Source organism: Photorhabdus sp. HUG-39, from assembly GCF_963878365.1.
GTDB lineage: Bacteria > Pseudomonadota > Gammaproteobacteria > Enterobacterales > Enterobacteriaceae > Photorhabdus > Photorhabdus kayaii.
Window position 1 is genome coordinate 1 of record NZ_CAWNWY010000042.1, and the last position, 40,955, is coordinate 40,955.

Here is a 40,955-nt window from a genome sequence, read left to right on the forward strand (position 1 = left end):
CCAACCTTCAGCGCCAGCGAGAATGGCGCTGATGACAAGAAAAATAACATCAATCAGCTCGTATTGACGATTGATGTCAGAACGAGTTTCTTTCACAACGGTTAAATGTTCAATCAGGGTCTGGTTCGGATTCATGGGCGAGTATTAAAAAGAAAAATAAGGAGAATGAGATCATATAATTACGGTTCATTCAAGGGGGGGGTAAAAAAGTATGCTCGCGCCCTGGGATGTCATGAATATGACCATAATAAAGAAGCTGAAATTATCATGACATTACTGCAAAGCAATGCAGTCGCATTGGTGATTTTTGGTTCGCTATTGGCAGATAAAACCCACAGCAATATTTCTCATATCAATATTCCCATTATTAATGTTGCAAACTCTCATCAACAGCAGACGGCAATTAATATAGAAACCGATTTTTCCGCGGCTGCCTATACGTTGACTGAACATATGTTGAATAATGGCCGCAAGCATATCGGTTATATTGGCGCCCAAATGGATAGCCGTTTACGCAATCAGCAAATTAATGGCTGGCATAAAGCCATGCTGCATCACTATCAGAATGCTGACCAAAATATCACTACCTCGGATACTGCTAGCATGCAATTTGGTCGCCAGGCAATTACTGAAATGTTATTACGTCAACCTGAACTGGAAGGTGTGATTTGCAGTCACGAAGTGATTGCCCTAGGTGTCATGTTTGAATGTCAGCGGCGTCTACTTAAAATACCCGCTGATTTGGCTGTTGCTTGTCTGGATGGTTCAAATAACTGTGACCACACACAGCCAACACTGACATCAATTCGCATTGATTATCCCCAAATAGGCAGGGACACCGGAAAATTACTGATAAAACTGCTCACTCAACAAGGTGAAGATGAAACAAAACATCAAAACAACCGATATCACCTATTTTCGTATAAGTTCGAGCCTAGACAAAGTGCTTAGTAAAATTGATCACCCTATGCTATTGTTTGGCTCAGTTAATATTGCCGGCATAATAACCGATGTCACCGAATAGCATAATCTGCATGAGCACGCTCAATCTGAAGCGTATCGGCAGTTTGTTGTAATTTAACTAGCCGCCCATCCCGCACTGTCCATATATGAACGAAACGAGAAATGAACCGTTTGCCACGCTTCACCCGTCCCAAATAATTACCCAGAACAATGACATGATCATCTGACTCAAAATATTCAGAACTGTCCACAATAAACTCATCAATATCATTTAAAAACGGCACAAAAAAATTATTTAATATATCCTCAATCCCTTCATAAACCCCACCATACCGAGATCCTTCGGTAACATCCCAAATAATATCGCTCGCCATGATCTGGCGAAGAACATCAATATCACCCATAGAGTCGTAAAAACGACGAACAATAGATACATTTAATGAATCTGACATTATCATTCTCCTTCAAATTATCCTGCAATGAAATATGACCGGCTCTTATAAAATGAGCCAGCCGGATATCTTGGGACGTTCAACCAAAAAGCGCCATTAAAGCTTTAAATTAACATCCCCGAAAAACAATTCGAATATCTTTCATGTTAGGCTATCCACTGCGGGTAAGATATCCCCTTACCTAGGTAAGCACTGGATAATCAGTATAGCCTATAGCACCAGGAACCATAAAAGTTTCCGGTTGTTGTTCATTAAATGGCGCTTTAGCTAAAAACCGGTGAGGTAAGTCTGGATTGGAGATGAATAATTGACCAAAAGCCACTGCATCAGCCCGGCCGTCAGCAAGAACTTGCTCGGCACTTTCTTTAGTAAGTTCCTCATTAGCAATATAGGTTGACCCAAAAGCCTCTTTTATCACCTTACTTAAGTCACCATCAACCACAGCATCACGTGAGAAGATAAAAGCAATACCTCGTTTACCAAGTTCACGTGCTACATATCCAAACGTCGTCACAGGATTGGAATCCGCCATAGAGTAATGACCACCACGTGGGGACAAATGCATACCAACACGTGTTGATCCCCAAACCGAAATACAAGCGTCTGTCACTTCCAGCAGCAACCGAGCCCGATTTTCGACTGAACCTCCGTACTGATCTGTGCGCAGATTAGCATTATCTTGCAAGAATTGATCGAGCAAATATCCATTGGCACCATGTATTTCTACTCCATCAAACCCTGCCGTTTTCGCATTTTCCGCTCCGCGTCTGAATGCTTCAACAATGCCGGGAATCTCCTCAGACTCAAGCGCCCGAGGAACCACAAAAGGACGTTTTGGGCGTAATAAGCTAACATGACCATCAGCCGCAATTGCACTTGGCGCCACCGGCCGTTCTCCATTAAGGAAAACAGGGTCCGATATCCGCCCCACATGCCAAAGCTGTATAAAAATACGCCCACCAGCAGCATGCACAGCATCCGTGACCAATCGCCAGCCAGCAACTTGCTCATCCGACCAAATACCCGGCGTATTCTCGTAGCCAACTCCCTGTGGGGTTACGGAAGTCGCTTCGCTGATAATCAAACCAGCGGAAGCGCGTTGAGCATAGTATTCCGCCATTAGCGCATTAGGGACACGCCCTTCTCCTTCTGCACGGTTACGTGTCAGAGGAGCCATAATGATGCGATTTGGCAAGTCGAGATCACCAATGCGAATTGGGTCAAAAAGTGTAGGCATATTTTTTCTCTCATATAGATTAATAAATACACTTCGTTGCAAATCATCAATAGCTGCATAGCCAAGTCATACCAGAAACAAACTAATACAACAATGATTTTGCTTGAGAATGATATATACCCTATTGATTTCAAGATGCATCGCGACGGCAAGGGAGTGAATCCCCGGGAGCATAGCAAACTATGTGACCGGGGTGAGCGAGCGCAGCCAACAAAGAGACAACTTGAAAGATAACGGGTATACGCCGCTTGTAGCCTTTGATTTAAGTAAATAGGGGTTTATTGAATGAGTGGTGTAAAAAAGGCCACGCAATACGCAGCCTTGAAACGCGCTTTATTGGATAGAGCCCCTAGCCCCTATCCAATGAGTTTAAAATCTGCTTTTCTGTGTCGCTTTTATTCCTGATAAAAATTTTCATGAGAGCCAAAGTTCAGCAGGTATAACTCTATTTTCTCTTCAACCCAACAGTAACCAAGCAATGTTAACTGGTTATTTAACTGAAATTTATGAACTCGAAGGAAACTTAAATCACCTTTCTTCTGCTCACCGATCTCAGGATTATCAATTATTCTATCAATCTCATCTTCTACTATCGTAAGAAGATCTTCAGATAACTTAGATAATGCCTTAGAGAAACGTCTTGTTTCATAAACTTCAATCTTTGGATCTTTTTGTCCTTCTGACATAACGCGACACCTTACCGCTATTGACTTCGCTTTTTGCCAGTAAAGAATCAAGGATAAAAGAGTACGGCAAATCAGGGTTATCCTCCGCAATGCGGCCAATCTTAGCCCAATGCTCGATTTGCTTAGGTACACTTCTGCTTGAAGCTTCTGCATGAATTTTTACATCATTCACGAAATCATCATCCAAACGTATACTGATAGCCATAGTTTAGTTTACCCCTCTGGGATTTTGTACTACATGCGTTATAAAATGCACGTGTATAAAATGCAACATTTTATCGCATTATGCAATTATTAATTACAATTTCGATATCTCTATTCCCATGATATAAAAGGGAACCTCTCAAAATCCCCCGCTCAACGCAATAAGACACAGCAAGGCCAATTTTATTTTCATTCTCAATAAAATTGGCTTCATTGAATTGTTGATATCGCCTGAATTACGGATCTATACCCTATGGATTTCAAGATGCATCGCGACGGCAAGGGAGTGAATCCCCGGGAGCATAGCAAACTATGTGACCGGGGTGAGTGAGCGCAGCCAACAAAGAGGCAACTTGAAAGATAACGGGTATATGGCTCAGAAAAGTCGATTTATCCCCCCCCCCTTTAAAAATGCGAAGTCGGTTCTATCTTTTTTAACTTCCCCCCCTCAAAAATTGATTATGATTATAAATAGCTTGCCTGATGCTGGCAGGCTGTTGGTTGATATGTAAAAAAATTGTTGCTTGGAGGATGTATATATGAATTTATTGGATGGTTTACAAAAAAAACTGGACGGTTACTTTAATAAAACAAGTGAAATCAACTATGTAAAAATATTTGATACTCCCAAAATATGGGGGCTTCCTTTTGGAAAAGAGATAATGCCACAGGCGGTTAAAAGAGCAGCGGAATTTGAAGATGCTATTGTAAGCATTCTGGAAAACATGCGTTATCGCTGCGATATTTCCTCCTTGAATGCCCCGGATGCAGAGTGGAGAAAAGTTATCCTATCAGCTATTGATCGCGCATTTACCAAAAAAATAAACAGGAAGGACAGAACTCAGATAAGGTTCTTATTCGCTCAAACACCGACATCTTTATTAAACGGTGTGAATTCATACTTTGAAGGTACCCCTGAATATCTGGCATTGAAGAATGATATTATTAAATTAATTCAAGAAAGGAGAGATCATTGGGAGTGTATACCTGAAATATGGATTGGTCGGTTTTACAGGATAGTAGACGGACTTAAAGTATCATTAGAGAAGAAAGTGCTGCCAGAAGAAATGTTTCCAGAAGATGATACCAGAATGACATGGAATCATACAAAAATTATCGCAGTTGATGGAATTGAGTCATTTGTCGGGGGCCATAATTTAAATATGGATCTTTTTAAAAACTACCCTCCAGTTCATGATGTCTCTGTTAAAGTTATAGGAACGGCATCATTAAGCTCACAATTATTTTTAAATAACATGTGGGAAGCTAATACAGACCTCTTAACTAAAGAATTCTTTGATATAGATGAAAATAGATGGGTTAATGCAAATGGTATTGTGGGAAAGCCAGCAGATCCATTAAAAAAAGAGCACATTACTGAATATATAGACAGAAAAAAAGAAGAATGCCTAAAAAATCCACCTAAGGACCCAGAATATAAGAAAACAAGCAGGATATTATCCGTAGGTAAATATTGGTCTGGGCCTGATATGCGAACGGATTATAAAAAAGGCTCCGAAATAATGAAAGAGTTTATAATAAAGAATGCAAAGAAAAAAATCCGCATGTCCCAACAGGATCTTGTCAGTGCATGGAAAAAACAATGGAAAGATCATCATGTGTGCCGATGGTTAATCGAAGCATTACTTTCCAACCCCGAACTGGAAGTTCAAATTGTTGTATCGCCACTTGATGCAGCAGCTGGTGCTGCTGGTGATCAATATTCTTTTGGTTCTGGAGCCAAAAGAACGTTTGAAATATTTAAATACTATTTGACACATGATGAGCATACCGATGAGAAGCTGGAAGATCCTGATGGAATCAGGCAAGCCGCATTGAAAAGAATTGAGGTTGCCCCTTTTTTCTTTACAGACAAAGTACCTGAAGATCTTTTGATTGAAGGCACTACATACAAATGGCCAACCCCGGATGAAAATTCTTATACTGCTACGCTAAAAGAACCGTCTCTTGCTGAAAGACCCCCACAGATAGGTGCTATAGGACGCCCATTCCGATCCTTAATTAAAGCAAGTGGTCCGGTATATCCCAAAGTTCCCCCTGCTCCTGGGAATCATGCAAAAGTAACAATAATTGATGATGAACTCTACGTGGTTGGTTCTGATAATCTCTATCCGGGTTATCTTTCGGAGTTCAACTATCTTATTGAGGGAGAAGATGCGGTGAAGGCTTTCATAGAATCCTACTGGGAACCGTTGTGGAAATATTCAGGAACACATTCATTTAATTACAAAAATGTTTGATGTAAGTAACCAGTGTACTGATATATTCCCGCCAACTGCTGGCGGGAATATTACTTGAAAAACATTAAGGAGATGACTTTTCAGAGTAGGAAATCAAATCAACGCGTTTTTCAGTAATAATCTGGAGGCCAGCAAGATATTGAACCTGATAAACCAGATGCTGGCAACCGGATTGCCCCTGTGAAAAAGACCAATTAGATTTTGGCTGTCACCAAATATTTTGTCATTTCATCATCGGGCACCATACCACCGCCGGTTGCCCAAACCAAATGCGTAGCCTGTTTCATCTTTTCTGCTGAAAGGTTCTTATTGTTCAGGTAATCAAGGTTTCCACTCACACGAGCAGGACCCGCCATCCCAACTAACGCCGAAGGCTCTAACCGGATACCTTCATCACGATCCAGTAAGCCCAACAGATTATACATTTCCTGATCTTGAACAGTATAAAATCCATCCAGCAAACGTTCCATCGCTCGCCCAACAAAGCCGGAAGCCCTGCCTACCGCAAGACCATCGGCAGCAGTGATATTGTCGATTCCGATATCCTGTACGCAAATATTGTCATGCAAACCAGTATATACCCCCAACAACATACTGGGAGAATGGGTCGGTTCAGCAAAAATGCAGTGCACATGATCACCAAAAGCCAGTTTCAATCCAAATGCAACACCACCAGGACCGCCACCAACACCACACGGCAAATAAACGAATAGTGGGTGATCTTCATCAACCACAATATTCATCTGCTCAAACTGCGCCTTTACCCGTCCACCTGCGACAGAATATCCCAGAAACAACGTTTGGGAGTTTTCATCGTCAATAAAGAAACAGTTAGGAGTAGATTCAGCTTCTTTACGCCCTCTGGCCACGGCTACCCCATAATCTAGCTCATGTTCCACGACATTGACCCCATGTGAACGTAGCTTTTGCTTCTTCCATTCACGAGCATCGGCAGACATATGTACGCTGACATTAAAGCCCAATTTTGCACTGACAATACCAATGGACAGCCCCAAATTGCCGGTAGAACCTACAGCAATGCTGTATTGATTAAAGAATTGTCTAAACTCTTCTGAAAACAGTTTGCTGTAATCATCGTTTTCAGAAAGCAACCCCGCCTGTAATGCCAATTTTTCCGCGTGAGTTAACACTTCATAAATTCCACCACGGGCTTTAATCGAACCGGAAATGGGCAAGTGGCTGTCTTTTTTAAGCAAAATGTTCCCTGTGATACCCATACCATAATGTTGCTCCAGTGTTTTTTGCATCGTAGGTATAGCCACTATTTCTGATTCAATAATGCCATGTGTGACGGCTGTTTCTGGAAAAGCTTTACATAAATAAGACGCAAAACGATCCAAGCGTGCTTCAGCATCCTTAACATCATCAGCGCCCAAACCGACAAAAGGCAATCCCTCTTTCAAGGTGGGATTACAAGGGTTAAACCAGAAGATTTCCTCTAATTCCATCAAATTTTTTACTAACGGATGTTCATTTAGTAATTGTTGAATTTCAGTACTTTTCATATATGTATTAACCTAAAATAAGTGTTTCCCTGGTATATACCCGTCATCTTTCAAGTTGCCTCTTTGTTGGCTGCACTCGCTCACCCCGGTCACATCGTTATCTATGCTCCCGGGGATTCACTCCCTTGCCGCCGCGATGCATCTTGAAATCCATAGGGTATATAAAAACAACTCTTGCTTTTTTGATTATTAGAATTTCTTATTATATTTACTGCAACTTCCTACAAATATCAGCACATCATACTTTATTTTTTATCTTCCCCTTATTTTGATTACTACGTTAATGTTTATCTTGTTTATTATTTTAGATATAAATTTGCCTATTTTATAGGCTTCCCTGGTATTGACACTTCGCACTTCTTATTCTTATTTTTCAAGCTGAACGGTTACTTCTTTCCATTACATAATGGTAGCCATTACACGATGGTAGAAAGAAGAAACGTCCCAGCCAACGCAACCACAGAAGCAATAAATGTTGCGGTTGTATAATACTTAAAAGTTTCACTGAGCGTTGTTCCGCAATATTGCTTAACCAACCAAAACAGTGAATCAGTCACAATAGTACCGCCGATAGCACCTGAACCAATAGCCAATGTAATGATTTCAGGGCTAATATCTGGATATAGCGGCAGCATAGGCGAAACAATCGCTGTTGCCCCCATCATTGCGACTGTTGCTGAACCAACCGCCGCATGCAAAATAATGGCTACCAACCAAGACAAAAGAATTGGGTGCATATCCAGACTCGACAAAATAACAGCCAATGTATCACTAAGGCCACTGACTTTTAAAATACTATTAAATGCTCCGCCCGCGCCGATAATTAATAAAATATTGGCGATAGAAGAAAAACAATCTTCCGTTTTCATCAACAGAGTACTCATTCCCATATTTTGCTTGATGCCCAAGGTGTAATAGGCAACAAACGCGGCAATGAACATGGCTGTAATAGGATTACCAATAAATTCCAGCACCGTATAAAACGTGGTACCTTTTTCCATATTTAATTCAGTAACCGTTTTAGCCAACATTAACCCAATTGGCAATAACACAGTAAACAATGTGATGCCTAAAGAGGGTAAATTCTCTTCTTTACGAACTGCAATTTCAGAAAATTCAGCCGGAATCGATTTAAAAGGCAGACGGTTACCGAGAAGTTTCTGAAATAATGGACCACCCACCAAAGCGGCAAACAGGCCAACTATCAGCCCATAAATAATCACCGAGCCAATATCCGCACCCAATTTATTCGTCACAAATAATGCAGCCGGGTGTGGAGGAATAATACAGTGAACCGCCATCAACGCTGTACATAATGGGATCGCTAATTTCAGCAGTGACGTATTGGTTTTCCTGGCAATAGAAAATGCCAGTGGAATTAACAATACCACCCCAACTTCGACAAACAGCGTAATACCACAAACCAAACCAATCAGTACCATAATGATATCAGGTGACAGCCATCGGCATTTTTGCAATGTGATACCAATCCGCTCTGCCGCGCCGGATATCTCCATCATCTTACCAAGAATGGTCCCCAGACCAATCACTACGGCTAAAAAACCTAACGTATCCCCGATTCCCCCTTGAATGGCGCTCACCATTTCAACAGGGTTCATTCCCATTAAAGCACCGACATAAAAACTGGCTAACAATAGAGCAAGAAAAGGGTGAATCTTTAATTTAATTATCGTAAATACAATTAACACAATACTTGTGAGTAACGTACCAATCACCCAAGGTTGTGAATCCACTTAATCATTCCCCACAGTTAACCTTTGTTCGTCTCACGAATTTTCATTATTGAATATGAATATTCAATTTTTGACAAATGATTAATACATAGCCATGCATGAATCAGATTGAGCCAATTCAGTGATACCGATCAAAATTTTCACTTTATTTGCGATTTAAATCACTAAAACTATCTGAAACATACCGCCTTAATGATACGGTTATATTATCCGTCTTATCCGTCGTCGATGAACTAGAAACACGATAAATATGTACACAGATGATAATTTCATGGTTGTAAATAAGTTACTCAATGGAAGCCAGTTATCAAAGCTGCATACATTTGAGATAGCCGCTCGTCACGGCTCTTTTGTTCTGGCTGCTGACGAATTAGCTATCACTGCCAGTGCGGTCAGCCATCGAATCAGTTCTCTGGAACAAGAGTTAGGATTCAAACTGTTCCAACGTTTTCACAGAAAAATTGAATTAACTTGTGAAGGAAAGCGTTTATTTTGGACAATTAAATCAACGCTGGAACACCTAAATCAGGAAATTCTGGAAATAAAAAATCAGGAGTTATCGGGTAACCTGACTATTTACTCCCGTCCGACCTTTACTCAATGCTGGCTAGTGCCTAAATTAGCTGATTTTAATCAGCTATATCCATCCATTAACCTGAACATCTTAGTCGGTAATGAAAATGTGAATTTCCGCGGTTATGGTATCGATCTTGCGATCTATTTTGATGATATTATATCCAACGAATTATCACATCAATATCTGATGAGTGAGTATATTACCCCGGTCTGTAGCCCGCAGTATGCCGAACAACATAATCTAATGGGAAATATTGATAATCTACGATACTGCACACTATTGCATGATAAACAAGCATGGAGCTACGATTCTGATACCAAAGAGTGGAATACTTGGGCAGAACACTTTAGCATTACACTGGAGCCATCACAAAAATGTATTGTCTTTGATCGTTCCGATTTAGCTGCCGTTGCTGCAATACACCATGCAGGTGTTGCAATGGGAAGAAAAAATATGATTTGGGAAAAAATTGAAAACAATGAATTAGTCGCCCCCTTTCCCAACACTGAAGTATTATGTCAACAATATTACTATACCTGTACCCTGCCTCAACAACAGAATGAGAAAGTCAATGCCTTTATCCAATGGCTAAAATCAACTATAGACAAATAAAAATATAGCCAACCATTAACGGATATAACAAACCCGCTCTATTTTAAGTGGCGACAGTTAGTCGCCACAGAATTTAACAACGGAGTTTATTCTTCACTATTTCTATCCTTAAAAAGTCAGTAACAATGTAATGATTTGAAAATAACATCTAAATTTAATCAAAAAATATATACTCATGGTGTAAGTTATGATACTCATCACAACTGCTAGTAAGCAAATCGTTTAAATGCATTATAAAGTCGTTTATTTTAGAAGTATATAGAGTGTAATGAAATGCAAAAATTGTTATTAAGCTGTGGAGTTATCTTTTCTGTATCTGCGATAGCTTTACCTGCTCAAGCAGAACAACATACAGCCTCAATCGGATACGCCTATGTGAAACCACAAGATGTAAGTGCACTAAATGGTGCAACATTGAGTTACCGATATGAGCTTGATGATCAATGGGGGCTATTATCATCATTTACCTTTGCTAAAGGAAATGAAAAAGAAACAAAATATTACACAAGGGATGACTTAAAGTACTATTCTTTAATGATTGGCCCAACCTATAGAATTAATGACTATATTAGTTTATATGGGCAACTCGGGCTATCCAGAATAAATGATAAATCTACTGCCCACTATAGTGGTGGATATATCGAGAAAGAATCAACAAGCAAAAATACTTTAGGTTGGGGAACGGGTTTTATTATCAACCCAACTACCAATACCTCAATTACCGCCGGTTATGAAGGTAGCCGTTTTAGTATTAAAGACGGAAATGAGAAAGATCACTTATCTACTAACGGTTTTAATATAACTGTCGGCTATCGTTTCTAATTTAATTAATGAGCAATGTATCATCACCAGGGTTGAATATTCCACAAAATTGACAATCTTGGTGATTTATCGAAATAATCTTAACTCAATTCTACATGCCAGAAAGCCTAACCCTCGCTTAAGAAAGCTTATCAACAATGAGTAGCCGCCGATAATTAACGCATTTAATTGGCCTTAACTTGGTGGGTTGTCGGGGGCTCGAACCCCGGACCAATTGATTAAGAGTCAACTGCTCTGCCGACTGAGCTAACAACCCAATATGAGCAATTATTCCCCGATACAAAGCTAGCGTCAATATATTATGGCTATTTTTTTCTAAAAGAATAATTCACATTCAATTCCAACAGCATTGACAAGTTAAATTGCAACCAATTTGTTTTTAAAGTGAGATCAGACTGTTATTACTATAGTAATCTGTGTCACAATCTTTTTCGCAAACATCATCATATATAAGGCCACTTAAAGAGCCGTAACAATTTACCTAAGAAAATATTGGATACTATATACTATGGCAGAAAATATACACACTTCACTTTCCGCTAAAACCGGGGAAACGCAGTTGCAACGTAATCTAAGCAACCGGCATATACAACTTATCGCTATTGGCGGCGCCATCGGCACGGGTCTGTTTATGGGATCAGGGAAAACAATCTCTCTCGCCGGACCATCGATCATATTCGTTTATATGATTATCGGTTTCATGCTGTTCTTCGTGATGCGCGCAATGGGTGAACTATTGCTTTCAAACCTGAATTATAAATCATTCAGTGATTTCTCCGCCGATTTGCTCGGGCCCTGGGCAGGTTTTTTCGTCGGCTGGACTTATTGGTTTTGTTGGGTCATTACCGGTATCGCCGATGTAGTCGCAATCACTTCCTATATCAGCTATTGGCAACCAGATTTTCCACAATGGCTTACTTCCCTACTCTGTGTTTCACTGCTGCTCTCCCTTAATCTGGCTACAGTGAAATTATTCGGGGAAATGGAATTCTGGTTCGCTATGATAAAAATCGTTGCCATTATCGCTTTAATCGTGACAGGCGCTGTTCTGATTGGCATGCATTTTCAATCTCCAGCCGGTCATACCGCTTCACTGGCAAATATATGGAATGATGGTGGATTCTTTCCCAAAGGGTTAAGTGGATTTTTTGCCGGATTTCAGATAGCTATATTTGCCTTTGTGGGCATTGAATTAGTAGGCACCGCGGCCGCAGAAACTAAAGATCCAATGAAATCGCTACCCAGAGCCATTAATGCCATCCCGATTCGTATTATCACCTTCTACGTGCTGGCGCTGATAATTATTATGTCAGTCACACCGTGGCGTTCAATCATTGCAGATAAAAGTCCTTTTGTTGAGCTGTTTGTTCTAATCGGTTTACCCGCTGCCGCCAGTATCGTGAACTTTGTGGTATTAACCTCCGCCGCCTCTTCAGCAAACAGTGGGGTTTTCTCCACCAGCCGCATGCTATTTGGATTAGCAAAAGAAGGCGATGCACCACAGCAATTCAGCCGCCTTTCACGCCGTTCTGTGCCTGCATCAGGGTTAATCTTCACCTGTTTATGTTTATCCTGTGGTGTGGTGCTGATTTATTTAATTCCTGATGTTATGCATGTATTTACCCTAGTCACTACCGTTTCAGCCATTCTGTTTATGTTTATTTGGAGCATGATCCTATGCTCATATTTGGTTTACCGGAAACGTCGCCCAGCATTACATAAGGCTTCAACCTATAAAATGCCATTGGGTATTATCATGTCATGGGTCTGTCTGGCATTTTTTGCATTTGTTCTGATATTACTCACTTTACGGGATGATACCCGCCAGGCATTAATCATCACGCCTGTTTGGTTTCTGGTCTTAATTATCGGTTTTCAAATTGTAAAAAAACGTAGAACACGTTTGTACAGCTAACTTATTCAACTCCTTAATATCTATATACCCGTCATCTTTCAAGTTGCCTCTTTGTTGGCTGCACTCGCTCACCCCGGTCGCATAGTTTGCTATGCTCCCGGGGATTCACTCCCTTGCCGTCGCGATGCATCTTGAAATCAATAGGGTATATGACCTAGTGGTCTGGTGAAGGCATTTCGCCTTCACACTTTTTTTACCTTTATTGCAATTTACCTTATTTCAACTCATTTAGTCTTATATTGCGCCTCAGCATCAATAAAACGCTGTTGCGCTGCGCTGCTCGGCGCTTTACCCAACAGACTCACAATCACGATCGCAATAGAAGCTAAGATAAAGCCAGGAATAATCTCATACAACGCAAACCACTGGTATTTCATCCACACCAATACCGTGACGGCCCCTACCAACATCCCCGCTAATGCGCCATTACGTGTCATACGTTTCCAGATAACAGAAATCAGTATGACCGGGCCGAACGCAGCACCAAATCCAGCCCATGCATTACTGACCAGAGCCAGTACTTTATTGTCCGGGTTGGTTGCTATCACCATCGCGATGACCGCCACCAGCAGCACCATGAAACGCCCCACCCACACTAACTCTTTCTGGCTGGCAGATTTACGGATAAAGGGTTTGTAAAGATCTTCCGTCAAAGCACTTGCACATACCAGCAACTGGCAGCTTAAGGTACTCATCACCGCGGCCAGAATAGCAGAGAGTAAAATACCCGCTATCCACGGATTAAACAGAATAACCGCCAATTCCATAAAGATACGCTCACGGTTAGCTATGACCGGGCCAGACAGTTCAGGATGCACCTCAAAATAAGCAATACCAAAGAAACCGACAGCAATAGTGCCCGCCAAACATAACACCATCCAGGTCATACTGATACGACGAGCCTTGCGGATAGTGTGATGGGAGTCTGCCGCCATAAAACGCGCCAGAATATGTGGCTGACCAAAATAACCTAACCCCCAACCCAACAGCGAGATAATGGCAATAAAATTCAACCCTTTGAACATATCCATATAAGCCGGGCTTTTTGCGGCTATCAGAGCCAGAGAGGTATCAATGCCACCCACAGAGAAAATAACGATGACCGGCGTCAAGATAAGCGCAAAGATCATTAATGTGGCCTGAACCGTATCAGTCCAACTGACCGCCAAGAAGCCGCCAAGGAAAGTATAGGCAATTGTTGCTGCGGCACCGAGCCACATGGCCTTCTGATAACTGATACCAAACGTACTTTCAAATAATAATCCTCCGGCAACCACGCCAGAAGCACAATAGATAGTGAAGAATATCAGAATAACCAGCGCAGAAATAATACGTAGAATTTTGCTACTATCGTCAAAACGACCGGTGAAATAATCCGGCAATGTTAGCGCATTATTATTGACTTCCGTCTGGATACGTAGCCTGCCTGCCACCAATTTCCAGTTCAGGTAAGCACCTAAAGCAAGACCAATGGCTATCCAGCTTTCTGAAATCCCCACAAAATAGACTACGCCAGGTAAGCCCATTAATAACCAGCCACTCATATCCGAAGCACCGGCAGACAAAGCCGTTACCACGCTACCTAATCGCCTTCCTCCCAAGATATAGTCATCAAAATTTTTGGTTGAACGATAAGCCAAAAAACCTATCAACAACATTCCAGTAATGTAGACAATAAAGGTGATTAGCATTGGTGTATTTACTGTCATGCAAGTTCTCCATAGTGTTATCTGTGTTTTGCAAATCCGCAGTTCTCCCGGGTACACAGAGTTTTCCCTGCCAGGTTCAGGAACGTTGCACCTGATTGCACCTAAAGATGGACCATAATTCTAAATTGAAATAATTATTTTTGTAACCAATTAGAAAGTTACAGTGAATCCTAGATTAGCATCAGGTAATTTAACAACTAATTAACGTCATTTTTTACAAAAAACGTTTACTGAATCACATTTATTTGATTTTAAAATTATACTTTTTAACCATTTTAGGGTCATACGCCTATATTAACTACAAAATGTTAAACCAATATATATCAATCAAATAAAGTCACAAAAATAAATATATCCACATAATTATAATAACTAGATTAATTTCACAAAAATAAAACAAGCGATTCTCATAAGGTTGCACAAAGTTGCAACATGTCAGATATTATCATGCAATTTTAGATAAACCTTACCTATTAAGGAGCAAAGATGGGTAGTACAACAATGGGCGTGAAGCTTGATGAAGCAACGCGCGATCGCATTAAAGCTGCGGCACAACGGATCGACCGCACTCCACATTGGCTAATTAAACAAGCTATTTTTAATTATCTTGAACGTCTTGAAAACGATGAACAGATCGCTGAACTCTCTGCTAATCAGGATATTAAAGAAGAGAAGGTAATCGCAGAAGAAACGGTAACAGATTCGTCTCATCAACCTTTCCTCGACTTCGCAGAACATATCCTGCCTCAATCAGTAAAACGTTCCGCAATTACTGCGGCCTATCGCCTGCCAGAAACACAGGCAGTTCCCATGCTGCTACAACAGGCGCAATTGCCAGAAGATCAGGCACAAGCGACTCATAAGCTGGCTTACAGCATTGCAGAAAAATTGCGTAACCAGAAAAACAGCATGGGTCGTTCAGGTCTGGTTCAAGGGTTATTGCAGGAATTCTCACTTTCATCTCAGGAAGGCGTTGCGCTAATGTGTCTTGCGGAAGCCCTGCTCCGTATTCCTGATAAAGCCACTCGCGACGCGCTGATCCGCGACAAAATCAGTAACGGCAACTGGCATTCTCACCTAGGCCAAAGTTCGTCCATGTTTGTCAATGCAGCAACCTGGGGGCTACTGTTTACCGGCAAACTGGTTTCTACCCACAACGAAGCCAAACTCTCCAATTCACTGAATCGCATTATCAGTAAGAGCGGCGAACCATTAGTGCGTAAAGGCGTAGATATGGCAATGCGCCTGATGGGTGAACAGTTTGTGACCGGAGAAACCATCGCCCAAGCGCTGGCAAGTGCACGTAAGCTGGAAGAAAAAGGGTTCCGTTACTCCTACGACATGCTAGGTGAAGCCGCTTTAACTGAGGAAGATGCTCAGAATTATATGGTTTCTTACCAACAAGCCATTCATGCTATCGGGAAAGCATCTAACGGCCGCGGCATTTATGAAGGGCCTGGAATTTCCATTAAGCTTTCTGCCCTGCACCCGCGTTATAGCCGTGCTCAATATGAGCGCGTCATGAATGAGCTATATCCACGCCTGCTTTCTCTGACATTACAAGCTCGCCAATATGATATTGGTATCAATATTGATGCCGAAGAAGCAGATCGCCTGGAAATTTCTCTCGATCTGTTGGAAAAGCTCTGTTTTGAACCGCAACTGGCTGGCTGGAATGGCATTGGTTTCGTTATTCAGGCTTATCAGAAGCGCTGCCCCTTTGTTATCGATACAGTTATTGACTTAGCACAGCGCAGCCGCCGCCGATTAATGGTCCGACTGGTAAAAGGCGCTTACTGGGATAGCGAAATTAAACGTGCTCAAATCGACGGGCTGGAAGGTTACCCAGTTTACACCCGCAAAGTTTATACTGACGTTTCTTATCTGGCTTGCGCCCGCAAGCTGTTGTCAGTACCCAATCTGGTTTATCCTCAATTCGCTACTCATAACGCCCATACTTTAGCTGCCGTTTATCATATGGCAGGCCAAAACTATTATCCCGGTCAATATGAATTTCAATGCCTGCATGGCATGGGAGAACCCTTGTATGAACAAGTGGTCGGGAAAATCGCTGATGGTAAATTAAACCGCCCATGTCGTATTTATGCGCCAGTAGGCACTCACGAAACACTGTTGGCTTATCTGGTCCGCCGTCTGCTGGAAAACGGTGCTAACACCTCCTTCGTCAACCGTATCGCCGATACCACATTACCACTGGATGAACTGGTTGCCGATCCGGTGAAAAAGGTTCAGAAGCTGGCCGAAACCGAAGGCCAAATCGGTCTTCCACATCCGAAAATTCCTCTGCCTCACAATCTGTATGGCAAAGATCGCGCAAACTCAGCCGGTCTGGATCTTGCCAACGAACATCGTCTGGCTTCTCTTTCCAGTGCACTATTAAGTTCTGCTACCGAAGAGCAATATAGCGAGCCACTACTGGGCGGCAATTATCACCATCAAGGTGAGTTACCGGCCGCTAAACCGGTTATTAACCCAGCGGCCCCTTCGGATATTGTCGGCCATGTTCGTGAAACAACTGAACAGGAAGTCGGTCATGCGCTGGATGTCGCAACAGAAGCCGGCGCAATCTGGTTTGCGACGCCACCATCAGAACGGGCCGCTATTCTGGTTCGTGCGGCGGAATTGATGGAAAATCAGATGCAACCGCTATTAGGTATTTTGGTTCGGGAAGCCGGCAAAACCTTTAATAATGCGATTGCTGAGGTACGCGAAGCGGTCGATTTCCTCCATTATTACGCAGGACAGGTTCGCCATGATTTCGCTAATGATACGCATCGCCCACTGGGGCCAGTTGTCTGTATCAGCCCGTGGAACTTCCCATTAGCCATTTTTACCGGACAGATAGCGGCTGCATTGGCTGCCGGCAACAGCGTATTAGCAAAACCTGCGGAACAGACCCCATTAATTGCGGCAACAGCGGTCAAAATACTGCATCAAGCAGGTATTCCCCACGATGCATTGCAATTATTACCCGGCCAAGGTGAAACCATTGGTTCTCTTCTGGTGGGTGATGAGAGAGTACGAGGCGTGATGTTTACTGGCTCCACTGAAGTGGCCGGCCTATTACAACGTAATATTGCCGGACGACTTGATGCACAAGGGCGCCCAACCCCTCTGGTTGCCGAAACTGGTGGTCTGAACGCCATGATTATCGACTCTTCCGCACTGACCGAACAAGTTGTTACTGATGTGATCGCCTCTGCTTTTGACAGTGCAGGTCAACGTTGCTCTGCCTTGCGTATCCTTTGTATTCAAGATGATGTAGCAGAACGCACCATTACTATGCTGAAAGGCGCCATGTCTGAATGCCGGATGGGTAATCCTGAGCGCCTGTCTACCGATATCGGCCCGGTCATTGATGCGGAAGCCAAAGCCAGCATTGATCGTCATATTCAAGCAATGCGTACCAAAGGGCTCACGATTTATCAGGCAGCACAAGATAATGTGGTTGACAATCAAGAGTGGGATCAAGGCACTTTCGTTAAACCGACACTGATTGAACTGGAAAGCTTTGATGAATTGAAACAGGAGATTTTCGGCCCGGTTCTGCATGTTGTTCGTTTTAAACGTAACGAGCTGGATAAATTGCTGGATCAAATTAATAGCTCCAACTATGGCCTGACTCTGGGTGTCCATACTCGTATTGACGAAACGATTGCACAAGTTACCGCTAAGGCGAAAGTCGGTAATCTGTATGTTAACCGCAACATGGTAGGCGCTGTTGTTGGCGTACAGCCATTCGGTGGTGAAGGCTTGTCTGGTACCGGACCGAAAGCAGGCGGCCCACTCTACCTATACCGTCTGCTCTCTTGCCGTCCTCAAAATGCGATCAACCAAACGTTGGAACGTCAGGATGCTGAATATCCACTGGATGCCAATGTCCGTTCAGTACTGATGGCACCCTTTGATGCATTAACAGAATGGGCAGCCAATCAGCACAACGAAGAGCTAAATCAGTTAGTTCAACAATATAAATTGCTGGCACAAGGTGGCACCACTCGCCTGTTGCCTGGGCCGACGGGTGAACGCAATACTTATACCCTGTTGCCTCGTGGTCAGGTGCTGTGTCTGGCGGATAATCAACAAGATACATTCATTCAACTGGCAGCAACACTGTCTGTAGGCTGTCAGTTGCTATGGCAAAATGATGAATTACATCAGCAACTGTTTCGTCAATTACCAGATAACGTCCGTAAATCAATCAACTTGGTTCAGGACTGGCAGAGTGAAGATACGGCATTCGAAGCGGTTATTTATCACGGCGACTCTGATCAACTGCGTCAAGTTTGCGAACACGTCGCGCAACGTAAAGGCGTTATCATTTCCGTACAAGGTTTTGCCCGTGGAGAAACTAATTTGCTGTTAGAACGTCTGCTACATGAACGCTCACTGAGCATTAATACCGCGGCGGCGGGGGGTAATGCCAGTCTGATGACTATCGGTTAATTTCAGTTATAGCTAAGGGGAACATATCAAACATGTGTTCCCCCAAAATTAATCATCTCTTTGCTGTTTATATTTCCAGCTTAGTGACCGCCCTGTTGCCAGCTCAAATACTGTTCATACTTGCGCAAAGCAATGTTGTAGTTACTGAATGCCGACTGTGACAGCTTTTCACTCAGTTTTTCCTGAATTTTCTCTGTTGTGAACTCTTTTACAGGGTAATTGCTTGAAGTGAGCAATTCATCCAAACGTCGTAAACGAACCACATACTCACGAACAGTACTATGACTCATTTCAGTCTGTTCAAACAGGTACTGTTTGAAAGACATGATGTCAAAATAATCTGTCTCGCTATTGCAATAAATCTCACTGCAAAAACGACATAACGCGACAAATTTATCTTGCAGCTCATCCCAAGTCTTGTCATCAATCAACTCCGTCATCTCGGAGATGGACTCTTTGTTGATCACTTGGCCATTAAAAACCAAAGAGATACGGTCAAGAGCTTTGTGACAATGCAAGCAATGAGTTTGACTATGTTTGTAGTCTTTAATGTAACGGCTGAGCGGCCGTTTCTTTTGTGTTGTAACAGACATAAGAGATAAGCCCTGTGTGTAGTCTTAAACAAAAAACAAATAAGCAAAAAAGTTACTTTTCCGGATTTAAGCGTGCCCGCAAGCGTTTAATCGCCTGGCTGTGTAGCTGACTTATACGGGACTCCCCGACTTCAAGTACTGCGCCAATCTCTTTCAGATTAAGTTCTTCCTGATAATACAGCGTCAGAACCATTTTTTCTCGCTCAGGTAACGAATCGATAGCCTCAATTACCCGTTGACGAACGTCACTCTCCAGCAATTGTTGTAAGGGATTAGTTTCATGCCCTTCTCCAATGGCAGGCTCACAGCTTTCACCATGAATTTCATGCCATTCGTCATACGAAAACAACTGACTGTTATTCGTATCTAACAGTATCTGCCGATATTCTATCAGATCAATCTTTAATTCTTTAGCAACTTCCTGCTCACTGGCTGGACGGCCTAAGTCTTGCTCAAGTTTACGGATGATGTGCGTCACTTCGCGCGCATTACGACGCACGCTACGCGGAGCCCAATCGCGGCTCCTTAACTCATCCAACATTGCACCTCTGATGCGTTGTACCGCATAAGTGGTAAACGCGGTTCCTTGTAAGGAATCAAAACGTTCCACCGCATTTAGTAAGCCGATTCCCCCGGCCTGAAGTAGATCATCCAGCTCCACACACGCGGGTAACCTAACTTGTAGCCTTAACGCTTCATGGCGAACTAATGGTACGTAGCGCTTCCAGAGGCTGTTTTTGTCCATCACGCCTTCGGCGGTATACAAATCGCTCACAACAACAGACACCTTTGGAAAAAGAGACTAACCATCATTATCCAATCCCCTAACAAGGGCAATCGTTTGAACAATGTAGTAAAAACACTTCTTTTTCACCTATGCGAAATTTATTGTCTGCCTAATAGTATCACAAATTTTAGGCTGTTCCTGATAAACTCCTAAAAAAGAAGGACCGGCGAGCCGATCCTTGATTTGTTTGGATTTTTATGTGAATCAGGTTCACATATTGCCCTAGCTGAGCAATTAACGCAGCAGAGACAATACAGTCTGAGGAACTTGGTTAGCCTGAGCCAGAACCGCAGTACCCGCTTGTTGCAGAATTTGACCACGGCTCATGTTAGATACTTCGGTCGCGTAGTCAGCATCTTCGATACGGCTACGAGCAGAGCTCAGGTTGTTAACGGTGTTGTTCAGGTTGTTAACGGTAGATTCCAGACGGTTCTGGATAGCACCCAAAGAACTGCGCAGGCTGTCAACTTGTGCCAGAGCGCTGTCCAAAGTTTCTAGAGGCTTTTCTGATGCTTTGGCAGTGATGTCTGCACCTGCTGTTAATTTACCCTCTTTAGTAATAGTGGCTTCGAAATATTTTACTTTGCCATCTGTATCGTCAGTACCTTTGACAACATATTTACCAGGATCAACTGAACCATCATTCTTAACGGCTTTATAGACTTCTACATTTTTCAGGTCCTTAACTTTAGCGTCGGCAGTATGATCGATATCTTTCTTCCCACCTGCACCATCGTCAACCTGTTTAACTACTTCTCCGTGTGGAACTTCCGCAGAAATAGTAAATTTACCCAGATTCAGAGCTTCTTTGTCGATTTTTTTCAGATCGATGTCGATAACTTCGTTATCATTAGCACCAACTTGAATGGTCATTTTGCTATCTTCACGCAAAACACGAACACCATTGAACTGAGTTTGTTCAGAAATACGATCAATTTCCTTTAAACGCTGAGTCACTTCTTCCTGGATAGATTTGATATCACTTTCAGAGTTGCTGCCGTTTTGTGACTGAACAGTCAGTTCACGAATACGTTGTAAGTTGGTGTTAATTTCGTTCAGTGCACCTTCGGTAGTCTGTGCAATAGAGATACCGTCATTAGCGTTACGTGCTGCCTGAGTCAAACCTCTAACATTTGCAGTGAAACGGTTAGCGATCGCTTGACCAGCCGCGTCATCCTTCGCGCTGTTGATACGCAGACCAGAAGATAGACGCTCAATAGCGCTACCCAAAGTACCCTGGGATCTATTCAAGTTATTCTGAGTCAGCAGGGACAGGCTGTTGGTGTTGATGACTTGTGCCATAGTTAGAGTTCCTTTTTAAAATCAAGTCGATATATAAGTTTGGGTTTTACCCACGGTGTTCATCACCGCCAACAGTTTTATCGGCGCTCCTCAAAGAACCTTTAATTTTTCTTGAAAAAACTTTTTCTTTTTTATCACGCTGCCCTGATAAGCCAAACAACGTCGGTTCTTCACGACTATTCTTACCATAGAAAAATTATTTTTATTAGTAAACTTTTCTAAAAACTTACCGATAACCGGTTCAATAAAGCTTTACTAATAAAGGAGTCAATAAATGGCTAGCATTTCTTCATTAGGCGCCGGGTCGGGGATGGATCTGGGCTCTATATTGGATAAACTTCAGGCAGCAGAACAAAAACGTTTAGTACCGCTGACACAGCAACAAACCAGTTATAAAGGTAAACTAACCGCTTTTGGTACATTAAAAGGCAGTTTAGAAAAACTGGAAACCGCGTCTGAATCACTGAAAAAATTCGATAAACTTAACACAACCACTGCCAGCGAAAAACATGATGCATTCGTTGCCAGTACTGATTCCAAAGCCAGCCCAGGTAACTACAGTATTGAAGTTAAGCAATTGGCACAGGCACAATCATTAAAAACAGAAAAAGTCAATAATATCAAAGAGTATGTGGGTGAATCTTTGGGCGAAGGTAAAACCCGGACAATCACTATTACTCAGCCTGGTGAAAAAAAGCCGATGAAAATCGAGCTGACAGATGGACAAACATCCATCATTGAGATTCGTGATGCGATTAATAAACAGGAAAGTAATGTCAACGCCAGTATTATTAAGGCAAAAAATGGCGAAAATTATTTAGTGCTAACGGCTAAAAAAGCGGGCACTGAATCCGTGATGACCATCACTGTTGAAGGTGATAACAAACTTAGCGAGTTTCTAGACTATCCGGGCACAACGAGTAAACTCACTCAAACCGTCGAAGCTAAGAATGCACTGTTAACCGTTAATAAAATCCCAATTGAACGTCAGACAAACCATATTACCGATGCACCCGAAGGCGTTAAACTAGATCTGAAAAAAACGACCGAGGATAAAGATAAACCAGGGGAATATAAGCCAGAAATGCTGGTCATATCCCGTGATATTGAGCCGATGAAAGAGGCGATTAAAAACTGGGTTGATGCTTATAATGAATTACAAACGACATTTGATTCACTGACCAAATTTAAGCAAGTAAAACAGGGTGAAGAACCGTCGAAAGATAATGGTGCTTTATTAGGTGACAGCACATTACGCGGAATACAGAACCAGCTAAGAAGCCAGATTTTCAGCTCTCAGGCAGTTAATGATATTCCAACCCTGAATAAACTGGGCATTAAACAAAAGTTTGACGGCAAGCTGGAAATTGATAACGAAAAACTGGAAAAAAATCTAAAAGAAAAACCGACTAATGTAAAAGCATTCTTTATGGGTGACGGTAAAGAAACGGGTTTTGCCACCCAGACACATAAGCTACTAAAAGATGCTCTGGATAGTCATGAAGGTACTTTAGTTACCGCGACTAATGGCATTAACAAGCGTCTAAAAAACCTTGATCAACAAGTAGACAGGACGAAACAGAATATTAACGAAACAATTGAACGTTATAAACGCCAATTTTCACAACTGGATAAAATGGTCTCTTCCTTGGGAAAAACCGGTAGCTTCCTATCACAATTACAGCAAATGAGATAATTAAAGGAAATTATGTATCAACGTTCGGCAAGTCAATTATATGCCCAGATAGATGTGGAAAGCGAAATTATGAACGCCTCCCCCTATCAGTTGATTCAGATTTTGTTCAACGGGGCGCTTAGCGCCCTACGTCGAGCAATTATTCTGATGGAACAAGGTAATATCGCGGAAAAAGGCGCAGCTATTTCCAAAGCGATCAATATCATCGATAATGGCCTCAAACAGGGATTAGATAATGAAAAAGGTGGAGAGCTGGCGCACAATCTCGCTTCCCTTTACGACTATATGACCCAACGTTTACTCTACGCTAATTTACGCAATGATGAGCCAGCCATTACCGAAGTAATAAAGTTACTCACCGAGATTTCAGACGCTTGGCGGCAAATTGGCCCTCATTACAACGCCAGTCAGGATATTGTTTAATGGATAATAAAATGGATCTTTTGTCAGCTTACCAACAGATCCTAAGTTTAAGTGAGCAAATGCTTAATTTAGCTAAAAATGAAAAATGGGATGAACTTGTTGATATGGAAATCACCTACCTCAAAGCAGTAGAAGTGATCAGCCACTCTTCAATATCATCGACGACTTCTCTTTCGTTACAGCAAAAAATGACCAACATTTTGCAGACAATTTTAGATAATGAAAATGAGATTAAAAAACTACTACAGAAAAGACTTGATGAATTAAGTAAACTCATCAAACAAGCAAGCCAACAGCAATTATTAAATGATAGCTACGGCCAATTCCCTGTTGAACCCTATCATACTCTTATGAACTCTACGGAACAAAAGTAATTGAGAAATAAAGGTGATGTACTTTCATCACCATTATTTACCCGTTTTGTGAGCTTGGTTTAGGATGTATTGATTTCAATTCAGATTATAAGAAATAGATAAAAAAACCTTGGTGATTAAATCGCCTCTGCCAACAATGAGCAATGATAAGTAAGGCAAACTAGTATGAAAAACCCCGAAATACTGTAACTTGACCTCTGACACCCATATCCGTATAGTATCGCTATACACAACACAATGCTACAATGTCGAAAATGATTAAAAATTTCAAACATAAAGGTCTGGAAGAATTTTTCAAAACTGGCACTACAGCAGGCATTCAACCAAAACATGCTGTAAAGTTACAAATTCAGTTAACCGCATTAAACACGGCTAAAAAACCAGATGATATGAACGCTCCGGGTTGGAAACTTCATCCGCTAAAAGGGGCTGATTTAAAAGGTCACTGGGCTATATCGGTCAATGGCAATTGGCGATTAACATTTAGATTTGAAGGTGAAGATGTCATTCTCGTCAATTATCAAGATTACCACTGAGGAATAACAAAATGGGCAGAATGTATAACCCGGCACATCCTGGATTTGTTTTACGCGAGTATCTTGGGGATATATCTGTAACTGACGCAGCAAAATCATTGGGCATCACTCGCGCCGCATTATCCCGTATATTAAACGGCAATGCCGGCATATCCGCGGATATGGCATTACGTCTAGAGGCTGCATTGGGAACCAGCGCTGAAATGTGGACAGAAATGCAATCTCAATATGAGCTATGGATTGCCTCCCAACACAAAAGACCCGAAATAAAACCGATAATTGCACATCCATAACATCAAAGGCCACCTGCAAATCCGGGTGGCTATCCCCAAACAGAAAATACAAAAGGTTAATAACGATAGATATCAATATACCCAATGGATTTCAAGATGCATCGCGACGGCAAGGGAGCGAATCCCCGGGAGCATAGATAACGATGTGACCGGGGTGAGTGAGTGCAGCCAACAAAGAGGCAACTTGAAAGATGACGGATATAAATTAATACCTACACCTGCATATTCATAATCTCCTGATAAGAAGCCACCAGCTTATTTCTTACCTGGACGCCCATTTGCAAAGCGATACTGGATTTCTGCATCTCCACCATCACATCATTCAATTCAACACCGGGTACGCCTAAGGTAAAATCCTGAGTTTGTTTTGTGGCATTCAAACGTGTTTGATTAATTTTACCCACAGCCGCCGTTAGTTGACTGGCAAATCCACCCTGCAATGGCATGGGTTTTGCGATATTGGCTGCCTGTAATGCCTGAGCCTGCATCTGTTGCAGCACGCCTTCAATTGCCTGAATTGACATAAAAACCTCGTGTTAAACCACCCTATACCCTACGCAATTCAATGCCATATTAACCCAAGGTATATACGGCATATTTTTAGACTGCCACCCTAACATAGCCCTCTCGATCTAAAGCGGGTAATTAAAGTAAAAAGTCAGGGCTTATTGTGCCATTAAAAGATGAGTGAACAGCGAATAATGACAAAACTGAAAATAGGAAGAATTTTTTCGCTTGCGTATGGGGAGTCTGTTTTGTTACGCCACGCTTTTAGTATTCATGTTGAACAGCAAGGCAAGGATCGTCTATGAGTGCCGCAACAACCGACGTTGAAAATCAAACTAAAGGTTTCAGTGCTATCATTAACCAGATAAAAGCTGATCCTAAAGTGCCATTATTAGTTGCCGGCAGCGCAGCCGTTGCGATTGTCATTGCCCTTTTCCTGTGGTTACGCAGCCCCGATTATCGGGTGCTTTACAGTAATCTGAGCGATAAAGATGGTGGCGATATTGTCACCCAATTAACCCAATTAAATATCCCTTACCGTTTTGCCGAAAATGGCGCTGCTATCATGATCCCTGCCGAACAGGTGCATGAGACACGGCTAAGATTGGCACAACAAGGGCTGCCTAAGGGTGGAGCTGCGGGATTCGAACTACTCGATAAAGAAAAGTTTGGGATCAGCCAATTTAGTGAGCAAGTTAACTACCAAAGGGCATTGGAAGGTGAACTGTCACGCACCATTGAATCGTTGGGGCCGGTGCAAAATGCCCGTGTTCACCTTGCACTCCCCAAACCCTCGCTGTTTGTCCGTGAACAGAAATCGCCTTCAGCCTCCGTTACCGTTGGGCTATTACAAGGCCGCACTTTGGATGAAGGCCAGATAAATGCCATCGTCCATATGGTTTCCAGTAGTGTCGCCGGCTTACCGCCGAGCAATGTCACCATCGTTGATCAAGCTGGACGTCTGTTGACCCAAGCCGACGCTACCGGTCGCGACCTAAACACCAGTCAACTGAAATACATTCAGGAAGTAGAGAACCGCTTCCAACATCGTATTGAAGCGATTTTGGCTCCGGTTGTCGGTCGTGGTAACGTTCACGCACAAGTGACGGCACAGGTGGATTTTTCCCGTCGTGAAGAGACAGCGGAAGAATATAAACCTAATCAGCCACCAAATCAGGCGGCGGTTCGCTCAAAACAGTTAAGCGAGAGCGAACAGAGTGGCGGCCCTCAGGTTGGCGGTATTCCCGGTGCGCTTTCCAATCAACCGAGCCCTCCACCGAGTGCGCCGATTGATAAGCCAAATACCAAAGAGAACAACAAAAACGACAAGGGCGATAAGAAAACCTCATCCGCTGGTAGTAGTAACGTGCGCACGGTCAACAGTAATCGCAATAACCGCCGTGACGAAACCACAAACTATGAAGTGGACCGAACTATTCGCCATGTGCAACAACAAGCCGGCGGTATTGAACGCTTATCTGTCGCTGTTGTCGTCAATTATGCCACGGTGGAAGGCAAAAATGGCCCGGAAACTCAGGCACTACCCCCTGAGCAATTGGCAAAAATAGAAGCGCTGACCAGAGAAGCAATGGGCTTTTCTAAAGAGCGTGGCGACAGCTTAAATGTGGTTAACACGCCATTTACTGAAAGCAAAGAAAATATCGAGGTTATCCCTGTCTGGCAGAATCCGGTTCTGTTGGAAAAAGCCTTCGATTTTGGCCGCTACCTGCTATTGATTCTGGTGGCATGGCTGCTGTGGCGCAAAATGGTTGTGCCTCAACTTGCCAAAAAACGCGCTGCGGAAAAAGCCGCCCTTGAAGCACAGAAAGTTCAGAAAAAACAAATGACTGAATCTAGTGCAGAAATGGATGAAAAAACGCGCCAGAAACTGACACGTCAACGAGTCAGTGCTGAAATTCAAAGCCAACGCATTCGCGAGCTGGCAGAAAAAGATCCTCGCGTAGTGGCACTGGTGATCCGTCAATGGATGAGTAACGAACAATGAGCCTGAACGGAACAGAAAAAAGCGCCGTCATGTTAATGACCCTGGGAGAAGATCAGGCGGCTGAGGTGTTTAAACACCTAAACTCCAGGGAAGTCCAGCAACTCAGTATCACAATGGCAGGCATGCGCCAAATTTCTAACCAGCAACTGGTGGATGTATTGGCAGAATTTGAAGAAGATGCCGGCCAGTATGCAGCACTGAGTATCAACGCCAGTGACTATTTACGCTCGGTGTTAATTAAAGCGCTAGGTGAAGAACGCGCTTCCAGTCTGCTTGAGGATATTCTTGAATCCCGTGAAACCACCACTGGTATTGAGACCCTCAACTTTATGGAACCACAAATGGCAGCCGATATGATCCGTGAAGAGCATCCACAGATTATCGCCACCATTCTGGTTCACTTAAATCGTGGACAAGCAGCCGATATCCTTGCGCTGTTTGATGACAAATTACGCAACGACATCATGCTACGTATCGCAACTTTTGGTGGCGTACAGCCAGCGGCACTGGCTGAACTGACAGAAGTGCTCAATAACCTGTTAGACGGTCAGAATCTCAAGCGTAGCAAAATGGGTGGCGTTCGTACTGCGGCTGAAATTATCAACCTGATGAAAAGTCAGCAAGAAGAGAATGTTATCGAAGCCATGCGTGCCTACGATAATGAACTGGCACAAAAAATCATCGATGAAATGTTCCTGTTCGAAAACCTTATCGATGTGGATGACCGCAGTATCCAACGCCTGTTGCAGGAAATCACGACTGACTCCCTGCTCATTGCATTGAAAGGCTGCAACCAGCAACTGCGCGATCATTTCCTCAACAATATGTCTCAACGTGCCGCAGAGATTATGCGCGATGACCTGGCAAACCGTGGTCCGGTGCGGATGTCGCAAGTGGAAAGCGAACAGAAAGCGATTCTGCTTATTGTTCGTCGTCTGGCAGAAAACAGTGAGATTATCCTAAATGGTGGCGACGATAGCTATGTCTGATAAGTTAAACAATGCTGACTGGCAACCCTGGAAACCAAACGAACTCACACAGTGGGAAAAACTACGGGCCAAACCAGAGCCCGTTGATGACTCACAGGAAGACTCTGAGCACAATGAAATCCTTGAACAGGCGGTAATGCTGGATAACCTGAAAGAACAGGCTCGACAAGCAGGCCATGAACAGGGATTTACCGAAGGTCAAGCGCAAGGTTATGAAAAAGGCTACCAGACCGGCTTAGAGGCCGGTTTGGAACAGGGGCGAAAAGATGCTATTCAGCAACAGCAACCTATCACCGAACAGTGGCAAAATCTGCTGGCGGATTTCCAACACTCACTGGAAGGGCTTGACACGATCATTGCCTCCCGCTTGATGCAGCTAGCACTGACCGCTGCAAAACAGATCTTAGGTCAACCGGCGATTTGTGATGGCACTGCCCTGCTCAATCAGATCCGTGAATTTATTCAACAGGAGCCAATGTTGAGTGGAAAACCCCAATTGCGGGTTCATCCACGAGATATGCCAATGATTGAACAACAATTAGGCAATACGCTCTCATTACACGGCTGGCGCTTACTGGCAGATAACAAACTGCATCCTGGTGGTTGCAAAATCAGTGCCGATGAAGGCGATTTAGATGCTAGTTTGGCCACTCGCTGGCATGAGTTATGCCGGCTGGCCGCACCGGGGGAATTGTAATGACAGCAAGACTCGGGCGCTGGCTGGCGACACTGGATGCTTTTGAGCAGAAACTGGAGAAAACTTCACCAGTGCGTCGTTATGGACGTCTGACCAGAGCGACCGGGCTGGTGATGGAAGCAACGGGTTTACATCTACCTCTCGGAGCAACCTGCCTGATTGAGCGGCAAAATGGCAGCAATATTGAAGAAGTTGAAAGTGAAGTTGTCGGTTTTAATGGCGAAAAACTTCTCCTCATGCCACTTGAAGATCTGGAAGGCATTGTACCCGGCGCCCGTGTATACGCCCGCCCATACAGTGAAGATTGTGGCAGTGGACGCCAGTTACCGCTTGGCCCGGAACTGTTAGGGCGAGTTTTGGATGGCGCCGGTCGTCCACTGGATGGTTTTCCTTCGCCAGATACCGGCTATCGTGCCCCACTCACCACACCGCCAATCAATCCTCTGCAACGTACACCAATCAGTGATGTACTGGATGTCGGTGTACGAGCGATTAATGCCCTACTGACCGTAGGCCGTGGGCAGCGTATGGGATTGTTTGCCGGTTCCGGGGTCGGTAAGAGTGTTCTGCTTGGCATGATGGCACGTTACACACAAGCTGATGTGATTGTCGTTGGCTTGATCGGTGAACGTGGCCGCGAAGTTAAAGATTTCATTGAAAACATCCTCGGCGCCGCTGGCTTAGCCCGCTCAGTGGTTGTCGCCGCACCCGCCGATATCTCACCTCTGTTGCGCATGCAAGGTGCCTCCTACGCTACCCGTATCGCTGAAGATTTTCGTGACCGGGGTAAACATGTATTGCTAATTATGGATTCATTGACCCGCTACAGCATGGCTCAACGTGAAATTGCCCTAGCCATTGGCGAGCCTCCTGCAACCAAAGGCTACCCGCCTTCGGTTTTCGCCAAACTTCCGACACTCGTGGAACGTGCAGGCAATGGGGTGAATGGCGGTGGATCGATTACCGCGTTCTACACCGTACTCACCGAAGGTGATGATCAGCAAGACCCGATAGCCGATGCTGCCCGAGCAATTCTCGATGGTCACATCGTCCTCTCCCGTTCGCTGGCAGAATCAGGGCATTACCCGGCAATTGATATTGAAGCCTCTATCAGCCGCGCGATGACCGCACTCATTGATAAGCAGCACTACCGGCGGGTACAGCAGTTCAAACAACTACTCGCAAGCTATCAGCGTAACCGTGATCTGATTAACGTCGGTGCTTATGCGGCTGGCAGTGATCCGCTATTGGACAAAGCCATTGAGCTTTATCCCTACATGGCACAATTTCTACAGCAAGATATTGAAGAGCGTAGTGAATATGAAGCTGCCTGCATTCAATTACAACAGTTGTTACCTACATAACGTAACGATTTTCTGGGTGTTGCCATTAAAGCGAGGAATAAGATGCAGCAACAATCACCTCTCATAACCTTGCGTGACCTTGCACAAAATGCAGTGGAAAAAGCCGCCACTCACTTAGCACAAGTTCGTCAGAACTATCAGCAAATGGAGCAACAACTCGTAACGTTGATGGGCTATCAGGATGAATACCGGGAACGCCTAAATGACACATTGAGTAATGGTATGCCATGTACCACTTGGCAAAATTATCAGCAATTCATGAAAACGCTGGAAAAAGCGATTGAACAGCACAAATTGCAGCTTAATCAATGGCAACAGCGGCTTGATACGGCTTTATCACAGTGGCGGGAAAAACAACAGCGCCTTAATGCCTTCGATACTTTGCAACAACGGGCAGATAACAACCGAAGATTACATCAGAACAGAACGGAACAGAAACAGATGGATGAATATGCCCAACGTAGCGCACAACGGAGAAATAAATAATGAATCTCACTCTTTTGCCTGCCGACCTGAAACCGACAGAAAATCAACCAACGCGCAGTAATTCACTCACTGATGCCGATCAACCTTCGGCTTTTGCTCAATTTCTTAATCTGGAAACCGAACTGGCGCAGAAAGGCGGGGTCAAACCAGGAAAAGTATCATCCAAAGAAGGAGAAGAGATTATTGATGATACAGACCACGATTTGTCGCCATTATTATCTGTCCCAAACGAATTGTCTGTCCCAAACGAATTGTCTATCGCAAATGAATTATCTACCTCCAATGAAATACCAACGGAGCCTATTACCTCCTCGCTGATTCCCCTTGATGTAAAAGCAGATGCAAACAAACAACCGGTTGCTGTTGATGAGAAACTCATGTCAGCAGAAGAGCTGGCGGCAAGTTTACCCATACAATTATCCGGGTTAGCCATCAAATCAGAAAACCAGAAAAGTAGCCTCCAACCTGACGGACTCATCAAGCATAATGATAAAAACCGTCAAATTAGCGCGAAAGAATTAGCCATTACAGGATTATCGGCTGAAGAGAATCCTCTGACAGAGATTGCAGAACAACCAAAACAAGAAGAAGAAAAAGCAGAAACCTTTTTTAAAACCAAACCTGAAAACAGACTGGTGCAACATTCTTCAGTAAAACCCAAGATTGCTGTCGCAACTATCCAGCATGAAACGACAACTCAGCCCCATCCACGCGAATCAGCATTAACTCAAACTACCGCTCAAGCTGAGATCCAGCACGCACCGACCGCCACTGAAAATCAGCAAATCGGGCAAATCTCCTCTGTGGCAACCTCTCCCCTGCTCTCCGCAGGACACAATCAGACCGCCCAGTTTCAGTTATCCAGTACCTCTACCCTCTTACTGAATGCCCAGTTAGGTAGTGAAGAGTGGCAACAACAATTAAACCAACAAATTATTTTATTCAACCGCAACGGCCTGCAACAGGCAGAGCTGCGCCTGCATCCACAAGAACTAGGTGCCTTGCAAATCCGCATGTCCGTTGAAGATAATCAAGCACAATTACATCTGGCATCGGCTCACAGCCATGTCCGGGCAGCACTGGAAGCGGCATTACCTGGACTTCGCCATGCACTGGCAGAAAGTGGTATTCAACTGACCCAAAGCAGTGTCAGCAGTGATAACGCTAGCCCGTGGCAACAAGAACAACGCTCTGATTCACAACATTCAGGCGGAACCGCAAGTCGCAATGCTGATGCCACCTCGGAAAATCACTCAGCCACTGAATCCACAGTACATTTAACACCTCATCAACTCGCGTCCGCCCGAGGAGGTGTGGATATTTTCGCCTGATAGTGGCAAGTAGCTTCACAACAAACGAACGAGTTAGTCGTTTTTTCCCCGTTTGTTCCAGCTATTGCCTGCGGAAATACGCGGGATAATGATTATCGATATTGATGGATAAGTCAGCCCACTATGGAATGCGTGGACACTTATCCGCAACAAAAACAGGAATTTGTCTGTCCATGTCTGACTATAGCTACGAGCATAAACGCAAAAATCCATTTGGGATGATACTGTTAGTACTGATTGCCGTTATCGGTGCCGCCATCGGGGGATACAGTTGGTGGGCACTTAAACAGGCAAAAGAGAGTGACTCCGCGGCATCCAAAGCCATAGCAGTCCCTGTCTTTATGACTCTGGAGCCTTTCACCGTCAACCTGATCGACAATGAAGATCACTTTGACCGAGTGCTCTACATTGGTGTGACTTTACGTTTAGCTGATGAAAAAACTCGCCAGCGTTTCCACGAGTATCTGCCGGAAGTTCGTAGTCGTATGTTGTTGCTATTATCACGCCAAAAATCAGCCGATCTGGCTCATGACAGCGGTAAATTGCGTCTGATGGACGACATCAAGCAAACACTTCGCCCAACCTTGGTACCCGGTGAACCGGATCAGGTCATCACCGATGTGCTGTTTACCACGTTTATTCTGCGATAATCACCATGAGTGACAATATTCTTTCACAGGCAGAGATTGATGCTCTGCTCAATGGCGACAGTGCCAGTGACGACGTAGAAAATACCGCGTCCGGGGAAAATGAGGTTCGCCCTTATGATCCCAATACCCAACGTCGTGTTATTCGGGAACGTCTGCAAGCACTGGAAATTATTAATGAACGCTTTGCTCGTCATTTTAGGATGGGGTTGTTTAACATGCTCCGCCGTAGTCCTGACATTACCGTCGGCGCAATAAAAATTCAGCCTTATCATGAATTCGCCCGTAACCTGGCAGTACCGACCAACCTTAATCTGGTTCATCTGAAACCGCTAAGAGGAACAGCGCTGTTTGCATTTGCACCAAGCCTGGTTTACATCGCGGTAGATAACCTGTTTGGTGGTGACGGACGTTTCCCGACCAAAGTAGAAGGTCGTGAATTCACCCATACTGAACAGCGAGTGATTAACCGGATGTTACGCATGGCATTGGATTCCTATCGTGATGCCTGGAGCGCCATTTTCAAAATTGAAGTGGAATATATTCGCTCTGAAATGCAGGTGAAATTCACCAACATTACAACATCACCGAACGATATTGTGGTGACAACGCCATTTCAAGTGGAAATTGGTGCGTTGAGTGGTGAATTTAATATCTGTATTCCGTTTGCCATGATCGAACCACTACGGGAACGTCTGACCAATCCACCATTGGAAAATGCCCGGCAAGAAGACAGCCTGTGGCGAGAAAGCCTGGTAAAACAGGTTCAGCATTCAGAGCTGGAATTGGTCGCTAACTTTGTTGATATCCCGCTGAGGCTGTCAAAAATCCTGCAACTTCAGCCGGGCGATATCTTACCTATTGATAAACCCGAACGCCTGATCGTTCACGTTGATGGTGTGCCCGTGCTCACCAGTCAGTACGGAACATTAAACGGGCAATATGCCCTGCGTGTCGAACATCTTATTAACCCTGTTTTAAATGCTCTGGATGAGGAACAGCCCAATGAGTGATGCTAAGCAACCCACAGATACCGCTTCAACCGGATCTGCCGAAGATATGTGGGCAGAAGCTCTGGAACAACAGGCCGCGCAACAACAAACCTCTGACAGTAGCGCGGCAATTTTTGAATCTCTGGAGCCTCAGGATACACTGGCTCACTTATCGGATATCGACCTGATTCTGGATATTCCGGTTAAATTATCCGTAGAATTGGGCCGAACAAAAATGACCATCAAACAACTGCTGAGATTATCTCAAGGTTCAGTAGTTTCTCTTGATGGCCTTGCCGGGGAGCCGTTGGATATTTTAATCAATGGATATCTGATTGCTCAGGGTGAAGTTGTGGTTGTATCCGATAAATACGGTATCCGTATCACTGATATCATCACCCCTTCTGAACGTATGCGTCGCCTGAGTCGTTAATATGGCTTTCCAGCCCTCTTTGCATAATGGCGCGGCAGGTTCTGCCGCGCAAACCCAAGCGGTTACTCAAGTCGCCACATCCGCGCCACTTCCCGCAGGTCAGACGTTGATGCAGGTCAGTAGTGCGCTGGCGGGGGTATTGCTATTGATTTTCACCCTCACTTGGCTAATACGCCGTATAGGGCTGTTTTCCAACAAAGGGAAAACTCAGCAACAATTGAGTATCAAAGCCAGTTGCTCTCTGGGACAACGTGAACGTGTCGTCATTGTCGAAATTGAAGATAACTGGCTGGTATTAGGTGTCACTGCTCAGCAAATTAATTTATTACACCAGATGCCAATACCTGAATCCCACCGTGATACCACCGAAGAACAAACTATAAAACCGGCACTATTTGGTCAGATTTTAAAAAATACGCTGATGCGACAAGGCAAAGATGATGAAAAAAAGTAGTTCTCTCTTTATAAGGGATAAGTTTGCATTGTCATGCCGCCTGGGGATGATACTCGCCGCGCTTATTTTACCGATAGATGCCGCGGCACAGTTACCGGGCATCATCAGTCAACCGCTGGCAAACGGTGGGCAGAGTTGGTCACTACCGGTTCAAACATTAGTTTTCATTACCGCGCTGACGTTTATTCCCGCAGCCCTACTCATGATGACCAGTTTTACCCGCATTATTATCGTGTTGGGTTTATTGCGTAATGCTTTAGGCACCCCATCGGCACCGCCTAATCAGGTTTTACTTGGACTGGCGTTATTTATGACGTTTTTCATTATGTCACCGGTTTTCGATAAAGTTTATCAAGATGCTTATCTGCCTTTCAGTAAAGATAAAATTAGTCTGGAAACCGCGTTAGAAAATGGCGCCAAGCCGTTACGGCAATTTATGTTGCGTCAGACAAGGGAAAACGATTTAGCGCTGTTTGCACGTCTTGCTGATCAGCCGCCATTTGAAACTGCCGATTCTGTTCCTATGCGAGTATTAATGCCGGCATTTATTACCAGCGAATTGAAAACCGCTTTTCAGATTGGTTTTACCCTGTTTATTCCATTTTTGATTATTGACCTGGTGGTCGCCAGCGTATTGATGGCGTTGGGGATGATGATGGTCCCCCCTGCAACCATCTCACTGCCCTTTAAACTCATGCTATTTGTCTTAGTTGACGGCTGGCAATTACTATTGGGTTCTCTGGCACAAAGTTTTTACGGTTGACCTGAAAAGAGGCAAACATTATGACTCCTGAATCAGTAATGGCATTGGGAACAGAAGCCATGAAAGTCGCATTGGCGCTAGCTGCGCCGTTGCTGTTAGCGGCTTTATTATGTGGTTTAATTGTGAGCTTATTGCAAGCTGCAACACAAGTTAACGAAATGACACTATCATTTATTCCCAAAATTCTGGCGGTATTTGTCACTACCGTTATCGCCGGTCCTTGGATGCTAAACCTATTGCTGGACTACATGCGTGAACTCTACAGCAGCATACCGGTGATAATTGGCTAGTTATGATCTCTTTTAACAGTGAAATGCTGATCCAGTTCGTCAGTGAATTTTTCTGGCCGCTGGTTCGGGTGCTTGCGCTGTTCAGTACTGCGCCATTATTCAGTGAAAAACAGGCACCTAAGAAAGTCAAAATCGGACTAGCCGTGATGGTAACACTGCTCTTGATGCCAAACCTGCAACCTGCGCAAGTGCCTATTTTCTCTGTTGCGGCATTCTGGGTGATGCTCCAGCAAATCTTAATTGGGGCATCACTTGGCCTGACAATGCAAATTGCCTTTGCAGCCGTGCGTCATGCCGGTGAAGTGATTGGTTTACAAATGGGGCTCTCATTCGCTACCTTTTTTGATCCCTCCGGCGGCCCCAATATGCCTATTTTGGCACGAATCTTTAACCTCTTGACCTTACTGTTATTTCTGGCCTTTGATGGTCACCTATGGCTATTATCGGTTCTGGCAGACACCTTCCAGATTCTTCCGGTACAACCACTGCAACTCAGCGCTCAAGGATTTTTACTGCTAGCACAAAGCGCCAGCATGATATTTATCAACGGCATGATGCTGGCTCTACCATTGATAACACTATTATTAACACTGAATTTATCATTGGGGATTTTAAACCGGATGACACCACAGCTTTCCATCTTTGTGGTCGGTTTTCCGTTAACACTAACTACCGGAATATTGGTACTCACACTTTTAATCCCGATGTTAGCGCCATTTACCGAACGTATGTTTAGTGAATTATTTAATCGACTGGCGGTCATTATCAGTGGGATGGTTATTTAAAAATATTATTTAAAACAAAGTCTACCTGGAAAAAACCATCCGTATTTTATATGATATAAATTGTACTATTTTATTAACCCAGAAAAATAAAATAAGCTAACGAGATAGGAGCAGTAAATTAATGAATATAGAACAAGAGTTATATAATGCCGCAGTTAACTTAATTGAAAAACGATACCCCAAAGGATGGGGTGGCGCTGCCGCGGTACGGACAGAATCGGGCAAAATCTTAACCAGCATTGCCCCTGATACCAAAAATGACGCATTATCTCTTTGTATGGAAGTTGGCGCCTATTTAGAGGCCCATAAACTGAATGAAGCGGTAACGCACTCTATATGTCTCTGCCGTGAAGATGCCGGTTGTGAATATATCATTTTGTCACCCTGTGGAATATGTCGGGAACGTCTGGTTCATTGGGGAGGCTCCGTAAAAGCGGCGGTGACTAATGAGAAAAACGAGCTGTTATTTAAAACCATACGTGAATTACAACCTTATCATTGGTCAGCCGTTAATGGAGAAAAACTCTAAACTGTATGACTAAGTAGCCCTCTCTTCCCTGACAGTCGTCTCCTAGGCTGTCTTTCCTTGCCAATACAAAATCAACCGTTCTCAATGTCAGTTATAGAGATATCTCTGTAGTTAACATTATTAGCTTACTACTTGATTATTAGACTTACTATTCTTACATTAGAAAAATGGACATAAAAATTAGATTTTCATTGTCAATATCAGACTTTTAATCTAATATTAGTCTCATCTAAAATAGATCTGTTTTTTAATCGATAAGGGAAAAAATGATCAAAGTGGTTTGGTCTGGTCGAGCTGCTAAACAGTTAGCCAAGATCGACATCCGGTACCAAAAAGCGATTTACAAAAAAGTATCGGAACTGGAAAGCTTCCCAATAGTTCAACTGGATATAACAAAGCTGAGCGGCAGCAAAAACCAGTATCGATTAAGAGTAGGTGATTATCGCATCTTATTTGACGTAATTAACGGTGAACCTGTGATCATCGAAGTCAAAGAAGTAAAACGCAGACAAACAAACACCTATTAGCAAAAAATAGCAAGGAAAAATCATAATCTATTGTATTATATTGATTAAATTTAATTTAACCGGAGTAAATTCCATGCCTAGAATCAACTTTATTACTGACGAAAACGGTGTACGGCAATCAGTAATTTTGCCTATAGCGGAGTATGAACGTCTACTAGCCCTGTCTGATCGAGATGAAGATTATGTATCAGTATCATATGAAGTAGGTGAAAATGATGAAGAAACTATCCCACATGAAGTAGTTGGGATCATGGTTGAACAACAAATTAGTATCATTGCTGCTTGGCGTGTTTATCGCGACTTGTCACAATCAGAAGTTGCAGAAAAATTAGGTGTCGGTCAGTCTGCTGTCTCTCAGTGGGAAAAATCAGAAAAGCCTCGTCGATCTACTCTAGAGAAACTAGCTACGCTGTACGACTGCCGTATCGGCCAGCTTATGGTCGACTAAATTCAGAAAAGCCTCGTCGATCTAGAAGCGAAAGGTAGTATTCCACCCATTTAAGTACTACACTGTACTTACTTTGTAACACATTACGATGGAATCATTAGCTATGAGCGAAACTACTTTTACCTTTAGGGTTGATGATGCCCTGAAAAATGACTTTACCGCAGCAGCGAAATCACTCGATCGCAAAGGCGCACAACTACTACGTGACTTCATGCGCGATTTCGTGCGTCAGCAACAAGAAGCGAGCGTCCACGATGCTTGGCTCCGCAGGCAAATAGAAATAGGCCAAGCTTCTGCCGATGCCGGTAATCTAGTGCCAGCCGACCAAGTTGAGGCTAAATTTTTAGCCCGCCGCAAAGCTACACTCCGCCGTTTTGAGGCCAAGTAATGCAATTATTTTGGACGCCAGAAGCCATTCAAGACCGTGAGGAAATATATAACTACATTGAGGTAAATAACCCTTTAGCAGCATTAGCTCTTGATGAACTTTTTTCAGAGAAAGCCAGTTATCTAACTAATCACCCCGACTCTGGTCGTCCAGGCAGGGTTAACGGCACTCGTGAGTTAGTGGCCCACAAAAATTACACATTAATTTATGACGTTGCAGGCAGAATAGTAAGAATTCTCCGTGTACTACATACCGCCAGACAATGGCCTAAATCTTGACACCTGACATGACAAGAGGTGACATTTCCCCCTTCACGGCTCTTAAACTATCCTTGATCTTGCCAATGCAAAATCAATCGTTCTCAATGTCAGCTCTTCCAGTACCGAAAAGCGATTCACAAAAAAGTATCGGGACTGGAAATCTTCTCAATAATTCAATTGGATATAACAAAGTTAAACGACAGCAAAAAATAGCAAAGATAACTTTAATATCCTTAAATTCGCATAGTAAATGCAATTAAATCTTCTTTTAAAAAATTGCACTTATTGAATTAAATCTGTCCTCGATATAGTATTCCTAATACTTCTGTATTCTCATTTTTAAATGATTATGGCAGGTTAAACGAAGTGGGGTGCTACCCCAGTCAGCAGGGAGAGCATGACTTAGTAATAAATAAATAACTTTTCATAATTATAATACACTCACTCTTTTTATTCTCTGCTATTCCTGTAGGGACATGAATTTAAAAACGTTTTCACTTTCTCAAGCAACTGCCACATATACTGACAGCCATGATTTCGTGTCACCGTTTCATGTAAGGATTGCCACAGACGCTCAATTTTATTCAGCCAGGGTGAATAAACAGGTAAAAACAACAGATTAAATTTAGGATGACAAGCCAGCCAATCTCTGACCCGTCGGCTTTTATGGATACTGTAATTATCCAAAATCAAAGTGAGGGTTTCAGCATGACAATACTGGCGTTCAAGTTCTTCCAATACATTGATAAATAACTGAGAATTCTTATTTAACCCGTCAGCATAAGTCACTTTTCCCGTTTGAACATTCAGGCAACCTGCAAAATAATGTTTTTGGTTTTTTCCTGGTGTCACTATACGTTTCTGTTGCCCTTTTAAATACCCGTCAGCACCGATTTTTGGATTCAGCTCAATGTCGACTTTATCTTCATAAAAAACGGGATGTTTTTCTGAACACTTTGACAATGCCTCGGTAATTTTCGCCATTTTTTCAGGGTACTCGGGATCGGGTAATTTAAGCGTCGGGGCTGCCCTTCGCCACACGATATCCATTTTATGTAAGTAACGATAGAAGGTACTGATGGATAATTTTATGTTTAATAATTCATTGATTTTAATTATAAAAAACTCAAGACTCCAGCGAGAACGCAGGCAACCCAATTGCTGGGGAGAATATTGCAATAAAAAAGACAGTAAAGGATAAAGCGGGATTAAATTCCAGACAGCGGGTCTGCCCACAGGCAGGCTTTTGAGTCCTTCCAGACCATATAAAGTCAACCAGTTTATCCAGCGATAGACAGAAGAACGCCTGGCGCAAAGGGTTTTGGCGACCAGAGAGACAGACTCGCCTCGATGCAGCATCAATATGGCCATGAGCCTGCGAGCATAATCTTTATCTCGGGTGTTCTGGATAATTTTTTTCATCTGGCGTCGTTCATTGCGGGGTATAGGTGCTATGATAGGCATAACTCAGTCCGTTTAGTGGTTTGGGATTATTTACAATTGATCAGATTGCAAAAATTGGACTGAGTTCCCTCCAAGTGTTCTACTATTTTGAAAAGTTATTTATCAGGAATGAGGTTATTTGGCTATTTTTCTTTCATCGATTAATTGATGATCAAAAGAGTGAGTAGAGAAGATCGTGTTGAGCCTATGGTTTGCTTTTTTCGAAGGATAAATGAAACACAAGGGGAGCAACCATAAGCCCTTCATTAATTCAAGGATTTATACCCGTTATCTTTCAGGTTGTAGTGGTCTAATAAAACCGGACACCCATTTAAGTGGTAAGATTACCACGTTAGTTAAAAGAGGTGTTCAATGACAAGACAACGTCGTACGTTTTCTACAGAGTTTAAGCGTGATGCTGCCAGTCT

At 43.3% G+C, this 40,955-nt stretch carries 42 protein-coding genes, 1 tRNA gene and 2 pseudogenes; 31 read left to right on the top strand and 14 right to left on the bottom strand.

The features are described 5' to 3' along the window. Positions 1–135 (bottom strand): annotated as a pseudogene (locus tag AAC155_RS20725) (transposase family protein); the annotation flags it as partial. 87 nt (positions 136–222) lie between these two features. Here AAC155_RS20725 and AAC155_RS20730 point away from each other — a divergent pair. Continuing rightward, a pseudogene (locus AAC155_RS20730) lies at positions 223–951 on the top strand (substrate-binding domain-containing protein); the annotation flags it as partial. Between the two features lie 62 nt (positions 952–1,013). On the opposite strand, the gene AAC155_RS20735 reads toward AAC155_RS20730, so the two are convergent. From AAC155_RS20735 to AAC155_RS20750, 4 genes are all read right to left on the bottom strand, one after another. Next, on the bottom strand, positions 1,014–1,415 hold the full coding sequence (locus tag AAC155_RS20735; protein WP_113043969.1) for a nuclear transport factor 2 family protein: 402 nt from the start codon (positions 1,413–1,415) through the stop codon (positions 1,014–1,016). Positions 1,416–1,596: 181 nt separating this feature from the next. Continuing rightward, positions 1,597–2,652, bottom strand: coding sequence for an alkene reductase (locus AAC155_RS20740; RefSeq protein ID WP_113043970.1), 1,056 nt, complete (start codon positions 2,650–2,652; stop codon positions 1,597–1,599). A gap of 395 nt (positions 2,653–3,047) precedes the next feature. Next, positions 3,048–3,338: a type II toxin-antitoxin system RelE/ParE family toxin gene (locus AAC155_RS20745; RefSeq protein ID WP_113043971.1), complete on the bottom strand. Its 291-nt coding sequence runs from the start codon at positions 3,336–3,338 to the stop codon at positions 3,048–3,050. Continuing rightward, positions 3,307–3,543, bottom strand: coding sequence for a TA system antitoxin ParD family protein (locus AAC155_RS20750; protein WP_011146234.1), 237 nt, complete (start codon positions 3,541–3,543; stop codon positions 3,307–3,309). Before AAC155_RS20750 ends, AAC155_RS20745 begins: the two co-directional genes overlap by 32 nt. A gap of 313 nt (positions 3,544–3,856) precedes the next feature. Between AAC155_RS20750 and AAC155_RS20755 the strand changes: the two genes are divergently transcribed. Both AAC155_RS20755 and AAC155_RS20760 read left to right on the top strand, forming a co-directional pair. Beyond that, positions 3,857–4,054, top strand: a complete 198-nt coding sequence (locus tag AAC155_RS20755; protein ID WP_146748134.1) for a hypothetical protein — start codon at positions 3,857–3,859, stop codon at positions 4,052–4,054. A gap of 27 nt (positions 4,055–4,081) precedes the next feature. Beyond that, complete coding sequence (locus tag AAC155_RS20760) at positions 4,082–5,803, top strand: phospholipase (protein WP_113043972.1); 1,722 nt, start codon at positions 4,082–4,084, stop codon at positions 5,801–5,803. A gap of 194 nt (positions 5,804–5,997) precedes the next feature. Here the strand turns inward: AAC155_RS20760 and AAC155_RS20765 are convergent, their stop codons facing one another. Both AAC155_RS20765 and dsdX read right to left on the bottom strand, forming a co-directional pair. After that, positions 5,998–7,329: a D-serine ammonia-lyase gene (locus tag AAC155_RS20765; RefSeq protein ID WP_113043973.1), complete on the bottom strand. Its 1,332-nt coding sequence runs from the start codon at positions 7,327–7,329 to the stop codon at positions 5,998–6,000. A 416-nt stretch (positions 7,330–7,745) separates the two neighbouring features. Continuing rightward, positions 7,746–9,083 carry a D-serine transporter DsdX gene (dsdX, locus tag AAC155_RS20770; protein WP_113043974.1) on the bottom strand — a complete coding sequence of 446 codons (1,338 nt, stop codon included), beginning with the start codon at positions 9,081–9,083 and terminating at the stop codon, positions 7,746–7,748. A 250-nt stretch (positions 9,084–9,333) separates the two neighbouring features. Here dsdX and dsdC point away from each other — a divergent pair, with 250 nt between their 5' ends. Both dsdC and AAC155_RS20780 read left to right on the top strand, forming a co-directional pair. Further along, positions 9,334–10,272, top strand: coding sequence for a DNA-binding transcriptional regulator DsdC (gene dsdC, locus AAC155_RS20775; protein WP_113043975.1), 939 nt, complete (start codon positions 9,334–9,336; stop codon positions 10,270–10,272). A 273-nt stretch (positions 10,273–10,545) separates the two neighbouring features. Next, the gene (locus AAC155_RS20780; RefSeq protein WP_113043976.1) at positions 10,546–11,094 is read left to right on the top strand and encodes an Ail/Lom family outer membrane beta-barrel protein; all 549 of its coding nucleotides are present in this window, start codon (positions 10,546–10,548) and stop codon (positions 11,092–11,094) included. A gap of 180 nt (positions 11,095–11,274) precedes the next feature. Here AAC155_RS20780 and AAC155_RS20785 read toward each other — a convergent pair. Continuing rightward, positions 11,275–11,350: transfer RNA gene (locus AAC155_RS20785), tRNA-Lys, on the bottom strand. A 252-nt stretch (positions 11,351–11,602) separates the two neighbouring features. On the opposite strand from AAC155_RS20785, the gene cycA reads away from it, so the two are divergent. After that, on the top strand, positions 11,603–13,009 hold the full coding sequence (gene cycA / locus AAC155_RS20790; protein WP_113043977.1) for a D-serine/D-alanine/glycine transporter: 1,407 nt from the start codon (positions 11,603–11,605) through the stop codon (positions 13,007–13,009). Between the two features lie 224 nt (positions 13,010–13,233). Here cycA and putP read toward each other — a convergent pair whose 3' ends face one another. Further along, on the bottom strand, positions 13,234–14,718 hold the full coding sequence (putP, locus tag AAC155_RS20795) for a sodium/proline symporter PutP (RefSeq protein WP_113043978.1): 1,485 nt from the start codon (positions 14,716–14,718) through the stop codon (positions 13,234–13,236). 486 nt (positions 14,719–15,204) lie between these two features. Here putP and putA point away from each other — a divergent pair, with 486 nt between their 5' ends. After that, positions 15,205–19,185 carry a trifunctional transcriptional regulator/proline dehydrogenase/L-glutamate gamma-semialdehyde dehydrogenase gene (putA, locus tag AAC155_RS20800; protein WP_113043979.1) on the top strand — a complete coding sequence of 1,327 codons (3,981 nt, stop codon included), beginning with the start codon at positions 15,205–15,207 and terminating at the stop codon, positions 19,183–19,185. A gap of 80 nt (positions 19,186–19,265) precedes the next feature. On the opposite strand, the gene fliZ is transcribed toward putA, so the two are convergent. From fliZ to AAC155_RS20815, 3 genes are all read right to left on the bottom strand, one after another. Next, the gene (gene fliZ, locus AAC155_RS20805; protein WP_011146218.1) at positions 19,266–19,778 is read right to left on the bottom strand and encodes a flagella biosynthesis regulatory protein FliZ; all 513 of its coding nucleotides are present in this window, start codon (positions 19,776–19,778) and stop codon (positions 19,266–19,268) included. A gap of 52 nt (positions 19,779–19,830) precedes the next feature. Beyond that, positions 19,831–20,553 (bottom strand): RNA polymerase sigma factor FliA, encoded by a 723-nt coding sequence (locus tag AAC155_RS20810; protein ID WP_113043980.1) that lies wholly within the window; start codon positions 20,551–20,553, stop codon positions 19,831–19,833. A 246-nt stretch (positions 20,554–20,799) separates the two neighbouring features. After that, positions 20,800–21,867 carry a FliC/FljB family flagellin gene (locus tag AAC155_RS20815; protein ID WP_113043981.1) on the bottom strand — a complete coding sequence of 356 codons (1,068 nt, stop codon included), beginning with the start codon at positions 21,865–21,867 and terminating at the stop codon, positions 20,800–20,802. Positions 21,868–22,141: 274 nt separating this feature from the next. Here AAC155_RS20815 and fliD point away from each other — a divergent pair, with 274 nt between their 5' ends. From fliD to AAC155_RS20845, 6 genes are all read left to right on the top strand, one after another. Then, a complete protein-coding gene (gene fliD, locus AAC155_RS20820) occupies positions 22,142–23,563 on the top strand; it encodes a flagellar filament capping protein FliD (protein ID WP_113043982.1) in 1,422 nt (473 codons plus the stop codon). Between the two features lie 12 nt (positions 23,564–23,575). Further along, positions 23,576–23,986 carry a flagellar export chaperone FliS gene (gene fliS, locus AAC155_RS20825; protein WP_011146214.1) on the top strand — a complete coding sequence of 137 codons (411 nt, stop codon included), beginning with the start codon at positions 23,576–23,578 and terminating at the stop codon, positions 23,984–23,986. Further along, positions 23,986–24,360, top strand: coding sequence for a flagella biosynthesis regulatory protein FliT (gene fliT, locus AAC155_RS20830; protein ID WP_113043983.1), 375 nt, complete (start codon positions 23,986–23,988; stop codon positions 24,358–24,360). Before fliS ends, fliT begins: the two co-directional genes overlap by 1 nt. Before the next feature lie 254 nt (positions 24,361–24,614). After that, entirely contained in the window at positions 24,615–24,896 is a 282-nt protein-coding gene (locus AAC155_RS20835) for a type II toxin-antitoxin system RelE/ParE family toxin (RefSeq protein ID WP_113043984.1), read from the top strand. An 11-nt stretch (positions 24,897–24,907) separates the two neighbouring features. Then, positions 24,908–25,189 (top strand): HigA family addiction module antitoxin, encoded by a 282-nt coding sequence (locus AAC155_RS20840; RefSeq protein WP_113043985.1) that lies wholly within the window; start codon positions 24,908–24,910, stop codon positions 25,187–25,189. A 25-nt stretch (positions 25,190–25,214) separates the two neighbouring features. Then, positions 25,215–25,421, top strand: a complete 207-nt coding sequence (locus AAC155_RS20845) for a hypothetical protein (protein WP_158536611.1) — start codon at positions 25,215–25,217, stop codon at positions 25,419–25,421. Here the strand turns inward: AAC155_RS20845 and fliE are convergent. After that, entirely contained in the window at positions 25,402–25,713 is a 312-nt protein-coding gene (gene fliE, locus AAC155_RS20850; protein ID WP_113043986.1) for a flagellar hook-basal body complex protein FliE, read from the bottom strand. The genes AAC155_RS20845 and fliE overlap by 20 nt on opposite strands. 284 nt (positions 25,714–25,997) lie before the next feature. Here fliE and fliF point away from each other — a divergent pair, with 284 nt between their 5' ends. The 18 genes from fliF to AAC155_RS20940 all read left to right on the top strand — a co-directional run bounded on the left by fliF (position 25,998) and on the right by AAC155_RS20940 (position 39,102). Then, positions 25,998–27,701, top strand: a complete 1,704-nt coding sequence (gene fliF, locus AAC155_RS20855; protein ID WP_113043987.1) for a flagellar basal-body MS-ring/collar protein FliF — start codon at positions 25,998–26,000, stop codon at positions 27,699–27,701. Continuing rightward, a complete protein-coding gene (gene fliG, locus AAC155_RS20860; protein ID WP_113043988.1) occupies positions 27,698–28,690 on the top strand; it encodes a flagellar motor switch protein FliG in 993 nt (330 codons plus the stop codon). The genes fliF and fliG overlap by 4 nt, the downstream gene beginning before the upstream one ends. Beyond that, the gene (gene fliH / locus AAC155_RS20865; protein WP_113043989.1) at positions 28,683–29,387 is read left to right on the top strand and encodes a flagellar assembly protein FliH; all 705 of its coding nucleotides are present in this window, start codon (positions 28,683–28,685) and stop codon (positions 29,385–29,387) included. The genes fliG and fliH overlap by 8 nt, the downstream gene beginning before the upstream one ends. Further along, complete coding sequence (fliI, locus tag AAC155_RS20870; protein ID WP_113043990.1) at positions 29,387–30,751, top strand: flagellar protein export ATPase FliI; 1,365 nt, start codon at positions 29,387–29,389, stop codon at positions 30,749–30,751. The genes fliH and fliI overlap by 1 nt, the downstream gene beginning before the upstream one ends. Before the next feature lie 42 nt (positions 30,752–30,793). Further along, positions 30,794–31,237 (top strand): flagellar export protein FliJ, encoded by a 444-nt coding sequence (gene fliJ / locus AAC155_RS20875; protein ID WP_113043991.1) that lies wholly within the window; start codon positions 30,794–30,796, stop codon positions 31,235–31,237. After that, entirely contained in the window at positions 31,237–32,568 is a 1,332-nt protein-coding gene (locus tag AAC155_RS20880) for a flagellar hook-length control protein FliK (RefSeq protein ID WP_113043992.1), read from the top strand. Before fliJ ends, AAC155_RS20880 begins: the two co-directional genes overlap by 1 nt. Positions 32,569–32,741: 173 nt before the next feature. Next, positions 32,742–33,218, top strand: a complete 477-nt coding sequence (gene fliL, locus AAC155_RS20885; protein ID WP_113043993.1) for a flagellar basal body-associated protein FliL — start codon at positions 32,742–32,744, stop codon at positions 33,216–33,218. Positions 33,219–33,223: 5 nt separating this feature from the next. Further along, positions 33,224–34,228, top strand: a complete 1,005-nt coding sequence (gene fliM / locus AAC155_RS20890; protein ID WP_112876881.1) for a flagellar motor switch protein FliM — start codon at positions 33,224–33,226, stop codon at positions 34,226–34,228. After that, positions 34,221–34,640: a flagellar motor switch protein FliN gene (fliN, locus tag AAC155_RS20895; protein ID WP_112876880.1), complete on the top strand. Its 420-nt coding sequence runs from the start codon at positions 34,221–34,223 to the stop codon at positions 34,638–34,640. The genes fliM and fliN overlap by 8 nt, the downstream gene beginning before the upstream one ends. Before the next feature lies 1 nt (position 34,641). After that, positions 34,642–35,094, top strand: a complete 453-nt coding sequence (gene fliO / locus AAC155_RS20900) for a flagellar biosynthetic protein FliO (RefSeq protein ID WP_113043994.1) — start codon at positions 34,642–34,644, stop codon at positions 35,092–35,094. A 46-nt stretch (positions 35,095–35,140) separates the two neighbouring features. Then, positions 35,141–35,857, top strand: coding sequence for a flagellar type III secretion system pore protein FliP (gene fliP / locus AAC155_RS20905; RefSeq protein WP_113044000.1), 717 nt, complete (start codon positions 35,141–35,143; stop codon positions 35,855–35,857). 20 nt (positions 35,858–35,877) lie between these two features. Further along, positions 35,878–36,147 carry a flagellar biosynthesis protein FliQ gene (gene fliQ / locus AAC155_RS20910; RefSeq protein WP_049581963.1) on the top strand — a complete coding sequence of 90 codons (270 nt, stop codon included), beginning with the start codon at positions 35,878–35,880 and terminating at the stop codon, positions 36,145–36,147. Positions 36,148–36,149: 2 nt separating this feature from the next. Further along, the gene (gene fliR / locus AAC155_RS20915; RefSeq protein WP_113043995.1) at positions 36,150–36,932 is read left to right on the top strand and encodes a flagellar biosynthetic protein FliR; all 783 of its coding nucleotides are present in this window, start codon (positions 36,150–36,152) and stop codon (positions 36,930–36,932) included. 121 nt (positions 36,933–37,053) lie between these two features. Continuing rightward, positions 37,054–37,461, top strand: coding sequence for a cytidine deaminase (locus AAC155_RS20920; RefSeq protein ID WP_113043996.1), 408 nt, complete (start codon positions 37,054–37,056; stop codon positions 37,459–37,461). Positions 37,462–37,727: 266 nt separating this feature from the next. Next, the gene (locus AAC155_RS20925) at positions 37,728–37,988 is read left to right on the top strand and encodes a type II toxin-antitoxin system RelE family toxin (RefSeq protein WP_112895984.1); all 261 of its coding nucleotides are present in this window, start codon (positions 37,728–37,730) and stop codon (positions 37,986–37,988) included. A 73-nt stretch (positions 37,989–38,061) separates the two neighbouring features. Then, positions 38,062–38,436: a helix-turn-helix domain-containing protein gene (locus AAC155_RS20930; RefSeq protein ID WP_113043997.1), complete on the top strand. Its 375-nt coding sequence runs from the start codon at positions 38,062–38,064 to the stop codon at positions 38,434–38,436. Positions 38,437–38,539: 103 nt separating this feature from the next. Further along, complete coding sequence (locus AAC155_RS20935) at positions 38,540–38,824, top strand: CopG family ribbon-helix-helix protein (RefSeq protein ID WP_011146195.1); 285 nt, start codon at positions 38,540–38,542, stop codon at positions 38,822–38,824. Then, positions 38,824–39,102: a type II toxin-antitoxin system RelE/ParE family toxin gene (locus AAC155_RS20940; protein WP_113043998.1), complete on the top strand. Its 279-nt coding sequence runs from the start codon at positions 38,824–38,826 to the stop codon at positions 39,100–39,102. The genes AAC155_RS20935 and AAC155_RS20940 overlap by 1 nt, the downstream gene beginning before the upstream one ends. 432 nt (positions 39,103–39,534) lie before the next feature. Here AAC155_RS20940 and AAC155_RS20945 read toward each other — a convergent pair whose 3' ends face one another. Beyond that, a complete protein-coding gene (locus AAC155_RS20945) occupies positions 39,535–40,548 on the bottom strand; it encodes an IS630-like element ISPlu10 family transposase (RefSeq protein WP_113043999.1) in 1,014 nt (337 codons plus the stop codon). Positions 40,549–40,955: the final 407 nt, after the last annotated feature.

Excerpts from the sequence above, each read along its gene's own strand:
- AAC155_RS20815 (WP_113043981.1), bottom strand. The coding sequence starts at position 21,867 with ATGGCACAAGTCATCAACACCAACAGCCTGTCCCTGCTGACTCAGAAT.
- AAC155_RS20935 (WP_011146195.1), top strand. The coding sequence starts at position 38,540 with ATGAGCGAAACTACTTTTACCTTTAGGGTTGATGATGCCCTGAAAAAT.
- fliZ (WP_011146218.1), bottom strand. The coding sequence starts at position 19,778 with ATGTCTGTTACAACACAAAAGAAACGGCCGCTCAGCCGTTACATTAAA.
- fliL (WP_113043993.1), top strand. The coding sequence starts at position 32,742 with ATGTCTGACTATAGCTACGAGCATAAACGCAAAAATCCATTTGGGATG.
- fliI (WP_113043990.1), top strand. The coding sequence starts at position 29,387 with ATGACAGCAAGACTCGGGCGCTGGCTGGCGACACTGGATGCTTTTGAG.
- putA (WP_113043979.1), top strand. The coding sequence starts at position 15,205 with ATGGGTAGTACAACAATGGGCGTGAAGCTTGATGAAGCAACGCGCGAT.
- putP (WP_113043978.1), bottom strand. The coding sequence starts at position 14,718 with ATGACAGTAAATACACCAATGCTAATCACCTTTATTGTCTACATTACT.
- fliF (WP_113043987.1), top strand. The coding sequence starts at position 25,998 with ATGAGTGCCGCAACAACCGACGTTGAAAATCAAACTAAAGGTTTCAGT.
- fliN (WP_112876880.1), top strand. The coding sequence starts at position 34,221 with ATGAGTGATGCTAAGCAACCCACAGATACCGCTTCAACCGGATCTGCC.
- AAC155_RS20735 (WP_113043969.1), bottom strand. The coding sequence starts at position 1,415 with ATGTCAGATTCATTAAATGTATCTATTGTTCGTCGTTTTTACGACTCT.
- fliS (WP_011146214.1), top strand. The coding sequence starts at position 23,576 with ATGTATCAACGTTCGGCAAGTCAATTATATGCCCAGATAGATGTGGAA.
- fliT (WP_113043983.1), top strand. The coding sequence starts at position 23,986 with ATGGATAATAAAATGGATCTTTTGTCAGCTTACCAACAGATCCTAAGT.
- fliO (WP_113043994.1), top strand. The coding sequence starts at position 34,642 with ATGGCTTTCCAGCCCTCTTTGCATAATGGCGCGGCAGGTTCTGCCGCG.
- AAC155_RS20750 (WP_011146234.1), bottom strand. The coding sequence starts at position 3,543 with ATGGCTATCAGTATACGTTTGGATGATGATTTCGTGAATGATGTAAAA.
- AAC155_RS20930 (WP_113043997.1), top strand. The coding sequence starts at position 38,062 with ATGCCTAGAATCAACTTTATTACTGACGAAAACGGTGTACGGCAATCA.
- dsdC (WP_113043975.1), top strand. The coding sequence starts at position 9,334 with ATGTACACAGATGATAATTTCATGGTTGTAAATAAGTTACTCAATGGA.
- fliE (WP_113043986.1), bottom strand. The coding sequence starts at position 25,713 with ATGTCAATTCAGGCAATTGAAGGCGTGCTGCAACAGATGCAGGCTCAG.
- cycA (WP_113043977.1), top strand. The coding sequence starts at position 11,603 with ATGGCAGAAAATATACACACTTCACTTTCCGCTAAAACCGGGGAAACG.
- fliH (WP_113043989.1), top strand. The coding sequence starts at position 28,683 with ATGTCTGATAAGTTAAACAATGCTGACTGGCAACCCTGGAAACCAAAC.
- fliJ (WP_113043991.1), top strand. The coding sequence starts at position 30,794 with ATGCAGCAACAATCACCTCTCATAACCTTGCGTGACCTTGCACAAAAT.
- AAC155_RS20880 (WP_113043992.1), top strand. The coding sequence starts at position 31,237 with ATGAATCTCACTCTTTTGCCTGCCGACCTGAAACCGACAGAAAATCAA.
- AAC155_RS20940 (WP_113043998.1), top strand. The coding sequence starts at position 38,824 with ATGCAATTATTTTGGACGCCAGAAGCCATTCAAGACCGTGAGGAAATA.
- AAC155_RS20780 (WP_113043976.1), top strand. The coding sequence starts at position 10,546 with ATGCAAAAATTGTTATTAAGCTGTGGAGTTATCTTTTCTGTATCTGCG.
- AAC155_RS20945 (WP_113043999.1), bottom strand. The coding sequence starts at position 40,548 with ATGCCTATCATAGCACCTATACCCCGCAATGAACGACGCCAGATGAAA.
- fliQ (WP_049581963.1), top strand. The coding sequence starts at position 35,878 with ATGACTCCTGAATCAGTAATGGCATTGGGAACAGAAGCCATGAAAGTC.
- fliM (WP_112876881.1), top strand. The coding sequence starts at position 33,224 with ATGAGTGACAATATTCTTTCACAGGCAGAGATTGATGCTCTGCTCAAT.
- AAC155_RS20840 (WP_113043985.1), top strand. The coding sequence starts at position 24,908 with ATGGGCAGAATGTATAACCCGGCACATCCTGGATTTGTTTTACGCGAG.
- AAC155_RS20745 (WP_113043971.1), bottom strand. The coding sequence starts at position 3,338 with ATGTCAGAAGGACAAAAAGATCCAAAGATTGAAGTTTATGAAACAAGA.
- fliR (WP_113043995.1), top strand. The coding sequence starts at position 36,150 with ATGATCTCTTTTAACAGTGAAATGCTGATCCAGTTCGTCAGTGAATTT.
- AAC155_RS20740 (WP_113043970.1), bottom strand. The coding sequence starts at position 2,652 with ATGCCTACACTTTTTGACCCAATTCGCATTGGTGATCTCGACTTGCCA.
- AAC155_RS20765 (WP_113043973.1), bottom strand. The coding sequence starts at position 7,329 with ATGAAAAGTACTGAAATTCAACAATTACTAAATGAACATCCGTTAGTA.
- AAC155_RS20760 (WP_113043972.1), top strand. The coding sequence starts at position 4,082 with ATGAATTTATTGGATGGTTTACAAAAAAAACTGGACGGTTACTTTAAT.
- fliG (WP_113043988.1), top strand. The coding sequence starts at position 27,698 with ATGAGCCTGAACGGAACAGAAAAAAGCGCCGTCATGTTAATGACCCTG.
- AAC155_RS20925 (WP_112895984.1), top strand. The coding sequence starts at position 37,728 with ATGATCAAAGTGGTTTGGTCTGGTCGAGCTGCTAAACAGTTAGCCAAG.
- fliD (WP_113043982.1), top strand. The coding sequence starts at position 22,142 with ATGGCTAGCATTTCTTCATTAGGCGCCGGGTCGGGGATGGATCTGGGC.
- AAC155_RS20920 (WP_113043996.1), top strand. The coding sequence starts at position 37,054 with ATGAATATAGAACAAGAGTTATATAATGCCGCAGTTAACTTAATTGAA.
- fliP (WP_113044000.1), top strand. The coding sequence starts at position 35,141 with ATGATACTCGCCGCGCTTATTTTACCGATAGATGCCGCGGCACAGTTA.
- AAC155_RS20835 (WP_113043984.1), top strand. The coding sequence starts at position 24,615 with ATGATTAAAAATTTCAAACATAAAGGTCTGGAAGAATTTTTCAAAACT.